This window comes from Vibrio sp. L3-7, assembly GCF_963898195.1.
GTDB lineage: Bacteria > Pseudomonadota > Gammaproteobacteria > Enterobacterales > Vibrionaceae > Vibrio > Vibrio echinoideorum.
The window spans coordinates 1-57671 of sequence record NZ_CAWQUW010000034.1 but is presented as its reverse complement, the minus strand read 5'-3'; the positions used below and the strand labels follow the sequence as shown (position 1 = coordinate 57671).

The 57671-nt window shown below is 43.6% G+C and carries 51 protein-coding genes (1 of these 51 running past the window's edge); 20 read left to right on the top strand and 31 right to left on the bottom strand.

The features are described from left to right. Together AACW75_RS18325 and AACW75_RS18320 are read right to left on the bottom strand one after the other, a co-directional pair. Positions 1-487 carry the 5' portion of a lytic murein transglycosylase gene (locus AACW75_RS18325; protein ID WP_145570857.1) on the bottom strand. 512 nt of this gene lie to the left of the window's left edge, so 487 of the gene's 999 nt are visible here — the first part of the coding sequence; it begins with the start codon at positions 485-487; its stop codon lies beyond the left edge, outside the window. A gap of 30 nt (positions 488-517) precedes the next feature. Then, positions 518-808 carry a YcgL domain-containing protein gene (locus tag AACW75_RS18320; protein ID WP_017074527.1) on the bottom strand — a complete coding sequence of 97 codons (291 nt, stop codon included), beginning with the start codon at positions 806-808 and terminating at the stop codon, positions 518-520. Between the two features lie 221 nt (positions 809-1029). On the opposite strand from AACW75_RS18320, the gene minC reads away from it, so the two are divergent. The 3 genes from minC to minE are packed head-to-tail and all read left to right on the top strand — an operon-like array spanning position 1030 to position 2796. Then, positions 1030-1692 carry a septum site-determining protein MinC gene (gene minC / locus AACW75_RS18315; RefSeq protein ID WP_145570855.1) on the top strand — a complete coding sequence of 221 codons (663 nt, stop codon included), beginning with the start codon at positions 1030-1032 and terminating at the stop codon, positions 1690-1692. 21 nt (positions 1693-1713) lie between these two features. After that, positions 1714-2526: a septum site-determining protein MinD gene (gene minD / locus AACW75_RS18310; protein WP_008221225.1), complete on the top strand. Its 813-nt coding sequence runs from the start codon at positions 1714-1716 to the stop codon at positions 2524-2526. 6 nt (positions 2527-2532) lie between these two features. Next, on the top strand, positions 2533-2796 hold the full coding sequence (gene minE, locus AACW75_RS18305; protein ID WP_017074525.1) for a cell division topological specificity factor MinE: 264 nt from the start codon (positions 2533-2535) through the stop codon (positions 2794-2796). A gap of 135 nt (positions 2797-2931) precedes the next feature. Here the strand turns inward: minE and rnd are convergent, their stop codons facing one another. From rnd to AACW75_RS18265, 8 genes are all read right to left on the bottom strand, one after another. After that, positions 2932-4050: a ribonuclease D gene (gene rnd, locus AACW75_RS18300; RefSeq protein ID WP_145570922.1), complete on the bottom strand. Its 1119-nt coding sequence runs from the start codon at positions 4048-4050 to the stop codon at positions 2932-2934. Between the two features lie 143 nt (positions 4051-4193). Continuing rightward, the gene (gene fadD, locus AACW75_RS18295) at positions 4194-5888 is read right to left on the bottom strand and encodes a long-chain-fatty-acid--CoA ligase FadD (RefSeq protein ID WP_017074523.1); all 1695 of its coding nucleotides are present in this window, start codon (positions 5886-5888) and stop codon (positions 4194-4196) included. Positions 5889-5993: 105 nt separating this feature from the next. Beyond that, on the bottom strand, positions 5994-6935 hold the full coding sequence (locus tag AACW75_RS18290; RefSeq protein WP_145570853.1) for an alpha/beta hydrolase: 942 nt from the start codon (positions 6933-6935) through the stop codon (positions 5994-5996). A 52-nt stretch (positions 6936-6987) separates the two neighbouring features. Continuing rightward, complete coding sequence (locus AACW75_RS18285) at positions 6988-7548, bottom strand: Slp family lipoprotein (RefSeq protein ID WP_017074521.1); 561 nt, start codon at positions 7546-7548, stop codon at positions 6988-6990. Between the two features lie 39 nt (positions 7549-7587). Beyond that, entirely contained in the window at positions 7588-7893 is a 306-nt protein-coding gene (locus AACW75_RS18280; RefSeq protein WP_145570851.1) for a chromosome partitioning protein ParA, read from the bottom strand. 134 nt (positions 7894-8027) lie between these two features. Beyond that, positions 8028-8729 carry a tRNA (adenosine(37)-N6)-threonylcarbamoyltransferase complex dimerization subunit type 1 TsaB gene (gene tsaB, locus AACW75_RS18275; RefSeq protein ID WP_017074519.1) on the bottom strand — a complete coding sequence of 234 codons (702 nt, stop codon included), beginning with the start codon at positions 8727-8729 and terminating at the stop codon, positions 8028-8030. A gap of 59 nt (positions 8730-8788) precedes the next feature. Further along, a complete protein-coding gene (locus tag AACW75_RS18270; RefSeq protein WP_237297488.1) occupies positions 8789-10717 on the bottom strand; it encodes an ATP-dependent DNA helicase in 1929 nt (642 codons plus the stop codon). 210 nt (positions 10718-10927) lie between these two features. Next, the gene (locus tag AACW75_RS18265; protein WP_145570847.1) at positions 10928-11125 is read right to left on the bottom strand and encodes a hypothetical protein; all 198 of its coding nucleotides are present in this window, start codon (positions 11123-11125) and stop codon (positions 10928-10930) included. 301 nt (positions 11126-11426) lie between these two features. On the opposite strand from AACW75_RS18265, the gene purU reads away from it, so the two are divergent. Next, entirely contained in the window at positions 11427-12260 is an 834-nt protein-coding gene (purU, locus tag AACW75_RS18260; protein WP_102552885.1) for a formyltetrahydrofolate deformylase, read from the top strand. Between the two features lie 240 nt (positions 12261-12500). Here the strand turns inward: purU and AACW75_RS18255 are convergent, their stop codons facing one another. After that, entirely contained in the window at positions 12501-13097 is a 597-nt protein-coding gene (locus tag AACW75_RS18255; protein ID WP_145570845.1) for a VOC family protein, read from the bottom strand. A 347-nt stretch (positions 13098-13444) separates the two neighbouring features. On the opposite strand from AACW75_RS18255, the gene argS reads away from it, so the two are divergent. Together argS and AACW75_RS18245 are read left to right on the top strand one after the other, a co-directional pair. Continuing rightward, entirely contained in the window at positions 13445-15178 is a 1734-nt protein-coding gene (argS, locus tag AACW75_RS18250; RefSeq protein ID WP_135458064.1) for an arginine--tRNA ligase, read from the top strand. Positions 15179-15447: 269 nt separating this feature from the next. After that, positions 15448-15876, top strand: coding sequence for an HIT family protein (locus AACW75_RS18245; RefSeq protein WP_145565583.1), 429 nt, complete (start codon positions 15448-15450; stop codon positions 15874-15876). A 137-nt stretch (positions 15877-16013) separates the two neighbouring features. Here the strand turns inward: AACW75_RS18245 and AACW75_RS18240 are convergent, their stop codons facing one another. The 5 genes from AACW75_RS18240 to znuA form a co-directional block, all read right to left on the bottom strand. Beyond that, positions 16014-16244, bottom strand: coding sequence for a FeoC-like transcriptional regulator (locus tag AACW75_RS18240; RefSeq protein WP_004734201.1), 231 nt, complete (start codon positions 16242-16244; stop codon positions 16014-16016). Further along, complete coding sequence (feoB, locus tag AACW75_RS18235) at positions 16241-18514, bottom strand: Fe(2+) transporter permease subunit FeoB (protein WP_145570843.1); 2274 nt, start codon at positions 18512-18514, stop codon at positions 16241-16243. Before feoB ends, AACW75_RS18240 begins: the two co-directional genes overlap by 4 nt. Next, positions 18515-18736, bottom strand: coding sequence for a FeoA family protein (locus AACW75_RS18230; protein WP_004734203.1), 222 nt, complete (start codon positions 18734-18736; stop codon positions 18515-18517). It abuts the gene before it with no gap. 659 nt (positions 18737-19395) lie between these two features. Then, positions 19396-22746 carry a helix-turn-helix domain-containing protein gene (locus AACW75_RS18225; protein ID WP_145570841.1) on the bottom strand — a complete coding sequence of 1117 codons (3351 nt, stop codon included), beginning with the start codon at positions 22744-22746 and terminating at the stop codon, positions 19396-19398. A gap of 280 nt (positions 22747-23026) precedes the next feature. After that, positions 23027-23911 (bottom strand): zinc ABC transporter substrate-binding protein ZnuA, encoded by an 885-nt coding sequence (gene znuA / locus AACW75_RS18220; RefSeq protein WP_135458056.1) that lies wholly within the window; start codon positions 23909-23911, stop codon positions 23027-23029. An 83-nt stretch (positions 23912-23994) separates the two neighbouring features. Here znuA and znuC point away from each other — a divergent pair, with 83 nt between their 5' ends. Next, positions 23995-24774, top strand: a complete 780-nt coding sequence (znuC, locus tag AACW75_RS18215; RefSeq protein ID WP_145570839.1) for a zinc ABC transporter ATP-binding protein ZnuC — start codon at positions 23995-23997, stop codon at positions 24772-24774. Next, a complete protein-coding gene (gene znuB / locus AACW75_RS18210; protein ID WP_145570837.1) occupies positions 24774-25559 on the top strand; it encodes a zinc ABC transporter permease subunit ZnuB in 786 nt (261 codons plus the stop codon). Before znuC ends, znuB begins: the two co-directional genes overlap by 1 nt. 168 nt (positions 25560-25727) lie before the next feature. On the opposite strand, the gene sucD is transcribed toward znuB, so the two are convergent. From sucD to sdhC, 8 genes are all read right to left on the bottom strand, one after another. Further along, the gene (gene sucD / locus AACW75_RS18205; protein ID WP_017073137.1) at positions 25728-26600 is read right to left on the bottom strand and encodes a succinate--CoA ligase subunit alpha; all 873 of its coding nucleotides are present in this window, start codon (positions 26598-26600) and stop codon (positions 25728-25730) included. Further along, positions 26600-27766 carry an ADP-forming succinate--CoA ligase subunit beta gene (sucC, locus tag AACW75_RS18200; protein ID WP_017073138.1) on the bottom strand — a complete coding sequence of 389 codons (1167 nt, stop codon included), beginning with the start codon at positions 27764-27766 and terminating at the stop codon, positions 26600-26602. The genes sucD and sucC overlap by 1 nt, the downstream gene beginning before the upstream one ends. Before the next feature lie 206 nt (positions 27767-27972). Next, positions 27973-29181 carry a 2-oxoglutarate dehydrogenase complex dihydrolipoyllysine-residue succinyltransferase gene (odhB, locus tag AACW75_RS18195; RefSeq protein ID WP_145570835.1) on the bottom strand — a complete coding sequence of 403 codons (1209 nt, stop codon included), beginning with the start codon at positions 29179-29181 and terminating at the stop codon, positions 27973-27975. A 21-nt stretch (positions 29182-29202) separates the two neighbouring features. Further along, positions 29203-32022 (bottom strand): 2-oxoglutarate dehydrogenase E1 component, encoded by a 2820-nt coding sequence (gene sucA / locus AACW75_RS18190; RefSeq protein ID WP_017073140.1) that lies wholly within the window; start codon positions 32020-32022, stop codon positions 29203-29205. A gap of 97 nt (positions 32023-32119) precedes the next feature. After that, positions 32120-32833 (bottom strand): succinate dehydrogenase iron-sulfur subunit, encoded by a 714-nt coding sequence (locus tag AACW75_RS18185; protein ID WP_029224791.1) that lies wholly within the window; start codon positions 32831-32833, stop codon positions 32120-32122. 12 nt (positions 32834-32845) lie between these two features. Further along, complete coding sequence (gene sdhA, locus AACW75_RS18180) at positions 32846-34612, bottom strand: succinate dehydrogenase flavoprotein subunit (RefSeq protein WP_017073142.1); 1767 nt, start codon at positions 34610-34612, stop codon at positions 32846-32848. Further along, positions 34613-34960: a succinate dehydrogenase, hydrophobic membrane anchor protein gene (sdhD, locus tag AACW75_RS18175; RefSeq protein WP_004734215.1), complete on the bottom strand. Its 348-nt coding sequence runs from the start codon at positions 34958-34960 to the stop codon at positions 34613-34615. Further along, positions 34954-35346 (bottom strand): succinate dehydrogenase cytochrome b556 subunit, encoded by a 393-nt coding sequence (gene sdhC / locus AACW75_RS18170; protein ID WP_012604532.1) that lies wholly within the window; start codon positions 35344-35346, stop codon positions 34954-34956. Before sdhC ends, sdhD begins: the two co-directional genes overlap by 7 nt. Before the next feature lie 416 nt (positions 35347-35762). On the opposite strand from sdhC, the gene AACW75_RS18165 reads away from it, so the two are divergent. After that, positions 35763-37052, top strand: coding sequence for a citrate synthase (locus tag AACW75_RS18165; protein WP_237297487.1), 1290 nt, complete (start codon positions 35763-35765; stop codon positions 37050-37052). A gap of 136 nt (positions 37053-37188) precedes the next feature. On the opposite strand, the gene AACW75_RS18160 is transcribed toward AACW75_RS18165, so the two are convergent. Beyond that, positions 37189-37947 (bottom strand): Nif3-like dinuclear metal center hexameric protein, encoded by a 759-nt coding sequence (locus AACW75_RS18160; protein WP_017073144.1) that lies wholly within the window; start codon positions 37945-37947, stop codon positions 37189-37191. 150 nt (positions 37948-38097) lie between these two features. Between AACW75_RS18160 and AACW75_RS18155 the strand changes: the two genes are divergently transcribed. Further along, a complete protein-coding gene (locus tag AACW75_RS18155) occupies positions 38098-38856 on the top strand; it encodes a DUF1853 family protein (protein ID WP_145570833.1) in 759 nt (252 codons plus the stop codon). Between the two features lie 136 nt (positions 38857-38992). Here the strand turns inward: AACW75_RS18155 and pgm are convergent, their stop codons facing one another. Both pgm and seqA read right to left on the bottom strand, forming a co-directional pair. Continuing rightward, positions 38993-40639, bottom strand: a complete 1647-nt coding sequence (gene pgm / locus AACW75_RS18150) for a phosphoglucomutase (alpha-D-glucose-1,6-bisphosphate-dependent) (RefSeq protein ID WP_102551083.1) — start codon at positions 40637-40639, stop codon at positions 38993-38995. A 92-nt stretch (positions 40640-40731) separates the two neighbouring features. After that, the gene (gene seqA, locus AACW75_RS18145; protein ID WP_017073147.1) at positions 40732-41271 is read right to left on the bottom strand and encodes a replication initiation negative regulator SeqA; all 540 of its coding nucleotides are present in this window, start codon (positions 41269-41271) and stop codon (positions 40732-40734) included. A 93-nt stretch (positions 41272-41364) separates the two neighbouring features. Here seqA and AACW75_RS18140 point away from each other — a divergent pair, with 93 nt between their 5' ends. The 3 genes from AACW75_RS18140 (at position 41365) to fldA (ending at position 43044) form a co-directional block, all read left to right on the top strand. Beyond that, complete coding sequence (locus AACW75_RS18140; RefSeq protein WP_017073148.1) at positions 41365-42126, top strand: alpha/beta fold hydrolase; 762 nt, start codon at positions 41365-41367, stop codon at positions 42124-42126. Positions 42127-42234: 108 nt separating this feature from the next. Next, complete coding sequence (locus tag AACW75_RS18135) at positions 42235-42453, top strand: DUF2788 domain-containing protein (RefSeq protein WP_009847328.1); 219 nt, start codon at positions 42235-42237, stop codon at positions 42451-42453. 57 nt (positions 42454-42510) lie between these two features. Further along, a complete protein-coding gene (gene fldA, locus AACW75_RS18130) occupies positions 42511-43044 on the top strand; it encodes a flavodoxin FldA (RefSeq protein WP_017073149.1) in 534 nt (177 codons plus the stop codon). A gap of 96 nt (positions 43045-43140) precedes the next feature. Here fldA and AACW75_RS18125 read toward each other — a convergent pair whose 3' ends face one another. After that, a complete protein-coding gene (locus tag AACW75_RS18125) occupies positions 43141-43647 on the bottom strand; it encodes a DUF4442 domain-containing protein (RefSeq protein ID WP_017073150.1) in 507 nt (168 codons plus the stop codon). Between the two features lie 207 nt (positions 43648-43854). Here AACW75_RS18125 and fcrX point away from each other — a divergent pair, with 207 nt between their 5' ends. Both fcrX and AACW75_RS18115 read left to right on the top strand, forming a co-directional pair. Further along, positions 43855-44304 (top strand): ferric iron uptake transcriptional regulator FcrX, encoded by a 450-nt coding sequence (fcrX, locus tag AACW75_RS18120; protein ID WP_017073151.1) that lies wholly within the window; start codon positions 43855-43857, stop codon positions 44302-44304. A 43-nt stretch (positions 44305-44347) separates the two neighbouring features. After that, positions 44348-44974, top strand: a complete 627-nt coding sequence (locus AACW75_RS18115) for a type II secretion system protein (protein WP_135458050.1) — start codon at positions 44348-44350, stop codon at positions 44972-44974. A 112-nt stretch (positions 44975-45086) separates the two neighbouring features. Here the strand turns inward: AACW75_RS18115 and glnS are convergent, their stop codons facing one another. Both glnS and nagE read right to left on the bottom strand, forming a co-directional pair. Further along, the gene (gene glnS / locus AACW75_RS18110) at positions 45087-46754 is read right to left on the bottom strand and encodes a glutamine--tRNA ligase (RefSeq protein ID WP_102551079.1); all 1668 of its coding nucleotides are present in this window, start codon (positions 46752-46754) and stop codon (positions 45087-45089) included. Between the two features lie 302 nt (positions 46755-47056). After that, positions 47057-48616 (bottom strand): N-acetylglucosamine-specific PTS transporter subunit IIBC, encoded by a 1560-nt coding sequence (gene nagE / locus AACW75_RS18105; protein ID WP_017073154.1) that lies wholly within the window; start codon positions 48614-48616, stop codon positions 47057-47059. A 473-nt stretch (positions 48617-49089) separates the two neighbouring features. On the opposite strand from nagE, the gene nagA reads away from it, so the two are divergent. The 4 genes from nagA (at position 49090) to asnB (ending at position 55016) form a co-directional block, all read left to right on the top strand. Next, positions 49090-50226 (top strand): N-acetylglucosamine-6-phosphate deacetylase, encoded by a 1137-nt coding sequence (gene nagA / locus AACW75_RS18100; protein WP_145570831.1) that lies wholly within the window; start codon positions 49090-49092, stop codon positions 50224-50226. A 2-nt stretch (positions 50227-50228) separates the two neighbouring features. Next, positions 50229-51443 (top strand): DNA-binding transcriptional regulator NagC, encoded by a 1215-nt coding sequence (nagC, locus tag AACW75_RS18095; RefSeq protein WP_017073156.1) that lies wholly within the window; start codon positions 50229-50231, stop codon positions 51441-51443. Positions 51444-51526: 83 nt separating this feature from the next. Then, positions 51527-53113, top strand: coding sequence for a cation:proton antiporter family protein (locus tag AACW75_RS18090; protein WP_145570829.1), 1587 nt, complete (start codon positions 51527-51529; stop codon positions 53111-53113). 232 nt (positions 53114-53345) lie between these two features. Next, positions 53346-55016 (top strand): asparagine synthase B, encoded by a 1671-nt coding sequence (asnB, locus tag AACW75_RS18085; protein ID WP_145570827.1) that lies wholly within the window; start codon positions 53346-53348, stop codon positions 55014-55016. A gap of 104 nt (positions 55017-55120) precedes the next feature. On the opposite strand, the gene rfaH is transcribed toward asnB, so the two are convergent. Further along, positions 55121-55627, bottom strand: a complete 507-nt coding sequence (rfaH, locus tag AACW75_RS18080; RefSeq protein ID WP_145570825.1) for a transcription/translation regulatory transformer protein RfaH — start codon at positions 55625-55627, stop codon at positions 55121-55123. Positions 55628-56128: 501 nt separating this feature from the next. Between rfaH and AACW75_RS18075 the strand changes: the two genes are divergently transcribed. Then, entirely contained in the window at positions 56129-57514 is a 1386-nt protein-coding gene (locus AACW75_RS18075; RefSeq protein ID WP_017073160.1) for a peptide MFS transporter, read from the top strand. Positions 57515-57671 lie beyond the last annotated feature (157 nt).

Sequence of the window (57671 nt, the reverse complement as noted above, 5' to 3'; positions counted from 1 at the left end):
CCATCGCTTCTTTGCGGAAGAAAGCTTCTCTGCGTCCTTCATAGGCCATAGTCGTCAAAGCATCGATCACGCTGTAATTGCCAGTGAACTTACCAAAATTACTCTCAACGCCCCATAGAGCGACAATGAACCTGGGTTGAACGCCATACTCATCGCCAATGCGCTTTAACGCTTGGTAATGCTTTTTATAGAGCGATCGCGCCTGCTTCACTTTCCAATCTGGAACTGCACGTGGAATGTATTCATCCAGAGTCAGTTTTTTCTCAGGCTGATTTTTGTCGGCTTTGACGGCTCTTGGCTTAAATGTCACACCATCAAAGGCTTCATCAATGATCGCTTCAGAGATACCTTCTTCACGGCCTTGTTGTTTTAGTTTTTCTACATACTGTTCAAAGCTCAGCTCTTCAGCTTGTACTGAGCCGATAGTCAGGCTATTACCTAATAGCAATGCCGACACCGCCAATATGGTTTTTGAAAATTTACTCAACGATCACTCCTCCCTGAATTGAGGTGGCTATTACTCTTCGTCTTGAACTTTTTGTTGAGCTTTAAGCTCTTTATGTCGCTCAAGTTCGTTAACCGGTGGTGGCGGAACCTGCAAAAAGAAACCATCGCTTTTTAGTGATTCTCTCACTTTTTCGATGCTGACTTGGGCAAGCGTACGGCCATCCATTTTAATTACCATTACAAAACTAGGTTTACCAAACATTTGCATCAATGCGTCAGGAACTTGTGAGAAATCATCCTTCTTAGGGATATAAAGGTATGTTCCTTCTTTCTTTGAGCTTTTATATATAGAACACAGCATGACAAACCTTTTTTAATTGTTTATGACTACAAAACTCTCACTTGCGAGATCAATAGTTTATGTTAGGGAAATATTGGGAACAAAACGTTCATTTGACAACAAGATTACTTGCTGTGCTTGGTTTGGGAATATAACATGATAAACCTAGTTTCAGGCAATGCCCTTTATTTTATTGATAAAGAAATTGTACCCATTCGCTATTGAGGTCCTGTAGTTTTTCGATGTCTAGTAACCCAGATCTAAAAGGTAGCAGTTTCACGCTATCTGTTTTGCACTTATCCGATGATCAAGTCGAAAATGCGGTGTCTTTTCTTCAAGAGAAGGTAGACCAAGCACCCACTTTTTTCGCTGCTGCGCCTGTTGTTATTAACATTAGCAAAGTCGCTGGCGATATCGACTTCGTGCAACTGAAAAACGGTATCTCTCAAGCGGGCATGATCCCAGTTGGTGTGGCAGGCTGCTCTGATAAGCGTATGCAAAACCTAGCAAAAGAAGCCGGTTTTGCAATAATGACAGCGAGCAAGTCGCCCTCTCAAGCCCCGGCAAAGATGGCACCAATTAAAGTGATTAGAACGCCTATTCGTTCTGGCCAACAGGTTTATGCCAAAGATGGCGACCTATTAATCCTGAGTCACGTGAGTGCTGGCGCAGAAGTGATTGCCGATGGCAGCATCCATATTCATGGCACATTGCGCGGCCGTGCGATTGCAGGTGCAAGTGGTCAAACTGAAGCAAAAATAATTTGTAATGATTTACAAGCAGAGCTGGTTTCCATTGCTGGAAATTACTGGCTCAGCGATCAAATTGATAGCGAGTACTGGCAGAAGAAAACCATGTTCAGTATGGCAAACGATGTATTACACGTTGATGTCCTCGCAATATAAGAGAAATAAAAGGAAAACAGAATGGCACGCATTATCGTTGTAACGTCTGGTAAAGGCGGGGTAGGCAAAACGACCTCCAGTGCAGCTATTGCCTCGGGTCTGGCTTTAAAAGGGAAGAAAACCGCAGTTATCGACTTTGATATCGGCCTGCGTAACCTAGATTTAATCATGGGTTGTGAACGTCGCGTTGTGTACGACTTCGTTAATGTTATCAATGGTGAAGCCACGCTGAACCAAGCGATGATCAAAGACAAACGCACAGAGAATCTATTCATTCTTCCTGCGTCTCAAACTCGTGATAAAGATGCACTGACCAAAGACGGTGTTCGTCGTGTGTTTGATGAGCTGGATGAAATGGGCTTTGATTTCATCATCTGTGATTCTCCAGCAGGTATCGAGCAAGGTGCTCTGATGGCGTTGTACTTTGCTGATGAAGCGATTGTGACGACTAACCCTGAAGTCTCTTCTGTACGCGATTCAGACCGTATTCTAGGTATTCTTGATTCTAAGTCTCGCCGCTCTGAAGACGGCTTGGAGCCAGTGAAAACGCACCTTCTACTGACTCGTTACAACCCAGCACGCGTAAATCAAGGTGAGATGCTGAGCGTGGAAGATGTAGAAGAAATCTTACACATCTCGCTACTGGGTGTTATTCCAGAGAGCCAAGCGGTACTAAACGCATCGAACAAAGGTGTTCCCGTTATCTTTGACGAAGCAACCGACGCAGGTATGGCTTACAATGATACTGTAGAGCGACTACTGGGTAGCCAAGTTGACTTCCGCTTCTTAACGGAACAGAAGAAAGGCATCTTCAAAAGACTGTTCGGAGGCTAATGCACAATGTCATTATTAGAGTTTTTTAGACCACAGAAAAAGACCACCGCAAACCTAGCCAAAGAGCGTTTGCAGATCATCGTTGCGGAGCGACGCAGCCATGATGATCCAGCACCATCATACTTACCACAGCTTAAAGAAGACATTCTAAGGGTTATCGCTAAGTATGTAGAAGTCGATCCATCAATGGTTGATCTAACTTTCGAACACAAAGATGATGACATCTCAGTATTAGAGCTGAATGTTAAGCTTCCAGAAGAAGAACGATAGTATTCCAAAAGAAGATCGATAAGCAGAGAACGAGCTGTGCTTATAGCGATTAAATAAAAAAGAGAGCCTAGGCTCTCTTTTTTGTGTCTGCAACTTTTATCTCTAAAGCATTCGTTGCTTACTACAAAACTAAAGTTACTTGATTGCTTTATTTAGCTTATCGCCAACGACATCTAGACGCCAACCTTGCATTACATCAGGCAGCTTCTCTGGATTACGATCGTACTTCCAAATCCAGCTTAACACTTGATTAAGTTGCTTCTTCGATGCCAAAAATTCAGTCGCTAAACCACTGTGTTGTGATGCGGTTTTCACTTCATCTTTCAGCACTTTGAAGAGTTGCTTGTAACCTGGGTAATCCATTAAACGTTCTACTGGTGCTGGGTATTCTTCTTCTGGCGTATGCTCAGCCAATTTCACTATTGAGCAGATCTTCGCACCATGGCGACGTACAGAACGGTAATCAAAACCTTCCTGCTCCATATGCTTAGGATCTTTCATCGCAAAACGGGCAACAGCCCACAAGTCTTGTTCTTTAAAGACAAAGTTCAACGCTAAATCACGCTTAATCGCTTCTTTTAAACGCCAAGTTGCTAGAGGCCTTAAAATAGCTAGCTGTTGAGGTTTTAGCTGCCACGCGCCTTTAATATCAAGGTAAGCGTTGTCTGGGTTTACTTTACGGATGCGCTTAGCCACTTGTAAATCAGACTCTTGTTGCGCCGCTTCCCACCAGCCCGCTTCCATCACTTTTTCTAGAAGCTTGTTGTACATTGGCATCAGGTAATGAACATCTGCTGCTGCGTAGTCCAGTTGCTTCTGAGAAAGCGGACGAGCTAACCAGTCAGTGCGAGATTCACTCTTGTCTAGGTCTACACCCTCAAACTCTGAAACCAGAGCAGCAAAGCCCGTTGATAAACCATGGCCAAGAAAAGCAGCCATAATCTGTGTATCGACCATTGGTGTTGGCGTGCAACCAAATGCGTTCTGGAATACTTCTAAATCTTCACCGCAAGCGTGCAGGACTTTGAGAACAGAAGCATCTTTCAACAACCCAACAAACGGTGTCATATCATCAAGAGCAATAGGGTCAATCAGTGACAGCGTTTCACCATCAAATAACTGAATCAAGCCTAATTGAGGGTAATAGGTTCTTGTACGAACAAACTCCGTATCAAGCATAACGACATCGGCTTCACGTGCTTGTTGGCAAACTCGCTCAAGGTCTTTCAATTGGGTAATGATCTGATAATCCACAAAAACTCTCACTGGTTTCACTTTGATGGCCGGATACAAAAATGCCGACATTAACTGTCGGCATTCTAACACCATTTTTCAGCGCTCGCTTAGATTAAGCGCCTCAATGGCTGCTGGTGCAGCGGTTACTCGAAAATAGGCTCTTACTCACTTGCGCGTTTAGCAAGCTCTGCATCGTTCTCTTCACGTAACACACGGCGCAAGATCTTACCGACATTGGTTTTCGGTAGCTCTTCACGGAACTCAATCAATTTAGGGATCTTGTAGCCTGTTAGATGTTCACGACAGTGCGCAATGATATCTTCTTTGGTCAGGCTAGGGTCACGCTTAACAACGTAAATCTTAACTAGCTCGCCAGACACTTCATGAGGTTGGCCGATAGCTGCGACTTCTAACACTTTGCCATGCAGAGCCACTACATCTTCAATCTCGTTCGGGTAAACGTTGAACCCAGACACAAGAATCATGTCTTTCTTACGGTCAACGATGTACAACAAGCCTTCGTCATCAAACTTAACGATATCACCTGTCGATAACCAACCATCTTGATCGATCACTTCTTTGGTCGCTTCTGGACGCTGCCAGTAACCTTGCATCACTTGAGGGCCACGAACCTGCAATTCACCCACTTGATCATTGCCGACCACTTTACCTTCATCATCAACAATACGAACTTCTGTTGATGGTACTGGTAGACCGATTGCACCCGTGTAGTCTTTCAGATCGTATGGGTTACCGGTTACCAAAGGAGCACATTCAGTTAAACCATAGCCTTCCAATAGGTGGACGCCTGTCGCTTTCTTCCATTGCTCAGCAACCGTGCGTTGAACCGCCATACCGCCACCAACAGATAAACGCATGTTACTGAAATCCAATTCGTGGAAATCTTCGTTATTCACTAGAGCATTGAACAAGGTGTTTACGCCAGTAATCGCAGTAAACGGAACCTTTTGTAGCTCTTTAATAAAGCCAGGAATGTCACGAGGATTAGTAATCAATAGGTTACGACCACCCATCTCAACAAACAGTAAGCAGTTCACGGTAAGTGCAAATACGTGGTAAAGCGGCAGAGCCGTAACTACCAATTCACGACCTTCTTGCAGTACAGGGCTATATGCCCCTTTCGCTTGAAGTACGTTCGCGATCATATTGCGGTGCGTTAGGATTGCACCCTTCGCTACGCCCGTTGTACCACCGGTGTACTGCAGGAATGCGATGTCATCGCCAGCCATAAATGGCTTAACATATTGAAGACGACGACCTTTATGCAGTGCTTTTCTGAATGAGATAGCACCTGGCAGATCATACTTAGGCACCATGCCTTTTACGTATTTCACTACGAAGTCGACAATCGTACCTTTCGCACGTGGCAACATTTGCCCTAAGCTCGTTAGTACAACATGTTTAACTGATGTGTTATCAACCACTTTCTCGAGCGTACTCGCAAAGTTAGAAACGATAACAATCGCCTTTGCACCAGAATCATTCAGTTGGTGTTCAAGTTCACGAGGCGTGTACAGTGGGTTGACGTTCACTGCAATCATACCTGCACGCAGCACACCAAAGAGTGCAATTGGGTATTGCAGCAGGTTTGGCATCATTAGCGCGACACGATCGCCTTTCTTCAGTTTTAGATCATTCTGCAAATAAGCGGCAAAAGCACGGCTGCGCTCTTCAAGCTTACGGAATGTCATGATAGACCCCATATTCTCAAATGCAGGTTGGTCTGCGTACTTCTGTACCGACTGTTCAAACATTTCTATAAGAGATGGGTACTGATCTGGGTTGATCGTTTCTGGTACGTCACTTGGATAACGTGAAAGCCAAGGTTTATCCACGATGTTACTCCTCGTTTATCAGCTGACGACTGCTCGCCGCTATTTATCATTGCGGTATTACAGCACAGCTTTAGTGCATGAGCACTAAAAGGCTCAAACACTTGTTTAAATTTTGTTAACTACACCAAGAATTAGCTCTGAAACTAGCTCTGGGCTCTCTAAATGACAATGATGTCCGCCAGGAATAGTCTCTATATGCAGAGAACTATGGGCTGATTTGTAGCGATTATGCTGCAAATGTCGGAATCCATCATTCCCTAAAATTATTAATTGAGGGCATTCAATAGCCGTCATAATCGCTTCAGCATGCGCCTGTGACATGCGATATAGCGAGTCACATTTTAGGTTTGGGTCGCATCGCCATTGCCAAGAGCTCTCGAACTCGGCAATACCTTGCTCATCAGTCGTTTGATCAATAGCAACGTGATCAACTGTCGCTTGATCAAAAGCAGCTTGAGCAACAGTACCTAGCTCAACAATTCCTCGTTTAACAATAGGAGCGATTAGTTCAGCATTGATTTGGTTAGTGTGAGCTCTCAGTTTAATAGCATCCTCAAGGCTAGCTAGAGGACGTGAAGGCTTTCTTTGCTGTCGAAGACGACTGAGTACCCCATCTCTCAAGCGAGAGACTGTTTCGTAGGGAGCTTCTGAAAGAGGTCCATGACCTTCAATTTGAATTAATCCTGACACCTTTTCAGGAAAGGCGGCACTATAGCAACTTGCGATCAATGCACCAAGTGAATGTCCTACTAGTACCAGTCTGTTTGGCGATAATTTGGTCACCAACTGATGCAAGTCATCGATATAGTCGTGAAATGGGTAGTAACTGCCCGATTTATGCGATGAAAAGCCATGTCCAAAAAGGTCAATCGCAACGAGGTGCAAATTAGATGCCCGCTTTTCTAACGTATCTATTACTGAGTTAAAGCTTGCAGAATTATCCAGCCACCCATGAACAAAAACGACCGTCGTGGCGGTCGTTTCTGGGCTTCCAATCTGTTGTGTGGCGAGCGTCCCGCTCGCAAGCGAGTATGACTTTTCAATCATTGCCGTTTGTTATCCCTGTCTTGTATATCCACTAATCCTAAACAACTCTGTTCTATTCGACGTCTTTAATTACGCGCCCTTGTCTTGGCATCGTTTGGAAACTACGACAATGTAAGCTGCGACATGAATAATAGGTAGGAGCAAAGTCGTTCACAACCACTCGCTCTGTAATTTGCCACAAGCGTTGGTTATATACATTCATTACCGGGAAGGTATAAGGATAATCACCAATAGTGCCATCTTCCGTGCCATTTGATGTGCCCACCAAGGTGACTAAACGGCCTTCAGCAAAGCTCAATGGCTCAACATAACCATCAATATAAGCAACAAAGCGCCCTTTTGGCTCGGCATCAATATCAGGTTTCCCGCTACTTGAGATCGGCATATTAACCACTTCAACACGAGTCTTATCTTGTAAATTGGTCACCTTCGCAATAACGCCCCCTAAGCGAACATCGCCTGCGTCTGGTACGGTATTTACCCACTCTTGGTAATCAGTTACAACCTGTTCAGAGTTTGCATTAAGTTCTTCTGGTAGAGAGGAGCACCCCATCACCATCGAAGAGAAAGCGACAAGGAAAAATAAGCGAGATTTAGAAATGAGAGAAAACATAATGCTGGTCCTTAGAACAGGATAAATAAAAACACAAAGCTAGATATAAATATCGACCCCAATAAGCTTCGCAAGTTCCTCTTTTTTAGCTTGATTCATCACATCCATATACTCCTCCATCGCACGTCGTCCATGCCCTTCTGGAAGATCATATTGAACCTGAGCTTTGTGGATCTCAGATTCTTTAACTTGGCGAATCGAATGCGAGACAGCATTTGCAACCTTAGTTGGCTGACCAACTGAGGTTTTTGCATCGCCTTTTTTTACCTCGTTCTTTTTATTGGTTCGATTGGTTTTGGATGTATTGCCTATCGAAGAAGGAGGTAAGCCATTTATTGAAACCATGCTTAAAGAGTTTATTACCTGATATTAATGATTGTGTATCTGACTTTAATCTCGGCTCTACAGGATGAACTGCAGAGCCAAATTAAGGCGTAAAATAACACGCCTTAATTATAATTCACTTGCGGCCAAGAGGTTTACTCTCGACCTGGCAGTTTTTTCCACGTCACTTTATCACGAAGATAAACTGGCTCAGACTCTTCTGCTGCAACCGCTTTACCTTCTGCGTAAGCAAATTGAGCAAGGAACGCCATATCTTGAGCTTCTGGGAACAGAACCTCACACGCTTTAGTGTTGATCGCTAGTGTGTCCATGTGCTCGGCGTATGCTTCCCAACCGGTGCCTACTTTTGCCCATGTCTCAGAATCCACTTCAAGCTGCGCAGCCAATTCGCTTGGAGGCGTCACACATTCCGCATCAACCGCAGTCCAACGACCGTCTTGTTCACGGCTGTAACGAGCCCAGTATACTTCACTCATGCGCGCATCAATCGCTGTTGCTACGTGAGTTTCACCAAATTTACGGTAGCTGCCCTGCGCCATCGCTGCCAGTGTAGAAACACCGATCATCGGTAAATCAGCACCAAAAGCCAAGCCTTGAGCAATACCAATACCAATACGTACGCCTGTGAAACTGCCTGGGCCTTGGCCAAACGCAATTGCGTCGATATCGGTTAAAGCGATGTTCGCTTCTTTCAGTACTTCATCAACCATAGGTAGAATTTTTTTCGTATGGTCTCGAGGAGCCTCTTCGCTACGTGCGAACACCTGGTCACCCATTACTAGTGCAACTGAACAGTTTTCAGTTGCGGTATCTACTGCAAGAATTTTCGCGCTCATTCGTGTCTCAAATATTCGTTATCTAATCTAAAAATAATGGCTAAGCTCAACAATGCCAATTAATCAGCAGCGGTTGTATGGTCTTTAGCTAAGAATTCTTTAATGATCCCTAAGTCACGGGTACGTGGAATAGGCGGTAAACTCGCCAAAAATACACCACCGTAATCACGGGTCACCAAGCGGTTATCGCAAATAATCAAAGCGCCATTATCACGCTTATCACGTATTAATCGGCCAACACCTTGTTTCAATGTAATCACTGCGTCTGGTAACTGTACTTGTGCAAAAGGATCACCCCCTTTTAACTTACAGTCCTCGATTCGGGCCTTAAGTAACGGGTCGTCTGGAGCTGTAAAGGGCAATTTATCGATGATAACACAGCTTAATGCGTCGCCCCTAACATCGATCCCCTCCCAAAATGCCCCCGTGGCCACCAGCAATGCGTTACCTAATTCCATGAATTCCGCTAAGGTTTTTTGCTTACTTGTCTCACCTTGCAGCAGAACGGGCACCGAGAGTGTTTCACGGAATCGCTCCCCCAACTCTTTCATCATGCTGTGTGAGGTACACAAGAAGAAACAGCGACCTTGGTTTTGCTCAATCACAGGGGTTAGCATTCTTACTAGCTTATCCGCTAAGCCCGGGCTATTAGGTTCTGGTAGATAACGAGGCACGCACAATCGCGCCTGATTTGGATAATCAAATGGGCTAGGCAAAGAAAACTGTGCGGATGGCTTTAATCCGAGTCGCGAAGTGAAATGGTCGAAATCATCCGAAACCGCTAAGGTTGCCGAAGTAAACACCCAAGCGCCCGGTTTAAGCTCGATTTGTTCGTGGAATTTATCCGCGACCGACAGTGGCGTGATGTGCAAAGCAAAATGCCTTGGCGTAGTGTCATACCAATAGGAATATCCAGTAATCGACACATCACACACACGTTCTATTCGTGACTTTATCATGGTGGCACGCTCAAAGGCGGTATCTAATAACTGGCTTCGACCTAGTGCTAACTTCAATACGTCAACAGCAAGCTGAAGGGCATCTTGGAGACGAACCAACTCTCTTGAGATAGATTCAGATTTCAAGGCTTCACGCCAATTTCCACGGAAACTGGTATCGCCGAGTACAATGCGCAAGTCAGCCGCAGATTGAGTTAGCCTATCGCCAACCTTTTGCAGTTGACGCATGTCTTTGGCTTCAGTGCGGTAAGCGATTTCAATGTCTTTGGCTAACTCTTGGATCTGCCTACTAGAAACTGATTGTCCAAAATATTGGCTAGCAATATCAGGGAGCTGATGCGCTTCATCAAAAATGAATACATCGGCTTCAGGGATCAGTTCACCAAACCCTGTTTCTTTGATCGCTAAATCCGCGAGAAACAAGTGATGGTTTACCACAACCACATCGGAATCCATCGCTTTTTTACGCGCCTTAAGCACAAAACAATCAGTGTAGCTCGGGCATTCTTTACCTAAGCAGTTGTCATTGGTTGAGGTAATCGTAGGAATAACCGGGCTATCTTCAGCAATATCATCGCAATCACCCAGATCACCGGTTTGTGTTGCAGACGACCAACCGCGAACTTTCACCAACTGAGCCAGCAACATTGGATCGGTATGAGTGCCATGACTTTCAATCATTTGGCGGCTCAGTCTATCCAAACATAAATAGTTTGAGCGACCTTTCAGCAAAGCAACCTGACCATAAAAGCCAAGCGCATCGACCATCAATGGTAAGTCACGGTGAAATAGCTGTTCTTGCAGGTTTTTAGACCCCGTACTAATGATGACTTTCTTACCGCTAAGCAATGCAGGTACTAGGTAAGCAAATGTCTTACCGGTACCCGTCCCAGCTTCAACAACTAACAGACTCTGTTGTTGGATGGCTTGTGACACCGCTTCAGCCATGTCTAACTGAGCTTGTCGTGGTTGAAACCCTGGGATCGCTTTGCCCAGAGCACCATCAGCAGAAAACGTTTTAGATATCATAAAGTACGAGGTTTAGAAAAATAAGAAGGCGAATTATGGCAGGTTTAGTGAGCCGGCGCGAATCAAGAATGACTTCGCCCCGGAGGTGTTTGGTTTGTTTTTAAATGCTCAAATGGCATAAATGAAAGAACTAAAAATTAGAAAATCGTTATCGCTTACGCTTTAATTGTGATTCCGTTTTTTACTTAAAGCTCAGGTTTCTACCTACGACTAGCGTTTTAAATAACGAGATAACCAAGGCGCACCTTCAAAATGGTTGTCATTTGGCTGAATGGCTTTTACAGCATCGGTTGGTGAGGTTTTATTTTCCCACATTTCATCTAAAACATGACCGTCTAGCTCCGTACCTCTAGCCAATGAACTCACTCGCTTGCAGTACAATTTTTTTGCTAGTAACTCTTTATCCATAAGTATCACCTCTATTTTTGCCACGGCATAAAGTGCCTTGGTTGAAGTTCAAATGCGTACTAAGGTCAAAACTATAAAAAGTGAAGCTTCTGCCTGTTTTCCTGTCTAAAAACTGATATTTCTATATGAAACAATTTATCAAAGCGATAAATGAGCAGCAGAACTTGTTGAAACCAACTTGATAATAGATTAATTATAACGGTGATATTGCGGCTCAGTTCACCGTTCGACGGCCTGCATTTAATTTGAATAATCCCGATTCCAGATAAATAAGTGCAACATTCATGGAAGTAAGATGAAAATGGAAAGAAAAACTTTATTAACACATTGTACTGATGCCCCAGGCCTCATCTCAAAGATCACCAACATTTGTTACAAGCACCAACTCAATATTGTCCACAACAATGAGTTCGTAGATAACACAAGTGGTCACTTTTTCATGCGTACCGAGTTAGAAGGGTATTTCAATGACGAAACCTTACTCGCAGATCTAGACCAAGCCCTACCAGAAAACACAAAGCGTAAACTTGTTGATTCATCTCGCAAGCGCGTTGTTATCTTGGTGACCAAAGAAGCACACTGCCTTGGCGATATTCTGATGAAGAATTTCGATGGGAGTTTGGATGTTGAAATCGCAGCGGTTGTCGGTAACTACGATACGCTACAAAGCTTAACCGAACGTTTTAATATCCCTTATCACTATGTTTCTCATGAAGGATTAAACCGCGAAGAGCATGAACAGAAGATGCTTGAAGTGATTGACCAGTATGAGGCGGATTACCTTGTACTTGCTAAGTACATGCGAGTGCTAACCCCTGGGTTTGTTGAAAAATACAACCACAAGATCATCAATATTCACCACAGCTTCTTACCAGCCTTCATTGGTGCTAAACCATATCAACAGGCCTATGAGCGTGGAGTGAAGATCATTGGTGCGACGGCGCACTTTGTAACGAACGATCTCGATGAAGGTCCAATCATCAAGCAAGACGTAATCCCCGTTGATCACAACTTCAGCGCAAAAGACATGGCTCAAGCCGGTCGTGACGTAGAGAAGAACGTGTTGAGTAAGGCTTTAAACAAAGTGATCAATGATCATGTGTTTGTTTATGGCAACAAGACCGTGATTCTGTAAGTCGCTTATTTAAGTAATACTTCCAGTTAGAACCCAATAAAAAACGCGCAACAGGATTAACCCGTTGCGCGTTTTTTGTATCTGGTTATTAGACTAGCTTTCAGAGATTCCCGATTACGCTCCTTAGTCGTTATCGGGAATGACGGCATTCTCTAACCGTTAAAGTCATTACTCTGCAAACGTCATTCCGACGAGCCTAAGCGAGATCAGGAATCTCTTTCCAGCAACTCCCTACTCAAATTAAGCCTGCTCTGACTCAACAATTTTCTTCAAAGAGTGTGGGTGCAGCTTGATGCAAATCCCTTGATGCTTAAAAGCTACCGTTGGGTTATTTAAACGCTCACCCTCGCCTTTCGGGCTAGAGAGTTTTATCTTAATACCTTGCTCAGCCAAGGTTTCAAACTTAGCAGCAAACTGTGGATAGGTTTCTTTAAGATCGGCTAAATACTCATCGGCAGTTTGCGCATGAGAAGGAATCACAAACTCAACATGCTCCCAGTCTTGGCTTGGGTAAGTTTTACCTTCTGCCGGATATGGCAGCTCTAAGCATTCAATCTTCCAACTTAGACTTTGTAACGGTTTATCAAACGCCAACACAACGATTGGACGACCATTGATCATCGCTTCTGAAATCGTAGAGCCATATTCAGACCATGCTTGATGTGCTGATTTCGCAAGCTCAGTTTCATTGATTCTTAATGCAATATGATCCGCTTGAGCAAAGCTTAAATCTAAACCCAATGTATTTCCTAGGTTCTCAATTTTCGCCATAAATGTATCAAGGCGCGCAATCATTTGTTGGGGTTCTAGTTCGGCTTGCTTCAGGCTCATCGTCATCGTCTATGTTCTCCAAATAAGGGCTGCATGTTATCAGTTTTGCTTGCAGCAACAAGCGTTGCTTTTATAAAAAACACTCAACAAACACGCTAGTTCAGTTTCCAAAACAGACAAACTTGGCCTCGTAAAAGTCGTTTGTCAAAAACCCCTCAGGAAATGTAAATTTTCTATCAATTCGACCTATAAGAAACCCCACAAAATTGGTATGATTACCGCCATTTTTGTGAACTTAAACAGAGTCTATTGTTCGTTTCGGCATTAAATCGTTAACTAGAAGCATAATTAACCAATTTAGTGACCACGAAATAACGACCACTCTTATCATCCTTGAATTGAAGGAAACGCGTGTGAATATCCAAGCACTTATTAATGACAAAGTATCTCAGGCTCTAGAAGCCGCTGGCGCACCTGCAGGCTCTCCTGCTGCTGTTCGCCAATCTGCAAAACCACAATTTGGTGACTACCAAGCAAACGGCGTAATGGGCGTTGCTAAACGACTAGGTACTAACCCTCGAGAATTTGCTCAAAAAGTATTGGACGTTCTAAACCTAGACGGTATCGCTTCTAAAGTTGAAATCGCAGGCCCGGGTTTCCTTAACATCTTCCTAGATGAAGCATTCCTAGCACAACAAGCAGAAGCCGCTCTTGCCGATTCTCGCCTTGGTGTTACAGCCGCTGAAGCACAAACGATTGTTGCTGACTACTCTGCACCAAACGTTGCTAAAGAAATGCACGTTGGTCACCTTCGTTCAACCATCATCGGTGATGCAGTTGTTCGCACTCTAGAGTTCTTAGGTCACAAAGTTATCCGTGCTAACCACATCGGTGACTGGGGTACTCAATTTGGTATGCTTATCGCAAACCTTGAGCGCGTTCAGGCTGAAACAGGCGAAGTTTCAATGGAACTTGCTGACCTTGAGCAGTTCTACCGTGAATCTAAAAAGCTTTACGACGAAGACGAAGAATTCGCAGTTAAAGCTCGTGGCTACGTAGTCAAACTGCAAAGCGGCGACGAATACTGTGCTGAAATGTGGAAAAAGCTGGTTGACGTAACCATGGTTCAAAACCAACGTAACTACGATCGCCTGAACGTATCACTAACACGCGATGATGTGATGGGTGAAAGTATGTACAACCACATGCTTTCAAACATCGTTTCTGACCTACAAGCGCAAGGCCTAGCAAAAGAGTCTGACGGCGCACAAGTTGTATTCCTAGATGAATACAAAAACAAAGACGGTGACCCTATGGGCGTTATCGTGCAAAAGCGTGACGGTGGCTTCCTATACACCACTACCGATATTGCTTGTGCTAAATACCGTTTTGAAGAGCTGGGCGCAGACCGCGTACTTTACTTCATTGACTCTCGTCAGCACCAACATCTAATGCAAGCTTGGACTATCGTTCGTAAAGCAGGTTATGTTCCTGAGTCTGTATCTCTTGAGCACCACGCATTCGGCATGATGCTAGGTAAAGATGGTAAGCCATTCAAAACTCGTGCAGGCGGTACAGTACGTCTTGCTGATCTTCTGGATGAAGCAGAAGTGCGTGCAACTCAGCTGATTGAATCTAAAAACCCTGAGCTAGCAGAAGACGAGAAGAAAACCATCGCGAACACAGTTGCAATGGCTGCTGTTAAATACGCAGACCTTTCTAAGCACCGTACGACTGATTACGTGTTTGATTGGGAAAACATGCTTGCGTTTGAAGGCAATACAGCGCCTTACATGCAGTACGCATACACTCGTGTTGCATCTGTATTCGCTAAAGCTGGTATCTCTATGGACTCTCTTGACGGTGAAATCAAAATCACTGAAGAGAAAGAGAAAACACTTATCGCGAAACTTCTTCAATTTGAAGAAGCGGTACAATCTGTTGCTCGTGAAGGTCAACCGCACATCATGTGTAGCTACCTGTTCGAGCTTGCTGGTCAATTCTCTAGCTTCTACGAAGCATGCCCTATCTTAGTGGCAGAAGATGAAACAGTTAAGCAAAGCCGTCTGAAGCTTGCTGCACTGACAGCGAAGACTATCAAGCAAGGTCTATCGCTTCTAGGTATTGAAACGCTAGAGCGCATGTAATTCCCTTCGGATTACAATGAATAAATACAAAGGTTGATGTGAGAGCATCAACCTTTTGTTTTATCTAACGTATACTGATACCAATCTTAGTAAATAACTAATCATCCTAGCTGGTTAAAACGCTCGATAACTGCGTTAGAATTTTTGATTGTAGAATAACTACTTATCAAAAAAATCTGCCTTGTTCTCAAACCTTTTTCCTGCGCTATTTCTGATCATTTACTTACTGTGATCGGTATGACCTCAAGAAATCGAAATGGATAATAATAATGAGCTTTGAACTTCACCCACAGTTAGCAAAAGACACCACGCTTATCGGCGAATTTCCACTAAGCCTTGCACTGCTGAGCAAAGACAATGCTGTGCCTTGGGTTATCTTAGTGCCGAAGCGCGCCAACCTAAAAGAACTGCACCACTTGCCAATGAAAGAACAGCAGCAATTCCTGCTTGAATCTCAAGCGGTAAGCCAAGCATTAGAAGCAACGTTCCAGCCTGATAAGCTAAACCTAGGCGCGCTGGGTAACATGGTGCCACAGCTGCACATTCACCATATTGCACGTTTCAAAGACGACATCGCGTGGCCAGGCCCGGTATGGGGCAACACCAAAGGTGAACAACGTAGTGAAGAAGAACAAGCCGCAATCCATACTCGCATTCAAAACGTTCTGTCATTGAGCTCTATCTTCAAGAAAGCGTAATTCGAGTTCATCTCATTATGCTTTAAAGCAAGACTGTTCAGAAAAGACACATGACAAAAAGCCGCTCATCTAAAATAGGTGAGCGGCTTTTTTATTGTCTAATCTCGCCGTTTTCAACGAGAGTATGAAGCTCTGAACTACATCATCACATTCAGTGACAAACCATCTTGTTTGCTGATGGTGTAACGAATACGTGTTGTATGTCCATGCTTGTTGGTGTCAACCAAACGAGATACTTTCCCTTTTTTGACCCACACACTGAGCATCGCATCCACGCCATCTTCACTCATTCCAAACTTAGACGCAAGTTCACTACGAGCTGCGACGCCCTCGTTATCAATGTATTGATGAAGCTCAGTTAAGATCATACTACTTGCACCTCTAACGCTTTCTGCTTACTGCCGATTTTCTTGAAGACGCGATACGTCACCACAAAGCCACCAGCAATTGCCACCATCCACACAGCACTACTCACTGGGTGAACAGCAAAGTTTGCCGCTTGGTAATAGAAGGTCGCACCAAAGTAGCCAAGAGCCATTGTCCATACCGCAATGAAGCGGGCAAACATCTGACCAAACTCACGTACATAAGCGCCCATCGCAGCAACACAAGGTGTGTAAAGCAGGATAAGAATCAAATAAGCAAACGCAGCGTGGCCTGATACAAACTTGTCTTTCAAGTTACCAAAGATCGAAGTATCAACCTCCTGATCCGCAGCCACAGAGCTTGAGTCAGACAAGTCGCCCACTTCAATGCCTAATGGATCTGAATAGCTCAAACCAGCTAGGTTTTCAGGAATTGTCATCACAGCTTCTTGCAAGCTTGCTGCTAAATCGAATTCAGCCGCTTCTTCGTCTGATGGCGTGGTGTACAAGCTGTTTAATGTACCAACCACGGCTTCTTTAGCGAAGATCCCCGTAATAATACCAACCGTTGCAGGCCAGTTCTCTTCAGTAATACCAATCGGTTGGAATACAGGCGTCACGACTTGTGCCGCTTTAGATAGCACTGAATTTTCGCTGTCTTCGTTACCAAAGCTTCCGTCCATACCTAATGAATTCAAGAAGCTAAGAATAGCCACAACCATTACGATGGTTTTACCTGCGCCAAGCACGAAACGTTTCAGCTTCTGCCAAGTTTTCAGCATCACGTTTTGCACGGTTGGCAATTCGTAATCTGGCATTTCCATGACCAAGCTATCGCTGCTGCCAGGATAGATTGTATTTTTAAGGAATAGACCTGTAAACACAGAAGCAACAATACCCATGATGTACAAAGCGAACACAACATTTTGGCCGGCGCCAGGGAAAAACGCTGCTGCGAACAGCGCGTATACCGGTAGACGCGCGCCACATGACATAAACGGTGCCATTGATGCTGCTAGCTTACGTTCACGCTCTTGGTCAAGAGTACGAGTTGCCATGATAGAAGGTACGTTACAACCAAAGCCAAGTACCAGTGGTACAAAAGCTTTACCCGGCAGACCGATTTTTTGCATTACTTTATCAAGTACGAATGCCGCGCGAGCCATGTAACCCGAGCTTTCTAGTACCGCTAAGAATAAGTAAAGCGCAGCGATAACCGGAATAAACGTCGCAACCGTTTGAATACCACCACCGATACCATCAGCAAGTATGGTTACTAACCAAACCGGTAAGTGGTCATCTAATAAGTGATGGCCGCCATCAACCAGTATTGCCCCAACGCCCATATCAAAGAAGTCGATGAACGCACTACCAATGTTGATAGAGAACATAAACATCAGGTACATAATGACGAAGAAGAAAGGAATACCGACCCATTTATTCAAAATGAATTGGTCTGCTTTCTCGGTAAAGTTTCGGCTTAGTTTGCCTTCGCTACGACGAACACGTTTACAAAGGTCATGTAAGAAAGTGTATTTCGCATCAGCAACAGCAAGGTCAATATCAAACTCAGCACCAAGACGCACACTGTCGATTTGAGTTCGAGTATGAGGAGCCAGTCCGTTTAATACCAAGTAATCATTTTCTAACGCACGAATAGCCAACGCTCGATGCGAAACATCAGCATCATCAAATTGTGATTCAACAGAAGGGATTAGAGCTTCTAACGCTGCATCGTAGTCGATAGAGATAGGATCAAGGCTTACACCTTGAACAAGCAATTTATGTAGACGTTCTTTAAAACGAGCCACTTGACCTTTGTCGTTTGCCGACAAGCTCAGTACTGGACAGCCCAATTCTTTTTCAAGCGCTTTAAGGTTAATCACCTGACGCTCGCGCTTCAATACATCCATTTTGTTCAATACAACGATCATTGGGCGTCCCAATTCTCGCAGTTGTAATGTCATGTATAAGCTTCGTTCTAGACAGCTTGCGTCTACAACGTTAATGATGACGTCAGCTGGGTGAGTCAGAACGGCACGAGAAGCGATAGATTCATCGATACTGTTCGCATCATTACCACTATCGAGTGCGTAGATACCCGGAAGGTCAGTCAGTTGAAATTGGTCGCCCGCATGCGAGTACAAGCCCGTTTTCTTTTCTACGGTTACACCAACCCAGTTACCAACGTGCTGTTTAGCGCCGGTCAATGCATTGAATAATGTTGTTTTACCACTATTAGGGTTACCAACGGTAAGAACTTGATAATCCATTTAGATAACCTCGATTTGTTCTGCGATGCTTTCACGAATGGCAATTGAAACACCTCTCACTTCAACTTGAAGCGGATCACCCATAGGTGCACGACGGATTAACGTCACCTCAGTTTTTGGCAGCATGCCCATAACCATTAGTTTTTTTCTAACGTCTGGTGTTAGGCCGGTTAGTGCAACAATAGAAGCTGCTTTTCCTTGCTCGAGTTGTGAGAGTTTCATAAATGCCCAATTCGTGACTGATAATGAGAAAGATTGTTATTAACAGCCATGATACACATACATGACCATAATTCTATTGTGTGAAATCAAAGTTTTCGGAAATACATACTCGTAAATTTCGTTAAAAACGTTTACGTCAAAAACGTTACTTTCAATAATTGATGAGAACTACCTCACGAGTACAACGTACCAAAAATCAATAAAAATTATTATATTTCAGTTACTTATAATATTGTCGGTTTTCTCACAGGTATCTGTCGTTAATTTTATAAGTAAAATAAGTAGCTCACCGTATAGTTACTCCATCGAAGAGAAATTACTTCTCTTTAATTTTATTCCAGAGGTGATGTGGTTTGCCATATCACTCCGGCAGCAAGCGAAGGTGTCCTTGGCACCCGTGGTATAGTCCCCCCGGCTATACCACGATATTTTTTTCTTCCTTTCGTTTTATCCCTCTCTATCCACAAAAAACTTAAACAAACCTAGTTCTCTATCTCTATCTCTATCTCTATCTCTATCTCTATCTCTATCTCTATCTCTATCTCTATCTCTATCTCTATCTCTATCTCTATCTCGTAGGAGCATAAAAAAGCCCCAACACGACTGTCGAGGCCTAGAGTAATTTTATCAATGTGAAAGGAAAATGAATCCTCAGCTAACTACTCTTCACTATTTTCCGCAAACTTAGAGGGAGACATACCAAAGTGATGCTTAAACCGTTGGCTGAAATAGGAAGGATCATTGAATCCAGAATCGAACGCGACGTCTGACACTTTCTCTCCGGCCAATAACCTTTCGCATGCATGTTCCAAACGAACTTCATTGAGGTGTTCTTTAAATGTTTTGTCATAGGCCGATTTAAAGCGCCGTTGTAAGCTTCTCTCGGACATGAACAAATATTTAGCGGCAGCTGCAGTGCCAAACTCCGCATCAGCGTAGTGTTCACTCACAAGCTGCGATACTTTATTTTTCCACTCTTGCTCTGCAGTCAGCTTTTGTCGCTCAGGCGTCGAGGCTGCAAGCTTAATCGTTTCTATCTGTTCGATTGTGCTAGCTTCAAGGTCATCCAACACCTGATATTCAATTGGCCATGATAGTTGAACCTTATTTTGAGAGTCAGAAACAAAAGCATTAAGTTCGCCACCGCTTTGATTGACCAATAAAGGTAACTTTTCGATATTGAGATCAGTCGACTTTCCGCTACCGTCACTTATTGATGAAGCCAATTTAGGGAAAGGCATACCATAGTCGCGAATCGTAACAACTAAATGCTCTTTAACCTCTTCAACCAACACCACCATACTTTGTGATTTAAAGTTTCTCTTGATGATACTCGCGACCAAACTATTAAAAATAATATCCAGATTAAAATACAGTAGCGACACATGTCTGTATTTAGTTTCAACTTTAATATCGAGTTCAATACCCGCTTTTGCCAAGTCACCCTTCCACGCCTTAAGCACAGATTCCAAAATTAGAATTCCATCACAACAGACTGTCCCCGAACCCTCTTGGCTATTGCTCAATTGGGCGAGCCCATTTTTCAACGTCAGTATTGGCGATCGACCTTGGTCATCGTTCCAACTAGGTAGCATTGCAGCAATCTGAGTGACTTCATCGGATAGTTCTTTCGCTGTGTGTGAGACCAAAACATTTTTAACCGACAACTGCTTTTTTAGTTGTTGATTCGTTGTTAACAAGATACGACTTTGGTGTCTTAACTGGTCCGTTTTTAATGCAACTTGCGCTTTCAAGTGTCTGTTGGCAAAAGTGACATAGCGCGAACGCCAGAAAACGAGAACGGTAACTAAACCGATTAACATAATAAGAGAGCTCGCCACTGCCCAATTACTCAAGTACCAAGGCTCTGCAATTGAAAAACTTTGAGTAGTAGGTACAAATCGATAATGAGAGTCCTTGATCGGTTTAACTTCAAGTGTGTAATCACCCGGAAGCAAATGATCCAGTGTTAAGACTCCCCCTTCAAACTCACTCCAAGGTTCGTCAGCGCTGAGTCTATACTCCATCGCAGGTGCGAATGTTGCAGGTAAGATACCAAGCTTAAAACTAATGGATGAACCGTAAGGGATTTCTTCCAGAACAACCGCTTTCCCACCAAGTGATACGGTTTGTTGATCGACACTTATCTTGCTGAGTAGAGCTCGGTTCTGAGGTGTTGTAGACACCAATAACTCATTGGACAACGCCGTTACTACGCCATATTTCGAGCCTAAAACTAGCCTTGATGATTGATTTTTCTCACTGAAAAACAGTGCACATGCACCCGCTGCCAGTTCATTAGTGATCAGACCAAATGGTGAACCTATATGTTTATGCAGCTGTCCATCTAGTCCGTAATAACTGATACCTTTTGAAGACCCTAACCAGACGCCGTTATCATCGCTGATCAAACAATTAGGGCTAATATTATCTTCGATGAGAGCAACTTCTTCGATAACGTTTGTATCATAAGGGATTCGATACACACCATAACTACTAGCGAACCACTGCGCGCCATCTTTTGCTTTTTCGATATCAACGACTTTGCCGAATCGCTCACTCCAACGACTGAAGCTAATTCTCTTATCAACAAAGGCATAAAACCCATGGTCAGTGCCTATATAGACACTGTCATGTAACCCGATACTGAGATCAGTGATTTTCGCTGGCAAAAACTTATCAACTAACCAATCAGTTCCGTAACTCGTCACCGTCATGGTCTCGAGAGACAATGAATAGAGGTCTTGCCCAGAGCTCATCCAAAGTACGCTTCCAGCTTGAAGCGCAAAGTTCTCAATATGTACACCCTTAATCGCTCTAGGTAAACTAAGCGTTTCAGGCTCTAACGTATTAGTATTAATACTAATAATGCCATTTTCAGTCGCTAGCCAAATAGAAGAACCCAAAATTTCAAAGTCCTTTACTGGGTTCTGATAAACACGAACTGGATCATTTTCACTTAGGGAGTCGACCAGAAACAGGCCCATAGAAGAAGCGACCCAAGACAGATTATCACTAATAGGCTGTATCCTATTTATCACGACATTACTGGAGTGCATTCCCATTCCCGTTAATGGCGTTCTAGAGAATGTCTTACTGAATAGTGAGAAATATCGAATACCATTATTCGTCGCGACCCACATCCCACCAGCATGATCGTTGATCAGCGAGTATATTTTCTCGCCTGGTAACGAGAAGTCTTGATTGGTGGCTTGCTCAAAACGTGTAACTTGGCCTGTAATGAAATTATAGCTAATGAGACCGTGTTCTGTTCCTATCCAATATTGGTCAGAAGTTTCAGCAAGAGATAACACATGGGAACCTCGTACATACGTCTCTTTATCTGGATTTGCTAGATCGACAATGACCGCACCATTTAAAGTACCGATGACGAGTTCACGTCTCGTGTTTGAGAAATAAACCGTCTCAATATGATTTTTCTCTGATGCGGTGACATGGGTAAATTCTTGATTTTCTGAAAGGTAGACACCAGAGCTTGTCGCTAACACCCATTTGGATAACACACGCTCCGCATCATTGATCACTATGCCGCTGCTGTTGTTGTATCGATACAGTTTAAGTAATGAGTAGGTGTTAAATTCTAAAGACAGCGTGTTGTAGGTATAAAAATTACTGCCATCTGTCACCCAGATATAATCACCAGATACGCCGATATTAGCGATCTCTGCACCGGGGCTTAAACTAAATGCAAGTTCATTGCCAATCCCCGGATTATGTCGATATACCTCGTTATCGAAAAAGCTCCAAAACTCATCGTTAAGAAACGCCACTCTTTCTGAGGAGAATTGTAGAAGGCTGCCCTTTCTCGGCAACAGAGTACGACCATCATAAAAAAGCACTTTTCCATGCACGTCGTGGATCCAGAGCCCACCTCCCGCCCCAAGATATAGGTTTTTAGCCGCAAGGAAATTCCCTTGCGCCTGAACAGGTAAAGGATAAAAAACGGAAGGTGAAGTATTTACCGCTAGAACGCTAAATGAAATGCTCATCAACACGAGCATTCTGAAGATAATTTGATACAACTTTTAATCCTGAGCAGCACAGCACATGAAATTTCGGTAGACGCAATGCCTTACCCTACTAGAACAGACACCGAGTTTTTTTGTGATTATTATTATCTTTCTATTTTAGCGGAAATTAGCGAAGGAGAAAGGAGGTTTGTTATTTGTTGAAAGGTTTTATCTTAGCGGTCACGAAAATGCCGCAAAAAGCGGCATGATTCATAAATTAACGAGAGCAAAGTAGAGTAAGGAATACTCTGCCTTGCGATTACTCTGCGCTCAAGCAACTCGTATAGCTATCCGTAAGTTGCTGAAGAAAATCGAAATAACTTCCACTCTTCACTTCAACCTCTGAACCGACAGGATCAAGTTGCCCTTGTTTAGTGTTGCTACCACGAATAACAGATTCAATCACAGCAGGAGTAAATTGAGGCTCAGAAAACACACATTGCACGTTATCGCGCACTAACGTTTTCTTAATTGCAATCAAGCTCTTTGCTCCGGGCTTACGATCAGGACTAACCGTAAAGTGACCCAGATTATTCAACTTAAATTCTTGCTCATAGTAGCCATACGCATCATGGAAAACGTAGTAGCCTTTGTCTTTCACTGGCGCAAGTTGGTCACGAATAGATTGCTCTTTCTCTTCTAATGCAATCAAAAATGAATCCAAGTTTTCTTGGTAAGCCATTGCATTATCTGGATCAGTTTCAATCAACTTTGCTGAGATATATTTTGCGGCCACTTCAACTTGATTAATACCCAGCCAAAAATGTGGGTCATGACTGCCATGATGATGCCCCTCATGAGCGTCATGGTCTTCATGTCCAAATTCTCTTAACTCAATCCCAGGGATTGAGCTTATCTGAATGACATTTTCTTTAGAGCCTATCACCTTAGTCAAAAAGGCTTCCAAATCAGGACCAAACCAAATAACCATATCGGCATTATGAACTTTTTTCACATCCGATGGCTTAAGCGCATAGTCATGCGGCGAAGCATTGCTGTTCATTAACACATCCGGTTCACTAACACCTTGCGTTAATTCCGTAACAATCATTTGAATTGGCTTAAAGCTTGTTAGAATAGTACTGGCACTTGCAACACTTGGCGCTAAAAGCAAAGTAGCAAGTATAAAAGATGAACGTGACATAATCCCTCGATAATAGAAAAGTAGCTTAGGCTTGAGGTAAATGTTACATTATAACATTAGCGAATTGCAAATGAGTTCTATTCATGGATAACTTAATCCAACTAGATTCTGTGAGCGTCGAGTTTGACGGTCGAAAAGTTCTAGACAACATCTCTCTCAATCTAGAGCGCGGCAGAATCACCACCCTGATTGGGCCAAACGGTGCAGGTAAGTCGACACTAGTAAAAGTGGTACTGGGCTTACAAACCAAGTTTTCAGGTAAAATTAAAAAAGCCAATAAACTGAAAATAGGTTATGTACCGCAAAAGCTGAAGCTCAATGATTCCCTTCCATTAAACGTAGAGCGTTTTCTAAAGCTCACTGGCAAATTTAGTCAACAAGAGATCCTTGAAGCTTTAAAACTCGTTGGCGCTGAACACCTACAAAAGAACAACATGCACCAGTTGTCCGGTGGTGAAAACCAACGAGTGTTGATTGCCAGATCATTGCTTAAAAGACCCGATTTACTCGTTCTTGATGAACCCGCTCAAGGCGTCGATGTCCAAGGACAGATCGACTTATATGACCTGATTGATAACATTCGTCACCGCTTCGGCTGTGCCGTATTCATGGTTTCACACGATCTGCACTTGGTTATGGCAAAAACAGATGATGTGATTTGTTTGCATCACCATATCTGTTGCTCAGGCGCACCTGCTGATATCAAACACCACCCATCGTATATTGCGCTCTTTGGTACCGCGACCCAAGAGACGTTGGCGTTTTACCATCACCAACACGAACATCACCATCATGATCTCGCTGGCGAACCTGTAACCGGCGGCGCACATGAATGTTCAAACCATAAACACGGACATCACTAATGATTGAGTTTCTTCTTCCTTCTATTTTGGCGGGCTTAGGTATTGCACTGATCGCAGGACCATTAGGATCGTTCGTAGTATGGCGTAAAATGGCTTACTTTGGTGACACGCTTGCACACGCCTCTTTGATGGGTTTGGCGCTTGGTTTTTTGTTCAGCATCAACTTGTACTTCGCCCTGCTAATTTGTTGTTTAATGTTGGCTGTACTTCTAGTTACTCTACAGAAGCAAAAGCTCGTAGCGACCGATACCCTACTCGGCATATTGGCACACAGTGCACTCTCTTTAGGCTTGGTTGCGGTAAGCTTTTTAGACAACGTTCGTGTTGACCTGATGAGCTACCTATTTGGTGACTTACTTGCAGTGTCTCCAACTGATTTAGTCTTCATCTATGCAGGCGCAGCTGTGATTGGCGTAGTGCTTGCGATATTTTGGCGACCACTGCTATCAACGACAGTAAACGAAGATCTCGCAGCAGTTGATGGCATCAACATTGATTTAATGCGTCTTATTTTGATGCTACTGGTTGGTATTGTCATCGCGGTGGGTATGAAATTTGTTGGTGCATTAATCATGACGTCGCTGCTTATCATTCCTGCAGCAACAGCGAGAAAGTTCTCCAATACACCAGAACAGATGGCGTTCCTAGCCTCTGTAATTGGTTCTATCGCTGTGTTCGGAGGGTTGAGCTTGTCTTGGTTCTATGACACACCTGCCGGCCCTTCTGTTGTTATCAGTGCTGCGGCAATGTTTATGCTGTCTCAAATGTACAGAACCCGCGCCTAAAGTGAAAAGTCGGGATTCATTCTGGCTTTTAACAACACAACAGTTGATGCGGTTGATGCGATAGTCGATCAAAAAAGAATTGGTCACAAAAGAAAAAGGCTTGGTCAATGACCAAGCCTTTCTTATATCGTTCAGTTAGCTTCTATCTAGTTCGATAAAGCCAGCTGATTACCAACCCGTGATTTCACGTAGGCCTTTACCGATGTCAGCAAGAGACTTAACAGTCTTAACGCCTGCTGCTTCTAGTGCTGCGAATTTATCTTCAGCAGTACCTTTACCGCCAGAGATGATTGCGCCAGCGTGGCCCATACGTTTACCCGGAGGAGCCGTAACACCTGCGATGTAAGAAACAACGGGTTTAGTTACGTTCGCTTTAATGAACTCAGCCGCTTCTTCTTCCGCAGTACCACCGATTTCACCAATCATTACGATCGCTTCAGTCTCTGGGTCTTCTTGGAAAAGTTTTAGGATATCAATGAAGTTTGAACCTGGGATAGGGTCACCACCGATACCAACACATGTAGACTGACCAAAGCCTTCATCTGTTGTTTGCTTAACTGCTTCGTACGTCAGAGTACCTGAACGAGATACGATACCTACTTTACCCTTCTTGTGGATATGACCAGGCATGATACCAATCTTACACTCGTCTGGAGTGATAAGACCTGGACAGTTAGGACCGATCATGCGAACGCCAGTTTCTTCTAGCTTCACTTTAACGTCGATCATATCTATTGTAGGGATACCTTCAGTGATCGTTACGATCAGTTCGATACCTGCATCAATCGCTTCTAGAATTGCATCTTTACAGAAAGGAGCAGGTACGTAGATAACGGTTGCTGTTGCGCCAGTCACTTCTACTGCTTCACGTACTGTGTTGAATACTGGAAGGCCTAGGTGAGTTTGACCACCTTTACCAGGTGAAACACCACCAACCATTTGCGTACCGTATGCGATAGCTTGGTCTGAGTGGAATGTACCTTGACCGCCAGTGAAACCCTGACAGATTACTTTAGTGTCTTTGTTAATTAATACAGACATTATTTAGCCTCCGCAGCAGCAACAACTTTCTGAGCAGCATCTGTTAGAGATTCAGCTGCAATGATATCAACATCAGAATTAGCAAGTACTTCACGACCTAGGTCTGCGTTTGTACCTTCTAGACGAACAACGACAGGAACTGTTACGCCAACTTCTTTAACTGCACCAACAATACCTTCAGCAATCATGTCACAACGAACAATGCCACCAAAGATGTTTACTAGTACTGCTTTAACGTTGTCATCAGAAAGGATGATCTTGAATGCTTCAGCTACACGCTCTTTTGTTGCGCCGCCGCCTACATCAAGGAAGTTTGCTGGCTTGCCGCCGTGTAGGTTTACGATATCCATCGTACCCATAGCAAGGCCTGCACCGTTAACCATACAACCCACGTTGCCATCTAATGCTACGTAGTTCAGTTCCCACTGAGCTGCGTGTGCTTCGCGTTCATCTTCTTGAGAAGGATCGTGCATTTCACGAAGCTTTGGTTGACGGTACATTGCGTTTGAGTCAATGTTGATTTTACCGTCAAGACATAGAAGGCTACCTTCACTTGTAATAACAAGTGGGTTGATTTCTAGTAGAGCTAGGTCGTACTGAGAGAACATTTCACCAAGACCCATGAAGATCTTCACGAACTGTTTAATTTGATCGCCAACTAAACCAAGTTTGAATGCCAATTCACGGCCTTGGTAAGCTTGAGGGCCGACTAGAGGATCGATCGCTGATTGGTGAATCAACTCTGGAGTTTCTTCAGCGATTTTCTCAATGTCCACACCGCCTTCAGTTGACGCCATGAATACAATTTTACGAGTTGCACGGTCAACAACAGCACCTAGGTAAAGCTCATTAGCAATGTTCGATGCTTCTTCAACTAGGATCTTTGTTACAGGCTGGCCGTTAGCGTCTGTTTGATAAGTTACTAGGTTTTTACCTAACCACTTTTGTGCAAACTCTTTTACGCCTTCTTTCGTGTCATGTAGCTCTACGCCGCCCGCTTTACCGCGGCCACCAGCGTGTACCTGACACTTAACAACTTTCTTGGCTGTACTGATACGGCCCGCAGCTTCAAAAGCTTCTTGAGCTGTATCACATGCGAAACCTTCTGGTACAGGCAAACCGAATTCTGCAAACAGCTGTTTGGCTTGGTATTCATGCAAATTCATTTTGATATTCCGTTTATTTTCCCTTAAGGGATTATTATTTCCATAACGACACAGTTTCCTGTGGTACGTCTGTAGGGTCTTCTCAATTCAACTGCTGTCCATTTTCTAATGGCTTTACAGTTCAAATGAAGGCCAGACGTTGAGCAGCCTAGCCTTTGAAACTTTTTACGTCTAGCTAACGGAGTTAACTAGACGTTTTAGCGATACTAAACGTCTAATAACAGACGTGCAGGATCTTCTAGTAGCTCTTTGATAGTCACTAGGAAGCCAACTGATTCACGGCCATCAATTAGACGGTGATCGTAAGATAGCGCTAGGTACATCATTGGTAAAATCTCAACCTTGCCATCAACAGCCATTGGGCGATCTTGGATTTTATGCATGCCCAGAATTGCCGCTTGAGGCGGGTTGATAATTGGCGTAGACATTAGAGAACCAAATACACCACCGTTTGTGATAGTGAAGTTACCACCCATCAGCTCATCAACTGTTAGCTTGCCATCACGGCCTTTAATTGCTAACTCTTTGATGCCTTTTTCGATGTCAGCGAAGCCTAGTGTGTCACAGTCTTTCAGTACTGGAGTCACTAGACCACGTGGCGTTGATACTGCCATGCTGATGTCGAAGTAGTTGTGGTAAATGATATCTGTGCCATCAATTGAAGCGTTAACTTCAGGGAAACGTTTCAGAGCTTCTGTTACCGCTTTCACGTAGAAAGACATGAAGCCAAGACGCGTATCGTGGCGCTTCTCGAATTGGTCTTTGTACTGCTTACGAAGGTCCATGATTGGTTTCATGTTCACTTCGTTGAAAGTAGTCAGCATTGCTGTGCTGTTCTTCGCTTCTAGAAGACGGTTTGCAACTGTCTTACGTAGGCGAGTCATAGGCACGCGTTTTTGGCTACGAGCCGCTGCTGGCGCTTCAACTGCTAGTGCAGGTGCTGCTGCCGGAGCCGATTTAGCTGCTGCTAGATGCGCGTCGATGTCTTCACGAGTAATACGACCACCAACACCAGTGCCTTTAACGTCAGCTGGTTGTAGGTTGTGCTCTGCAAGCAAGCGACGAACAGCAGGGCTTAGTGCATCGTTGCTTTCTTCTGTCAGTGCCGCTTTATGGCGCTTATCCGGTGAAGATTCTGTGTCTTCAGTTGTATCTTTCGTTGGTTCGCCAGCGACAGCACCAGGCTTGATCTTCGCCAGAAGCTGCTTAGAAAGTACCGTAGCACCCTCTTCTTCAAGGATAGCTTCCAGAACACCAGCTTCAGGCGCTGGTACTTCTAGAACTACTTTATCAGTTTCGATATCTACAATGACTTCATCACGTGCAACCGCTTCGCCAGGTTTTTTGTGCCAAGTAGCAACTGTTGCATCAGCCACAGATTCAGGTAAATCTGGAACCAGAATTTCAATTGTCATGTCTGTATTTTCCTTTTACTTCTAGTTCTTAAGTAGGGTCAGAGCGTCGTCAACTAACGCTTTTTGTTGTTTCAAGTGTACCGACATATAGCCAACAGCTGGTGATGCTGATGCAGGACGACCTGCGTATTGAATATCAGCTCCCACAGGAATAGCAGCTCGGAAATTATGCTGGCTGCTGTACCAAGCACCTTGGTTCTGAGGCTCTTCTTGACACCAAACGTAATCAACAACATTTGTGTACTGTGCGATAGCAGCTCTCACGTCCTCATAAGGGAACGGGTAAAGTTGCTCAATACGTACAATAGCGACGTCGTCTTGCTCGTTTTTACGTCTTTGGTCAAGCAGGTCAAAGTAAACCTTACCTGAACAGAACACGACGCGTTTAACGTTCTCAGGAGCCAGATCATCAATTTCTGCGATAGCTGGTTGGAACGTACCTTCTGCCAAATCTTCCATTGAAGAAGTACACAGAGGGTGACGAAGCAATGATTTTGGTGACATTACGATCAGTGGACGACGCATTGGTCGAACAACCTGACGGCGAATCATGTGATAAACCTGAGCGGGTGTTGAAGGAACAACAACCTGCATGTTTTGTTCAGCACATAACTGAAGGTAACGCTCAAGACGAGCAGAAGAGTGCTCAGGGCCTTGGCCTTCATAACCGTGAGGAAGTAGCATTGTTAGACCACATAAACGTGCCCACTTCTGCTCTCCTGACGAGATAAATTGGTCGATAACAACTTGTGCACCGTTTGCGAAGTCACCAAATTGTGCTTCCCAAAGGGTTAGACCGCTTGGCTCTGCTGTCGCGTAACCATACTCAAACGCTAGTACTGCTTCTTCAGATAACACAGAGTCAAACACTTGGAATGGCCCTTGTTTATCATGAATGTTCGCAAGAGGAACGTAAGTGCTCGCATCTGATTGGTTGTGCAGTACTGAGTGACGGTGGAAGAAAGTACCGCGACCAGAATCTTGGCCGGAGATACGAATGCGTTTTCCGTCATCAACCAGTGTTGCATAAGCCAGAGTTTCAGCCATACCCCAATCGACTTGTTTCTCACCATTCACCATGGCAGTACGATCGTTGTACAGTTTATTTACTCGGCTTTGTAACTTATGGCTGTCTGGGTATTGGCAAAGTTTGCTACCAAGCTCTTTAAGACGCTCGATATCGATTTTGTTATCCCATTCAATGTTCCATTCGTGACCTAGGTATGGAGACCAGTCGACGGAATGAAGTGCCATTGGGCGCCACTCTTTAACCACAACTTCACCGTGATCAAGTGCATCACGATATTCGTTAACTAATTGAGTCGCTGTATCAATACCAAACTCACCGCGTTCCATTAGCACGTCAGCATAAAGCTTACGTGGCGTTGGATGCTTCTTGATTTTTTGGTACATCAAAGGCTGTGTTGCATTGGGCTCATCGGCTTCGTTGTGACCATGGCGACGGTAACAAACCAAATCAATAACCACATCACGCTTGAACGTATTACGGTAATCTAATGCTAGGCGAGCGACGAAAGCCACCGCTTCTGGGTCATCAGAGTTAACGTGGAAAATCGGAGCCTGAACCATCTTCGCGATATCAGTACAGTACATCGTAGAGCGTGTATCGCGAGGGTTAGATGTTGTAAAACCAACTTGGTTATTTACAACGATACGAACCGTACCACCAACACAGAAACCGCGAGCTTGAGACATATTAAACGTCTCTTGTACAACACCCTGACCAGCGATCGCTGAATCACCGTGGATAGTAATTGGAAGTACGCGGCTGCCGTCTTTATCGTCTAGACGATCTTGGCGAGCACGTACTGAACCGATAACTACCGGGTTTACGATTTCTAAGTGAGATGGGTTAAATGCTAGTGCTAAGTGAACGTTGCCACCTGGTGTCGCGAAATCTGCAGAGAAACCTTGATGATATTTAACATCACCAGTACCCCACGAGTCATCGCTGTGCTTGCCCGCAAATTCGTCAAACAGGTCTTGTGGCTTTTTACCAAGCACATTGACCAACATGTTTAGACGACCACGGTGAGCCATACCAACAACAACTTCACGCATGCCTTGTCCGCCAGCATGACGAATAATTTCTTTCGTCATTGGGATAAGAGCATCACCACCTTCTAATGAGAAGCGTTTTGCGCCTGGGAATTTAGCACCAAGATAGCGCTCAAGACCTTCAGCAGCAGTTAGCTCTTCTAGGAAAGCTTGCTTTTCTTCTTTATCAAAAGAGGGTTGACCAGAAACAGACTCTAAACGTTGTTGGATCCAACGTTTTTGCTCTGTGTTAGTCATGTGCATGTATTCAGCACCAATAGACCCACAATAAGTTTGCTTTAGAGATTTATACAAATCTCGCAGCACCATCGTCTCTTGTCCAATAGAATAAGAACCGACATTAAATGTCTCATTGAGGTCATCTTCGGTAAGAGTGTGGAAAGAAGGATCCAGTTCAGCGACTGTATCTCTTTCCCATAAACCTAGAGGGTCTAGGTTTGCTGCTTGATGCCCTCGGAATCGATAGGCATTAATCAGTTGCAGAACCTTTACTTGTTTCGCATCGACATCAGGATCACTAACTTGGACACTGTAATGCTTTGTTTCTTGAGCGAGTCGACGGAAGTATTCACGAACGCGAGAGTGTGGTTGTTCCACCGTTTCTGAAGCTTGCACAGGCAATTCTTCAAATACGCTTCTCCATTCGTCACTTACCGAGTCGGGGTCACTTAGATACAGTTCGTAGAGTTCTTCTACGTACGTTGCATTGGCGCCAGCCAAGTGTGAAGACTCGAGCCATGCCTTCATCACGCCGTTGTGCATATTTTCCCTTAACCAGTAGTTTTCACGTGTGCTGCGGTCTATGCCGAGCTATTAAAAGGCCGCCCCAAAACTTCTAGGGCGGCAATTTTTATATAACTTAAACCGAACGATTGATTAGCATGGTCTTAATATGACCAATCGCTTTCGTCGGATTTAATCCCTTAGGACAAACACTTACACAGTTCATGATGCCATGGCAACGAAAAACGCTAAATGCATCATCAAGATCGGACAGACGTTCGTCTGTCGCTGTATCTCGGCTATCTATTAGCCAACGGTATGCTGCAAGTAGGCCTGCTGGTCCGATGAACTTATCTGGATTCCACCAGAATGATGGGCACGAAGTAGTACAACATGCACACATAATACATTCATACAAACCATCTAAATGAGCACGCTCATCTGGGCTTTGTAGGTTTTCGCGAGCCGGTGGTAAATTGCCATCAGACACTAAGAACGGCTTAACTTTTTCGTAGTTATCGTAGAACTGAGTCATATCTACGATTAAATCACGCACGACAGGCAAACCTGGAAGTGGGCGAATTACGATTTTATCTTGACCAGAAAGTGCAGACAGAGGCGTGATACACGCCAATCCGTTTTTACCATTCATGTTCAAACCATCAGAACCACATACACCTTCACGGCATGAACGACGGAATGAAATCGTTGGATCTTGCTCTTTCAAAAGAATAAGCGCATCCAAAAGCATCATGTCAGAACCTTCTTCCACCTCTAGGATGTACTCTTTCATGTAAGGTTTCTGGTCTACATCGGGGTTGTAACGATATAAAGAGAAATTCAGTTTCATAGTCATATCTCCTTAGTACGTACGTGCTTTCGGCGGGAACGCTTCACGATGGATTGGTTCCATGTTTACGCCACGCTTAGTCATACTTTCTGATTCTGGGTTGTAAAGTGAGTGACATAGCCATTGCTCATCATCACGATCTGGGAAGTCAAAGCGAGCGTGAGCTCCACGACTCTCGGTACGGAAATTTGCAGCAACTGCCGTTGCAAACGCCGTTTCCATCAAGTTTTCAAGCTCTAGACACTCAATACGTTGGGTGTTGAACTCGGTAGACTTGTCTGAAAGGTGTGCATTTTTAAGACGTTCACGAATCACTTTCAGCTCTTCTAAGCCGTCAGCCATCGCTTGGCCTTCACGGAAAACTGAGAAGTTGTTCTGCATACATTGCTGAAGGTCTTTACGGATAACCGCTGGATCTTCACCGTCAGTACTGTTTTCCCAACGATTGTATCGCTCTAGTGAACGCTCAATATCTGCTTCAGTTGCTGGTTTAGCTTCTTCTTGCTTGTTCAGAGTCTCACCAAGATGAAGACCCGTCGCACGACCGAATACAACCAAATCTAGCAACGAGTTGCCACCAAGACGGTTTGCACCGTGTACTGATACTGAAGCGATTTCGCCACAAGCGAATAGACCTTGAATTTCAACGTCTGAACCGTCTTCAGTTTGCTTAATTGCTTGACCAGAAACTTGTGTTGGAACGCCACCCATCATGTAGTGACAAGTAGGAATTACAGGAATCGGTTCTTTAACAGGATCAACGTGAGCGAATGTACGAGAAAGCTCACATACACCAGGTAGACGAGATTCAAGCGTCTCTTTACCTAAGTGATCCAGTTTCAGCTTAATGTGAGGACCCCAAGGGCCATCGCAGCCGCGACCTTCACGAATCTCAACCATCATCGAACGAGCAACAACATCACGACCAGCTAAGTCTTTAGCATTCGGAGCATAACGCTCCATGAAGCGTTCGCCATCTTTATTGAGAAGGTAACCACCTTCACCACGACAGCCTTCTGTTACTAAAACACCAGCGCCAGCAATACCCGTTGGGTGGAACTGCCACATTTCGATGTCTTGCATTGGAACGCCAGCACGAATCGCCATACCAACACCGTCACCAGTATTGATGTGCGCATTAGTTGTAGAAGCGTAAATACGACCAGCACCACCAGTAGCTAAGATCGTTGCCTTAGCTTTGAAGTAGCATACTTCACCCGTTTCCATACAAAGTGCGGTTGTACCTAAAATGGCACCGTCTTCATTCTTAACAAGGTCTAGTGCATACCACTCAGAGAATACGGTCGTTTTATGCTTGATGTTTTGTTGGTAAAGCGTGTGTAGCAGTGCATGACCAGTACGGTCAGCCGCTGCTGCGGTACGAGCCGCTTGCTCACCACCAAAATTCTTAGATTGGCCACCAAACGGACGTTGGTAAATACTACCGTTATCGAAACGAGAAAATGGAAGACCCATTTTTTCCAATTCGATAACCGACTCAGGGCCATTTTTGCACATGTACTCGATAGCATCTTGGTCGCCGATGTAATCGGAACCTTTAACGGTATCGTACATGTGTTGTTCCCAGTGATCTTCATGCGCATTACCAAGAGCAACGGTGATACCACCTTGCGCAGATACAGTATGAGAACGAGTTGGAAAAACTTTAGAAAGCAACGCACAAGATAGGCCTTGCTCAGAAATTTGTAGCGCGGCACGCATACCAGCACCACCAGCGCCGATTACTACAGCATCGAACTCACGAACAGGAATAGTCACTTACGCACCCCACAAAATAAACAGACCAGAGAAGAAATATCCTAGAAGAACCGCAACAACACCGACTTGAAGACCAACGCGCAATTTTGCACATTTGATGTAGTCAGTTAGTACTTGCCACAAGCCGATCCACGCGTGAACCAAAATTGAAGTAAGCGCTAACATGGTGAAAACTTTAGTGAAGGTACCACCAAAGAATTGCGTCCAAGATGCGTAAGAAATATCACCTGAGAAAGCACAGAAGCTCACTAAGTAGATAGTGTAAAGCGTCATAATGATTGCAGTTGCACGAATCAATAGATAATCATGCACACCATTACGACCAAAAGTAGAAACGTTGTTTACCATACTAAGATCCCCGCCAGTAGAGACAATACCGCTGTTGCTGCGAATGCAACCTTCGCGCTCTTAGCGCCAGATTCCAGCTCTTCAAAGTGACCAAGGTCCATAAGAAGGTGACGAATACCACCAGCAATGTGGTAAGCCAAAGCGGTTAAAATGCCCCACAAAATAAACTTCACGAAGAAACCGTCGACAATGTCGCTAGCTTCCATAAAGCCTACAGGGGAAGAGAGGGAAATGGATAGTAACCAAAGCAAAATTCCAATCGCAACAAAAGTAATCACCCCAGACACACGGTGTAGGATGGAAGCTATTGCTGTGATAGGAAAGTGGATGGTCTGTAAATCTAAATTAACAGGTCTTGTCTTTCTTTCTTTCACGGGCTCGCTCACTCAGCTCCATTGAGCATGATGGTCATTAAATAACCTTATGTATTGTTATGGACAAAATTTGATTGCAAACCTTCAAAATTTAACATTAACTTAACAAATAACAGGGGTTGAGCCGTAGATAATTGTAAAATAATTGTTAACAGCAAGATTATTGAAGACACCTCACATTTCTTCTTAGCCTTGCATTTATAAGGTCTTAACCAAACTTTTCAGCGCCACTATACGACTGGCAACATTCTAATACAATTGATGCAACAAATAATGCTACATAGAACAGATTTTTAACGAATTTAATGTAAAAAACACTAACAAGTGCACACAAAGCTTCAGAAAAATTGACTTTCTCACGTAAGACCAGTAAAAAAATGGCACATAAACATCCTGGACGGATAAAATAATAAACAAAGGAGATTGTTATGGCGGATAAGAAAGCTACCCTTCACATTGAAGGTCATGCGCCAATCGAACTGCCGATTACAGAAGGCGTACTTGGTACACCAGTGATCGACGTTCGTACACTAGGTTCTAATGGTTTTTTCACTTTCGATCCTGGTTTTCTTGCCACTGCATCTTGTGAATCGCAAATTACTTATATTGACGGTGGAAAAGGCATTCTTCTACACCGTGGTTATCCAATTGATCAACTGGCCAATAACGCTGATTATTTAGAAGTTTGTTACATTCTTCTATACGGCGAAGCTCCATCTCGAGCTCAATACGAAGAATTTAAGACAACTGTCACACGTCACACCATGGTTCATGAGCAAATTGCTAGTTTCTTCCACGGCTTCCGTCGTGACGCTCACCCAATGGCTGTTATGTGTGGTGTGGTAGGTGCGCTTGCTGCGTTCTACCATGATTCATTAGATGTTAATAACGACACACACCGTGAAATTGCGGCATATCGCCTAATTTCAAAAATGCCAACACTGGCTGCAATGTGTTACAAATATTCTATCGGTCAACCGTTTATCTACCCGCGCAATGACCTAGGCTATGCAGAGAACTTCCTGCACATGATGTATGCAAACCCATGTGAAGAATATGAAGTAAACCCTGTTGTTGCTCGCGCAATGGACAAAATCTTTACACTACATGCTGATCACGAACAAAATGCTTCAACCTCAACAGTTCGTTTAGCTGGTTCTTCGGGTGCAAACCCATTTGCTTGTATTGCTGCTGGTATCGCTTCGTTATGGGGTCCTGCTCACGGTGGTGCTAACGAAGCCTGCCTAATGATGCTTGAAGAGATCGGTAGCGTAGACAATATTGAAGAATATGTAGCAAAAGCTAAAAACAAAGATGACCCATTTCGTTTAATGGGCTTCGGTCACCGTGTTTACAAGAACTACGATCCGCGTGCAACGGTAATGCGTGAAGCGTGTCACGAAGTATTAAAAGAGCTAAACATTCAAGATCCACTACTTGATGTAGCAATGGAACTTGAGCGCATCGCTCTTTCTGATGAGTACTTTGTATCGAAGAAACTATACCCGAACGTAGATTTCTACTCAGGTATCATTCTAAAAGCGATTGGTATTCCTGTATCAATGTTCACGGTAATCTTCGCGATGTCTCGTACCATCGGTTGGATTGCGCACTGGAACGAAATGCACAGCGATCCGACGAACCGTATCGGTCGTCCTCGTCAGTTGTACACTGGTGAAGAACAACGTGATTTCCAAGCTCTACACGAACGCGAATAGTAAAGTTTAGACTTTTCTAATCGATTAAAATCAAAAAGGGTTGATGTATAACATCAACCCTTTTTTGCCTTCCAGTATTTCGTATCACTTCAATAGAGGTACAAATATCCAGAGATATCATCATCTCTTGGTGTGGCTATACTGGATTATCGATATCAATAAATTCTACGTCTAAGCCGTGCTCTTTCGCTAACCACTCACCTAATGCCTTCACACCATAACGTTCTGTTGCATGGTGGCCTGCTGCAAAGTAATGGATATCTTGCTCACGGGCTGAGTACGTAGTGCGCTCTGAGATCTCACCAGAGATAAACGCATCAATACCTTTAGAAGCCGCTAACTCAATGTAATCTTGGCCGCCACCGGTACACCAACCAACGGTATTGATCAGTTTGTCTTGGTTTTCAGGAGCGATGTGCAATGGCTTACGGTTCAGTACTTGATCAATTCTCGCTGCAAACTCGGCGCCTGTCATTGGTGTTTTTAGCGTGCCGAACATAGCCACAGACTGCGGGTGCCCTTCCAAGCCACCTTCTACTTCAATATCGAGTAGTTCTGCTAGTTTTGCGTTATTGCCAAGTTCTGGATGAATATCAAGAGGTAAGTGGTAGCCCAAAAGGTTGATATCATTTTTGATCAGTGTGCGAATGCGTTTGCCTTTCATGCCGCGAATGGCTTCTGATTCACCTTTCCAAAAGAATCCATGATGCACTAGCAAAGCATCAGCGTTTAGCTCAACCGCTTTATCAATCAAAGCTTGAGAAGCCGTTACACCAGTAACCACGCGTTTCACTTCCAAAGCCCCTTCAACTTGAAGTCCGTTCGGACAATAATCCTTAATCTGCTGTGGTTGCAGTTTGTCGTTAAGTAGCTTTTCTAATTGTAAGTTATTCATTTTTATTTCCAGCTTACCTTTATAATAACGTCGTTATATCAATTTACAGATAGAATGTCGAAAGACCCAGAGCTATGTTTATAAAGAGCGATGTTCATGAAGAATTGAGCTATTTCAGAAGAACAGATAATTGATGTTAATGAGGAAGAGATGACAACACTGCAACGTTTTTACCAATGGGTCATAGAGTCGCCACCGTTACTGGGAATCAAACCACCCGTTTCTGATCTCAGAGCCTTCTCAAGCCCTAATGCCATCGATTCCTCACATACATACAATGGCAATCCTAGGTTAGGTTTCCTCTACCAGCACCTCTGCGAGCAAGTTATCATTGCTTCGGATAATTATTCAATCAAACACGATGAGATTCAGATTAATGTGGATGGCAGAACGCTAGGTGCAATTGACTTTATTCTGGAAGAAAAGAGCAGCCAAAAACTGCAACATTGGGAAGTGGCGATTAAGTTTTACCTGCTCCATGAGCAAACATGGTTTGGTCCTAACTCCCATGACCAACTAGATAAGAAACTAGACCGCATGCTCAGTCACCAATTAGGTATGTCCTCTTCACCAGCTTTTATCGAACAATACCCAGAGATCAATGTCGACTCAAAACACTTACTCATGCAGGGTCGCTTATATACCAACCCTTTCTTACAACAGAACATACCTACTGAATGTCTGGGGTACGATATCAACCCAAGCCAAGCAAACGGCTTTTGGTGCTATCAAAACCAAGCCCATTTAATTACTGAAGTGCTCTACCCTCTCACCAAAGAGCAATGGGCCGCTGGCACTGATGATTTCACCTGTGAACCTATCACCGAGTTTGGTGATCGCTTCGTTCATGGACAAACCAAATCAGGGCAGTTTTGGTTTGTGATGCCACAAAGTTGGCCACACGGTTAGGATAATCGACTCAGTTGTACAGTAATTCAACCACCTAGCCTTAGCCGCTTTACCCACAAGCTGATAAAAAAAGGGCTGATGTTTTCACATCAACCCTTCTACTATTTACTTTGTGGCGCTATCAATCAGTATTCGATTATAAGCCAGCAGCTGCAAATACTTGATTAACAATCTCTTGAGCTTCTGCTTCGATTGCTTTTAGGTGCTCTTCACCTTTAAAGCTTTCACAGTAGATCTTGTAGATGTCTTCTGTACCTGATGGACGAGCAGCAAACCAACCGTTTTCAGTCGTCACTTTTAGTCCACCAATCGCAGCACCATTACCTGGAGCGTGCGTTAGGCGTGCAGTAATTGGGTCACCAGCCAGCGTCTCAGCAGAAACCATCTCTGGAGACAGCTTCTTAAGTACGTCTTTTTGTGCACCATTTGCTACCGCTTGAATACGGTTGTACTTAGATTCACCGTGTTTAGCAGCAAGCTCTTCGTAGTATTCTTGTGGGTTCTTACCCGTAACTGCTGTGATCTCAGCCGCAAGTAGGCAAAGAATTAGGCCATCTTTATCTGTTGACCAAGGCGTACCGTCTTTACGTAAGAAAGATGCGCCAGCACTCTCTTCACCACCGAAACCAAATTGACCGTTGTATAAGCCGTCAACGAACCATTTGAATCCAACGGGTACTTCGCAAAGTTCACGACCTAAGTCAGCAACAACACGGTCGATTAGTGCACTTGATACTAGTGTTTTACCCACTGCAACGTCTTTGCCCCAACCTTCACGGTTACGGTATAGGTAGTCAATACAAACCGCTAGGAAGTGGTTTGGATTCATCAGGCCTTTTGGCGTAACAATGCCGTGGCGATCGTAATCTGGGTCGTTACCAAACGCGAGTTCGTAATCGTCTTTAAGAGCCAATAAACCGGCCATCGCATATGGCGAAGAACAGTCCATGCGAACCACGCCATCTTTATCTAAAGACATAAATTGGAACGAAGGGTCGATAGCTTCACTTACAAGAGTAAGATCTAAATTGTACGCTTTACCAATTTGACGCCAGTAATCAATACCGCTACCACCCAGTGGGTCAACACCAATCTTGATGTTTGCTTTCTGGATCGCTTCCATATCAACAACATTAACTAAATCAGCAATGTAAGGTGCAACCAGATCAACCTCTTTAACTAAATCAGACTGTTTAGCTTGCGCGATAGGAGTGCGTTTAACACCTTGCATTTGCTCAGCGATAATAACGTTCGCGCGATCTTCAATCGCTTGAGTTAGTTCAGCTTCAGCAGGACCGCCGTGTGTCGGGTTGTATTTGATACCACCGTCTTGTGGCGGGTTATGTGAAGGAGTAATAACAATGCCATCGGCTTTTTTGTCATTAACCAAGTTGTGCGTAAGAATCGCGTGCGAGATACCAGGTGTTGGAGTAAAGCCATTTTTTTCTTGAATAATAACTTCAACACCGTTTGCTACAAGCACTTCGATAACAGTAGAAAACGCAGGCTCAGAGAGAGCGTGAGTATCTTTACCTAAGAAAAGTGGGCCTGTTGTACCCTGATCAGCACGAACCTCAGCAACCGCTTGAGCAATCGCTAGAATATGATTTTCATTGAAGGTTGATTTGTCTGCTGTACCTCGATGACCCGAAGTACCGAATAGTACTTTATGGTCTGGGTTACTAGCGTCCGGTTGCTGTAAGAAATAGTTAGCCACTAAAGCCGGAATATTATGAAGATCTTCCTGCTGAGCTTTTTGCCCGGCACGAGGGTGCATAGCCATTTTTCGACATCCTTATATATAAAATTTAAAAACAAAAAAACCCCATAATATCTTCTTATCCATGGATATTATGAGGTTTAAATCAGATTTCTTTAAATTGAACCTGTTACTTTTTCTATCAATTCTGCTTGGAAATTCATACGGCTCATAAGCTGCTCAACCATCTGTCTTTTACGGCTAGTGTTATTATTAGTAATAACCCAAAAAGGACTTTGTGGAATAGCTTTAGGCTTCGTTGTGTTACCGTTTGCTAACAACGTTTCTTCGTTGTCTGCAAAGTAAACACGCTTGCGACCTTTGACTTGAGTTGCTTCTGAAAAGCTTAAAGGGTCGATTTTATGCAGTGTTGATAACACAAGCATAAAACGATCAATGGCTTTCTTTAGTGATGCAAACTCATCTGATATTAGTAGTGAGCGCATTTCTTTAACGCCATCGAATTTCTCTGGAGTAAAGCCTACCTCTTTGCTAACAACGATACCTTTTGGCTCAACGATCTGTTCGATCGGAACCATGCCTTGGCTATCAACCTGTAACAAGCGGCGCAGAATATCTGAAGCGCTTTCGCCAATACGTTCTGTCTGACCCGCAATAAAACGGTATAGGTCCTCATCAACCTCAATTGTTTTCATTCGCTTTTCACAATCTCAATGTTTAAACTCTGGGGGATTATAGCGAGATCCGCGCGGATACTCTACGTCAAACCCACCATGAATAAGATAAAAATGTCAGTACAGCTCAACTATAAATTAGAAGGTGAGGGTCACACCATTGTTTTGATCCATGGATTATTTGGTAATCTGGACAACCTTGGCTTACTGGCTAGGGATCTAAAAGCCGATCATCAGGTGCTTAGCATCGATCTGCGCAACCACGGTCAATCGTTCCATAGTGATATTCATAACTATCAAGCAATGGCAAAAGATGTCGCTCAATTACTGAATGACCTTGCGTTAAAAAATGTCACCGTGATTGGTCACTCTATGGGTGGTAAGGTGGCGATGGCACTAACGCAGCATCTTGCACTACATAAATTAATTGTATTGGATATGGCGCCTGTTTCGTACACTCAAAATCGCCACGACAACGTATTCGCCGGTCTGCAAGCCGTGATTGAAGAAAAACCGACATCACGTTCAGACGCACTGAAAATTCTCGCCAAACATATCGAAATCGACGGGGTTCGCCAGTTTTTAACCAAGTCTTTGTTCAAAACAGAGCAAGGTATCATGGAGTGGCGTTTCAACGTTGCATCACTAATAAACAACTACCCGCAGATTATTGGTTGGGAACCGATTGATAAAACGTCGGTCAAAACATTGCTAATAAAGGGAGGTGATTCTGATTACCTCACCGCTGAACACCAAACCGCTGTTCAGCAGCAATTTTCCAACGCAAAGGCACATGTTATCGCCAATACTGGACACTGGTTACATGCGGAAAAACCAGCCGAAGTGCTCCGTGCAATAAGAAAATTCATCGCTTAAATATATTGATTAGTCGATATAAATGAGAGCTGTGTAATCACAGCAGATTAACTTTATCTCACAACAGTGATATAGTGCGCCCAAGCAAATTTGGTATATAAGGTTCCCATGCTTTACGACTACATGAACATCATTGAATCTGTTGGTTTAGATCTTCTGTTTGCCGCGATTTTCTTTCTAATCGGAATGGCAATTAAAGACGTTCTAAAGCAGGGAAATGTTCCTGCATTTGGTCGTCGTATCGTATGGTTAGTACTTTTCCTTGGCTGCGCAGGTTTTATCGCAAAAGGGATAATCCAACTAAGCTGGGAAGGAACTGGAATCTAACGATTTCCTCCGAACTTTATTACACCGACAACAGACAAAATGAAAGGTAATGATTCTATGGCAAGTGTAGGTCTCTTCTTTGGTAGCGATACAGGTAACACTGAAGCTGTTGCTAAGATGATTCAAAAGCAATTGGGCAAGCAGCTCGTTCAAGTTCAAGACATTGCAAAAAGCAGCAAAGAAGATATCGATAACTTCGATCTACTGCTGCTTGGTATCCCTACGTGGTACTACGGCGAAGCACAATGTGATTGGGACGACTTTTTCCCTGAGCTAGAAGCTATTGATTTTTCAACTAAGCTTGTTGCTATCTTTGGTTGTGGCGACCAAGAAGATTACGCAGAATACTTCTGTGATGCTATGGGTACTGTCCGTGACATCGTTGAAGCGAAAGGCGGCACTATCTTAGGTTACACATCTACTGAAAGCTACGAATTCGAAGCATCGAAAGGTTTAGTTGAAGGCGATGACAGCCAATTCGTTGGTTTATGTATCGATGAAGACCGTCAACCTGAGCTAACTGATGAGCGTGTATCTAACTGGGTTAAACAAATCCACGAAGAAATGTGCCTAGCAGAGCTAGAAGACTAATTCTCTAGCGATTGTTAATTGTTACAATTAATGACCGTTATGTAGATATGAAAAAACCTCCTTATGGGAGGTTTTTTGCCATTTAATGTTTATCAATCAACACTCAGCTTCTAAGACTTCGTCATCATCTCTAAATTGTGGCTTCTTTCTAACATACAGAGTTCGCTGAATTTCTGACACCACATTCCCCTGATTATCTTTTACGTGGATAATAAATTCTGGGAAACACTTTTCACCAAGCTGTGTCTGACGATAGATTTCATCAAGCTGCCCCTGACTTATTTCAAAATCCGCATACAAATCAGACTGACCCGGTTTAATAAAATTAATACTCGCTTCTTTATCCCAAACATAATACCTCTCACCTAAGATCCCCATGAGCATCAGAGAATAAACAGGGTCAGTTAGGGAAAATATGCTGCCACCATATTGAGTACGATTGGCATTTTTGTTCCACCAACGTAGTTTCAGTATCGTTTTAACGACCCTAAAATCAGCGCTAATATGGGCAATTCTAATACCGGCTCCCCAGAAAGGAGGCCAAATATTGAGAGCGAATTTTACAATGTTCGGTTTATAGATTTTTGCGAGTTGCTTATTCATAACAACATTCCATGTTCATATCAGAAACACCACCACCTTGACTGGTCGTACCTCTACTATAAGTGAGATACCTCCATTTTACAAAACAGATTGTGATGTCGGTGAGTAACCCTTTGAAGTTCGTGGTTTATTGTTATGCCTGACTAAACTATAATGGTATTAATATTGAATTCTGTTAATTGCGGCAGATCATCAACAGGAAAGTATATGTCAGACAATAATCAAGCGCTAAAAGATGCTGGTCTTAAAGTGACCCTTCCACGGCTCAAAATTTTAGAAGTATTACAACAGCCAGACTGCCAACATATTAGTGCTGAAGATTTATATAAGAAGCTGATCGACTTAGGTGAAGAAATTGGTCTTGCGACCGTTTATCGAGTGCTTAACCAATTCGATGACGCTGGCATTGTTACTCGTCACCACTTTGAAGGCGGTAAATCTGTATTTGAACTTTCAACTCAGCACCACCATGACCATCTTGTCTGCCTAGACTGTGGTGAAGTTATTGAATTCTCTGATGACCTTATCGAAGAAAGACAGAACGAAATCGCGGAACGTTACAACGTGAAACTGACAAACCACAGTTTATACTTGTACGGAAAAAGCATCACTGGGGATTGCAAAGGCAACCCAGACGCACATAAAGCGAAGAAGTAACACAGAACGCTGGCTTAGGCCGGCGTTTTTTATGTGAGGCTCTATGAGTTACCCAAACAGAAAGATACAGACAATAAACGCTTTTACCCTAATAGAGCTGCTAGTCGTGATTGTGATTATTGCTGTACTTGCTGTTGTTGCCCTCCCCCGATTTTTGAACATCCAGAATGACAGCCGAATAGCTCTATTTGAAGGCGCCCAATCTCAATTCCAAAGTGCAATAACATTTGCTCATAGTAAATGGTTAGTCAGTGGTGGTGGGAATTCAGAAATGAACGATCTGCCTGGCTTTGGTGAAGATATTAATGGTGATCCACAACTCGACATCAATGATGTTGGCTATCCTTTAGGTGTAGATAAAGGTAATCCAATGGGTCAACCCTATAATATAGGCCAAGGCGACCAAGGATGCGTTTCAATTTGGAACGCTATTATGAGTACTGATTTAACTGCCACGACAGATCCTAATCAATCAGATTCCTTTGATTTTATTACGCGCCGTCAGAATCATCAATTTGTAGCCAAAGATGGCAGCCCTCAAACAAAATTGGCCGTGTGTTACTACATATTTACTGGTATCGATTACAACAGTGATCCTGATGATGCTGGGTATGTATTCTGGTACAACTCACGAACAGGTGAAGTCACACAGCAAGATCCTAACTTATAAAATCGTTTCAGAAGCAAATGTGTATAAATATAGATAAAGTTCAGATACAAAAAAACCGGCTCAAAGCCGGTTTTTTATTGGGTTGCTTTTAACAAGCCAAGCACTTCAGCTATTAAGCCTCAGTTTTACCCCAAGTATCACGTAGACCAACCGTGCGGTTGAATACTAGTGCATCTGATTTAGAGTCTTTTGAATCTACACAGAAGTAACCAGTACGTTCAAACTGATACGCTTGCTCAGCCACACCGTCCACTAGGCTTGGTTCAACGAAACCGTTTAGCGTAACAAGCGATTCAGGGTTAAGTGTCGCAGTGAAGTCATCAGCAGCAGCTGGGTTTGCCACTGTGAATAGGCGATCGTATAAACGAATCTCAGCAGGCAGTGCTTTATCAGCCGATACCCAATGGATAACGCCTTTCACTTTACGGCCATCTGCAGGGTTCTTACCTAGTGTTTCGTTATCATAAGAACAGAAGATAGTCGTAATATTGCCTTCTGCATCTTTCTCAATGCGTTCAGCTTTGATTACGTAAGCACCACGTAGGCGAACTTCTTTACCTAGAACCAAACGCTTATATTTCTTGTTTGCTTCTTCACGGAAGTCATCACGCTCAATCCAAACTTCGCGTGTAAACGGTACTTCACGAGTCCCCATTTCTGGCTTGTTTGGATGGTTTGCTACGGTTAGCGTTTCTACTGCGTCTGCATCGTAGTTTTCAATCACAACTTTAACTGGATCCAGAACAGCCATAGCACGCGGTGCATTTTCGTTCAGATCGTCACGAATGCAAGATTCAAGTGAACCGAACTCAATCATGTTCTCTTGCTTCGTTACACCAATACGCTTACAGAATTCGCGAATTGAGCTAGAAGTAAAGCCGCGACGACGTAAACCAGAAATAGTAGGCATACGCGGGTCGTCCCAACCTTGAACTAGGTTTTCAACCACAAGTTGGTTCAGCTTACGCTTAGACATTACTGTGTATTCAAGATTTAGACGGCTAAATTCATATTGACGAGGTTGGCAATCAATAGTGATGTTGTCTAGAACCCAATCGTACAAACGACGGTTATCTTGGAATTCAAGCGTACAGATCGAGTGAGTAATACCTTCCAATGCATCAGAGATACAATGAGTGAAGTCGTACATTGGGTAAATGCACCACTTATCAGCAGTCTGATGGTGATGAGCAAAACGAACACGGTAGATCACAGGATCGCGCATCACCATGAATGAAGAGCTCATGTCGATCTTAGCACGTAGACACACTTTGCCTTCTTCAAAGCCACCATCGCGCATTTTTTCAAACAGCGCTAGGTTTTCTTCTGGGCTACGGTCGCGGTACGGGCTCGCTTTACCTGGCTCTTTTAACGTGCCACGGTATTCACGGATCTGCTCAGGACTTAGCTCGTCAACATACGCTAAGCCTTTATTAATTAATTCCACAGCATAAGCGTAAAGCGTATCGAAGTAGTTTGATGAATAACAAATATCACCAGACCATTCGAAGCCTAACCAGCTTACATCATTCTTAATTGACTCAACGTATTCAACGTCTTCTTTTTCAGGGTTTGTATCATCGAAACGAAGATTACATTGTCCCTGGTAGTCCTGAGCAATACCAAAGTTCAAGCAAATAGATTTAGCGTGACCAATATGCAGGTAGCCATTCGGCTCCGGCGGGAAACGAGTATGCACGCTACTGTGTGTACCATCCGCTAAATCTTTATCGATAATTTGGCGAATGAAATTCGATGGACGAGCCTCAGCTTCACTCATCTATAGCACCTCTATGTATTTAGTATTGTCAGAGAAAGTTATCTTTCATCTTTAAGGAAAAGGCCGCTTTCACTGCCAGTCAAAGATAGAAAGATCATTGTTGCTAATCATCCACAATTCTTTCCCTTTGCACAATAAGAACCATCAGTTAATTGTGATTATTTATGTTATTCGATGAAGAATAGAACGAACCTTGTTCACTGACCTTAAACGGTAAGCACAAAAAAGCCTCCCGTGTGGGAGGCTTTCAATCTAAAACTTAGTTAAGAGCTGTTGTTACGTCTTAATAAGTACTTCCCTTACTATGGAAGTTTTACATCAGATAGGTCTTCACCTGCACCGATAGCTTTCATTTCGCCAGCTACGATTTCAGCAAGAGGGCCTAGAATAACTTGAAGGTTGTTCTCACCTAGTTTAACCACACCTTTAGCGCCAAGTTTCTTAAGAACAACTTCATCAGCGATAGAGCGGTCTTTAAGAGTTAGACGTAGACGAGTGATACAAGCATCAATTGAAGTCAGGTTTTCGTGACCACCTAGTGCTTTTAGGTATTGGCGTGCAACATCACCTTTAGGTGCGTCGCCAGCAGGAGCCGTTACTGCTTCGTCATCATCTTCACGACCTGGCGACTTCAAGTTGAAAGCGCGGATTGCGAAAGAGAAAGTGAAGAAGTATAGAGCACCGAATGCTAAGCCAATCAATAGTAGAGTGAATGGTTTAGTTGCTAGACCCCAGTTCAATACGAAGTCGATAAGACCAGCAGAGAAACCGAAACCGTGCAGAGTACCAAACATGTTAGCAACAACTAGAGACAGACCAGTAAATACAGCGTGCATTGCGTATAGCGCAGGAGCTAGGAATACGAACATGAATTCTAGCGGCTCTGTGATACCTGTTAGGAATGAACAGAATGCAACAGAGAACAGTGCGCCACCAACTTGGCTACGTTTTTCAGCAGGAGCAGCTAGGTACATTGCAAGTGCAGCACCTGGTAGACCGAACATCATTACTGGGAAGAAACCGTTCATGAATACGCCAGCGCCTTTATCGCCACCGAAGAAACGGTGTAGGTCGCCAGATTTAACTGTTTCAGTCACTTCTTTAACAACAGTAGTAATTTCTGGAGTTACTGAGTTAGCGAATGTGAATGTATGCTCTTGACCAACAACTAGAGTTTTAGCCAATGCAGGGTCAACACAAAGTTGAGTGATGTTAGCGAATGCGCCTTGACCAGCAACGATGATTTCTTGACACGTACCCATACCGAACCAGAAGTATGAGTTCAACACGTGGTGTAGACCTACAGGGATAAGTGCACGGTTAAGAGTACCGTAAACGAATTGGCCAACAGCACCAGATGTTGATACCGCGTGAGCTAATGCATCTAGACCAGATTGAATACCAGGCCAAACCACACCAGACACAGCACCTGCAACAAGTGCAAATAGACCAGCCATTATAGGTACTAAACGTTTACCCGCGAAGAAAGCCAGCCACTCAGGAAGGCGTGTTGCATGGAAAGCGTTGTAAGAGTGACCCGCGATGATACCTGCAAAGATACCGCCGAAGAATGACATGTTAACGTCAGCGTTGATTGTCGTTGCTGTCGCTGTTAGTACGAAGTAAGCAACTGCACCAGCAAGACCCGCTGCGCCGTTACCGTCTTTAGAAAGACCTATCGCGATCCCTAGACCAAATAGCAGTGGTAGGTTACCGAAGATAGCACCACCAGCTTCTGCCATGAATGGAATATCAAGTAGATCGCCTTGACCTAAACGTAAAAGAAGCGCCGCAATCGGAAGCGTTGCGATTGGTAGCATTAACGCCTTACCAAGCTTCTGTGCATATCCTAGAATATTCACCAGTTGTTTCCCCCTATAGGATTTTTTAGAATTCATTTGAGAAACTTATTTTAGTCGCTCAATTTAGTCCTATTCAGTGTATTCAATTAATTTTGCTCCGCAAATTAAAACCTTATCATTTGTGATCATAATCACCAGTTTTTACCAAATCCAGAGGTTTTTGCTAGCGAGATCATAAAACTTATTTTATCATTCAAAAAAATGAACATTTATAGATAATATTCAAACCTAACTATTGGACTAATACACGATTATTTTAGTCGAAAAGACCAACAAATAATCGGTAATACTTAGCCTATACTTATATAAAAAACGAACTGTTCACATATTTTTCAAACACTTAAACTCGCTTCTCTTTTTGAAGCCGTTTGCCCATAAAAGATAAATCGTTACGTAAATGATGCTCGCAAACTAAGTCCACATTTAGGTAACGAAAAATTTAAAAGATCTCACGAAATAAGGATTAGCTGACTATGTACGCGCTAAGTAACTGTAAAATTTACACTGGTAGTGATGTTCTAACCGATCATGCTGTTGTAATCGAAAACGAATTGATCAAAAAAGTCTGTCCTATCTCTGAATTACCAGAAGGAATCGAGGTCCGTGACCTAGATGGAGCAAACCTAAGCCCGGGTTTCATTGACCTACAACTGAACGGTTGTGGCGGTGTAATGCTAAACGATGAGATCACTGCAGACACAATGCAGATCATGCACAAAGCAAACCTTAAATCTGGCTGCACGAGCTTCTTACCAACGCTAATCACATCTTCAGACGAAGATATGCGTGCGGTTATTACAGCAGCTCGTGAATACCACAACCAATTCCAAAACCAATCTTTAGGTTTACACCTAGAGGGTCCGTACCTAAACGTTGCAAAAAAAGGTATCCATAGCGTCGATCACATTCGTAAATCAGACAGCGAAATGATTGAGCTTATTTGTGAGAACAGTGACCTTGTTGCAAAAGTGACATTGGCTCCTGAGCTTAACGACCCAGAACATATCGAACGTCTACATAAGGCTGGCGTAGTGGTTTCTATCGGCCATACCAACGCCACTTACGCAGAAGCGCGTCAAGCTTTTGAGTCAGGTATTACCTTCGCGACTCACTTATTCAATGCAATGACACCTATGGTTGGTCGTGAGCCTGGCGTTGTTGGCGCGATTTACGACACCCCAGAAGTTTATGCAGGCATCATTGCCGACGGCTTTCACGTTGATTACGCAAACATACGAATTGCGCACAAAATCAAGGGAGAAAAGTTGGTATTAGTGACGGATGCCACAGCTCCTGCAGGTGCTGACATGGAATACTTTATTTTTGTCGGTAAGAAAGTATATTACCGAGATGGTAAGTGTGTTGATGAAAACGGCACACTGGGCGGCTCAGCTCTGACTATGATTGAAGCAGTTCAGAATACAGTTGAGCACGCTGGTATCGCTTTAGACGAAGCTCTTCGCATGGCTACACTATACCCAGCTACGGCTATCGGTGTAGAAAGCAAGCTAGGTCGAATCAAAAAAGGCATGGTTGCAAACCTCGCTGTATTTGACCGAGATTTTAACGTTAAAGCGACTGTTGTTAACGGACAATACGAGCACAATTAAGTATGAATGGCGGACAAATAGGTAACGTAGACTTAGTTAAACAACTAAACAGTGCGGCAGTATATCGACTAATAGACCAGCAAGGGCCTATCAGTCGTATACAAGTGGCTGATGTAAGTCAACTCGCACCGGCAAGTGTTACAAAAATTACCCGCCAACTTTTAGAGCGCGGCCTAATTAAAGAGGTTGCGCAGCAAGCGTCTACTGGCGGTAGACGCGCTATCTCCCTAACCACAGAAGTAGAACCTTTTCATTCTATTGCTGTACGCTTAGGACGAGACTACATTCAAATAAGTCTTCATGACCTAGGCGGTCATGAGTTGGCTTTCCAACAGCAAGATCTTAATTATTCGGACCAATCAGACCTTACTCAAGGCTTGGTCAATAACATGAAGGCTTTCATTGCTGAGCACCAACCAAAGATCGACCAATTAATTGCCATTGGTGTCACCCTTCCAGGCTTGGTGAACCCTACGACAGGCGTCGTTGAGTACATGCCAAATACGGATATCGATAACCTGGCATTAAGCGACATTATTCGCGACACATTCCATGTTGCTTGTTTTGTGGGTAATGATGTTAGAGGAATGGCGCTTGCTGAGCATTACTTCGGTGCAAGTAAAGATAGCCAAGACTCTATTTTGGTCAGTGTTCACCGCGGTACCGGTGCTGGTATTATCGTTAATGGACAAGTTTTCCTTGGCCATAACCGCAACGTGGGTGAAATTGGTCATATCCAAATAGATCCACTGGGCGAACAATGCCAATGTGGTAACTTCGGTTGTCTTGAAACCGTAGCGGCAAACCCTGCTATCGTTGAACGAGTGCAAAAGCTGATTAAACAAGGCTACGAGTCTTCTTTAACAGAGCTTGAGCATATTACGATTCAAGACGTTTGTGACCATGCAATCAATGGTGACGAATTAGCGAAACAGAGCTTGGTTCGAGTAGGAAACCAGTTAGGTAAAGCTATCGCAATGACGATTAACTTATTTAACCCTCAAAAAGTCATCATTGCTGGTGAGATTACTAAGGCACAAGAGATTGTTTTCCCTGCAATTAAGCGCAATGTAGAGAATCAGTCGTTAACGGCTTTCCATAGTGGCCTGCCTATTGTAGCATCCCAGATCGATAAACATCCTACGATGGGAGCTTTTGCCATGATTAAGCGTGCCATGCTCAACGGTGTGTTACTTCAAAAGCTACTCGAAGACTAAAGAAAACAATTCTGATTTTCCGCGGGCCGTGTTTGTATAAACACGGCCCGTTTTTTTAAGCTAGGGAACTACAACAACAAGTTATGGAACTTATATTAATATCAACTGCGTTTATCGCAGGATTTATTGCTTTAAAGTGTCACCTTCCCCCACTCGTTGGCTTTTTGGTCGCAGGGTTTGGGCTATATGCTCTAGGCTTTGAAACCAATGACACTATCATTACCCTGGCTGACCTTGGTGTCACCCTGCTTCTATTTACGATTGGCTTAAAGCTCGATATCAAAACCCTGCTCTCTAAAGAGATCTGGGCTGGCGCAACAATCCACAACCTTTTATCCACTCTGTTTTTTGCGGTCGCCCTGTTTGGTTTTAAATTCCTAGGTATTTCCTCGTTGGCAGCCATGTCAATAGAACAGATTGTTCTACTCGGCTTTGCCCTTTCATTCTCTAGTACCGTATTCGCAGTTAAGTCTCTGCAAGAGAAAGGGGAAATGAATGCGACCTATGGAACATTAGCGATCGGTATTCTGGTTATGCAGGATATCTTTGCCGTGGTCTTCTTAACGGCATCGACAGGCAAAATTCCAGAGTGGTATGCCATCGCACTGTTCGCTTTGCCATTCTGTCGTCCGTTGTTCTACAAAGTCCTCGACTGGGTTGGTCACGGCGAAATGTTGGTGCTGTTCGGCATTTTCTTCGCATTGGTCGTCGGTGCAGGTTTGTTCCAGTTTGTAGGAGTTAAACCAGATCTAGGTGCTCTTATCTTAGGTATGTTGCTAGCCGGTCACCCAAAAGCTTCAGAGCTGTCGAAATCGCTGTTTAACCTCAAAGAGCTTTTCCTTGTTTGCTTCTTCTTGAATATTGGATTATCCGAGCAACCTACCATTCAAGGCTTTATGCTTGCGATCTTATTCTTGCTGTTGCTGCCAGTGAAAGGCGTACTTTACTTCTTGGTACTCAACCGCTTCAAATTCCGTGTTCGAACCTCTCTACTCGCCTCTCTATCATTGTTTAACTACAGTGAATTTGGTCTTATCGTCGGCGGTCTTGCCTTTAAGATGGGGTGGATGTCTGGCGATATATTAGTGGCGGTGGCGATTGCGGTTTCGTTATCGTTCTTAATCGCTGCTCCTTTAAACAAAGCGGGTCATAAGCTTTATCAACAGTCAGGTAAGTGGCTCAAAGAGCACGCTGCTGAAAAGCTTCATCAACGTGATAAACGAATTGATCCTGGTCGCGCACAAGTGCTTATTCTTGGTATGGGACGTATTGGTACCGGCGCCTACGATGAATTGCGTTCACGCTATGGCAAGGTTAGCTTAGGTGTCGAAGTTCGTGAAGAAGCCGCACACAACCATAGAAGCCTTGGAAGAAACGTTATTTCTGGCGATGCAACTGACCCAGATTTCTGGGAAAGAATCTTAGATACAGCAAACGTAAAATTGGTTATTTTGGCGATGCCTCACCATCAAGGTAACCAAACTGCTTTAGAACAATTAAAATCACGTAATTTCAAGGGTCAAATAGCAGCCATTGCTGAATATACAGATCAGTTAGAAACACTAAAAGAAAACGGCGTCGATGCGGCGTTTAACATTTACAGCGAAGCGGGTAGTGGTTTTGCTCGACACGTATGTGAGCAGTTAAACCCAAACATCAATAAAATTTAGTCTAAACACCCTCTCATAAGCCTCTTAAAATTGCTTGTTTTGGCACTTTTGAGAGGCTTTTGTATAAAAACCCAACTGCAATTAGATATCAATCACCAAAATAGATTAATAATTAGATAATTTCTAACAGAACACCCTTTATATTATTTTTTTGCTCACATCTGGTTGCTTTTTTTAGCCAGAATGGCAAATTGAATGCAGTTGATTTAGAAATTATTTAAAAGGAAGTTCTATGTGTTCAGTATTTGGCATTCTCGACATTAAAAGTGATGCCGCAACACTTCGCCCTATTGCTTTAGAAATGTCTAAAAAGCTTCGTCACCGCGGCCCAGACTGGTCTGGTATCTATGCTGGTGAAAAAGCAATCCTTGCTCACGAACGTTTAGCTATCGTTGGCCTTAACAGTGGTGCACAACCATTATACAGCCAAGACAAAAAGCACATTCTTGCAGTAAACGGTGAAATTTATAACCACAAAGAACTTCGTGCACGCTATGAAGATGAAGACAAATACCAATTTCAGACAGATTCTGACTGTGAAGTCATCCTAGCGTTATACCAAGAGATGGGCGCGGACCTTTTAGAAGAACTTAACGGTATTTTCGCATTCGTTTTATACGACGAAGAGAAAGACGAATACCTAGTAGGCCGTGACCACATTGGTATCATCCCGCTTTACCAAGGTTACGATGCCCACGGAAACTACTACGTAGCTTCAGAGATGAAAGCGCTAGTTCCTGTATGTAAAACAATCAGTGAATTTCCTCCAGGCAGCTTCTACTCTTCAAAAGATGCAGAACCTCAACGCTACTACATACGTGATTGGAACGAATATGCAGCAGTTCAAGGCAACAGTACGAGTAAAGAAGAGCTGACTGAAGCGCTTGAAGCGGCGGTTAAACGCCAACTAATGACTGACGTACCTTATGGTGTGCTTTTATCTGGTGGTCTTGATTCATCAATTACTTCAGCGGTCGCTAAACGCTTTGCTGCAATGCGTATCGAAGATGATGAGCAATCAGAAGCTTGGTGGCCACAACTGCACTCATTCGCCGTTGGCCTAGAAAATGCGCCAGACCTCATCGCGGCTCGTGAAGTTGCTGATAAGATCGGTACTGTGCACCACGAGATGACTTACACCATTCAGGAAGGCTTAGACGCAATCCGTGATGTTATCTACCACATCGAAACTTATGATGTGACGACTATCCGCGCTTCAACACCGATGTACTTGCTAGCTCGTAAAATCAAAGCAATGGGCATCAAAATGGTATTGTCTGGCGAAGGTGCTGATGAAATCTTTGGTGGGTACCTGTACTTCCATAAAGCGCCAAACGCAAAAGAGTTCCACGAAGAGACAGTACGTAAACTTCTTGCTCTAAGCATGTTCGATTGTGCTCGTGCAAACAAATCATTGGCAGCATGGGGCGTCGAAGGCCGTGTACCATTCTTAGATAAAGAGTTCATCGATGTAGCTATGCGTCTGAACCCTGAAGATAAGATGTGTGGTAACGGTAAGATGGAAAAACACATCCTACGTGAGTGTTTTGAAGACTACCTGCCAGATTCAATTGCTTGGCGTCAAAAAGAACAGTTCTCAGATGGTGTTGGTTACGATTGGATTGATACGTTGAAATCGACAGCTGAAGAAAAAGTAACGGATCAACAAATGGAAGCTGCTAAGTTCCGTTTCCCTTACAACACGCCAACAACGAAAGAAGGTTACGCTTACCGCGAAATCTTTGAAGAGCTATTCCCTCTAGAATCAGCGGCGGAATGTGTACCTGGCGGTCCATCGGTTGCGTGCTCATCAGCAAAAGCGATTGAATGGGATGAATCATTCAAAAACTGTGTAGACCCTTCAGGTCGTGCTGTACAAGCAGTTCATAACGACTCTTACTAAGAAATATCGAATCATAGCGTTTGAATAAATGCTAAAGACTAAAAAAGGCGCATTATGCGCCTTTTTATTTTTAAGCCTGTTTTTATTGCTTTTTATTACTGCACTTATGCGTGAGCTTGAAGCGCTTCGTTCTCAATACTAATCGGAACGACTTGGCTGATCATCTTAACCAGCATAATAGAGCGAGCTTCACCATCTTTTTGATGGTAAATAGCTTCAACACCAGCAAACTGACCACTATTGATTTTTACTACCTGCCCTGATTCAAACTCAATACAGCAATCTTCGGTTTCGTTACTACAACATTTCTCAAACTCTTTAAGCTCATACACCAAGTCACCTTGGACTTCATGTGGCCTAGCGCCGAACTTAATAAAGTCCACAACACCACGAGTTGAGCGAACAGTCGTAAAGCTAGGGCCCAGTTCGTAATCAAAACGAACAAAGATGTAAGAAGGGAATAGCGGCTCTTTGACCTGCTTCTCTTTCCCTCGAACCACTTTTTCGACTTCTATTTGGGGGTAAAAGCACTCCACCCCTTGATTTTCTAAGTGCAACTGCGCGCGTTTTTGATCACCACGCTTACAGTAAAGTAAATACCAACGTTTCATTTTACTAGCCATTTTATATTTTTAGATATTTTACCACATGCCTAAACTGGTTGAATCGCCATTAATAAAATGAATCGTTGCAGCAAGAAATAATGCGTAGCAGACCAATTTATCAACAAAAAGTTATAGGTACCAACAGTGGTTAAGCATTGTACAGGGATCATTTTCAGATCAAAAGGCGCATTATTGTAAACGAGTGTATGCAACGATCATCATTCATGACATACCCTTTAAAATCAAAACAATACACCCTGACAATACATAATAACAAAATCATTAAAATTCACTCTTGAATTGCTCATTCCATGATCAGCTCAAATCTGAAAAATTAGTTTGCAGCACGTATTATCAGGGTAACATTACAAATAAAAGTCATCAGTTTCATAAACTTATACAAAATAAGTTATCATGACCATAAAATACACCTATTGCAGATGGTTATTCCACTCTGTATACATAAGTAACTATAAAATCTTTTAATACCTAAAATTAGTAAAACTTATGCCAAGCAATCACAACATCTTTGGCCACCCTAGAGGCCTATTTCTACTTTTTAGCACAGAGCTATGGGAACGTTTCTCCTATTATGCAATGCGTGCAATCCTTGTTTTATTCTTAACTGACACCACACTCAGCGGTGGACTTGGTTGGTCAACGAAAGACGCACTTGATCTGTACGGTATTTATACGGGTTTAGTCTACATCACACCATTAATCGGTGGTTGGATTGCCGATAATTACCTAGGACAGCGTAAGTCGATCCTGATTGGTGGCCTACTAATGGCGCTAGGACAATTTACACTTGCTCTACCTAACGGTTTCATTGGCTTAGACCAAGTGAATGCACTGTATCTTGGTTTAGCTCTGCTTATCAGTGGTAACGGTATGTTTAAACCAAACATCTCGACCATGGTTGGCGATCTTTACCAAGAAGGCGATAACCGACGTGACGGCGCTTTCACCATTTTCTACATGGGTATCAACTTAGGTGCACTATTGGGTGGCTTAATTTCAGGTGCTGCCGTCGATTCTTTCGGCTGGAAAGCAGGCTTCCTAGCCGCTGGTATTGGTATGGTGATTAGCCTGATTATGCAAATAACGATGGCTCAATCTTGGTTAGGTAACATCGGTTCAGTACCAGCTGCAGCGCGAGCAAGGGCACTGAACAAATCTAAAGAGAAAGCACCACTGACAAAAGAAGAGTTTGACAGACTAAAAGTTATTCTGGTTATGGGTCTTTTCGTGATTGTTTTCTGGGCTGGCTTTGAACAAGCTGGCGGCTTAATGAACATCTACACTCAGCAATACACTGACCGCATGATTGGTGGTTTTGAAGTTCCTGCTGCGTGGTTCCAATCTCTGAACCCATTCTTCATCATTACTCTTGCACCAATCATTGCTGCATTTTGGGTCAAGCTTGGTAAGCGCGAACCAAATTCTCCAGTAAAATTTGCCATGGCATTATTCTTCTTAGCTCTTGGCTTTGTGTGCATGATGGGCGCGGTAATGGAGCAAGGTGGTGACCTAACAGTGAAAACATCAATGCTGTGGCTAGTCGGTGCTTTCTTCTTCCATACCCTTGGCGAGCTTTGTCTATCTCCTATTGGCCTGTCGTTGGTCACTAAGTTAGCTCCGCTTCGTCTAGCATCGTTAATGATGGGTGCATGGTTTGGCTTCAATGCCGTTGCAAACTACGTAGCTGGCCTTGTGGGCTCTCACGTTGGTGAGCTTGGCGCGATGTCTATCTTCGGTGGTATCGCAATTACAGCGACAATCAGTGGCGTCTTACTGCTTCTTTGTGCTGGCAAACTTGTATCATGGATGCATGGTGTAGAAACCAACATGACGCTTGAAGCAGAACCAAAAGCAGAAACTTCGGTTGCTTAATAACTAGATCTACCTCAAGAAGAAACATCATGTCTCGTCCTAAAATACGTTGACAGTATTTCTAATAAGTCAACAGCGTCAGCTGTTGGCTTTTTTCATGCACCTCATTTGGAGTTTTCATTCTGAGACTAAGGTGCGGCCTCATGTTGTTATAGGT

Excerpts from the sequence above, each read along its gene's own strand:
- AACW75_RS18280 (WP_145570851.1), bottom strand. The coding sequence starts at position 7,893 with ATGGTTTCAATAAATGGCTTACCTCCTTCTTCGATAGGCAATACATCC.
- nagC (WP_017073156.1), top strand. The coding sequence starts at position 50,229 with ATGAATGGCGGACAAATAGGTAACGTAGACTTAGTTAAACAACTAAAC.
- AACW75_RS18125 (WP_017073150.1), bottom strand. The coding sequence starts at position 43,647 with ATGAATAAGCAACTCGCAAAAATCTATAAACCGAACATTGTAAAATTC.
- asnB (WP_145570827.1), top strand. The coding sequence starts at position 53,346 with ATGTGTTCAGTATTTGGCATTCTCGACATTAAAAGTGATGCCGCAACA.
- fldA (WP_017073149.1), top strand. The coding sequence starts at position 42,511 with ATGGCAAGTGTAGGTCTCTTCTTTGGTAGCGATACAGGTAACACTGAA.
- nagA (WP_145570831.1), top strand. The coding sequence starts at position 49,090 with ATGTACGCGCTAAGTAACTGTAAAATTTACACTGGTAGTGATGTTCTA.
- AACW75_RS18245 (WP_145565583.1), top strand. The coding sequence starts at position 15,448 with ATGAGCTTTGAACTTCACCCACAGTTAGCAAAAGACACCACGCTTATC.
- sucA (WP_017073140.1), bottom strand. The coding sequence starts at position 32,022 with ATGCACAACGGCGTGATGAAGGCATGGCTCGAGTCTTCACACTTGGCT.
- minD (WP_008221225.1), top strand. The coding sequence starts at position 1,714 with ATGGCACGCATTATCGTTGTAACGTCTGGTAAAGGCGGGGTAGGCAAA.
- odhB (WP_145570835.1), bottom strand. The coding sequence starts at position 29,181 with ATGACAATTGAAATTCTGGTTCCAGATTTACCTGAATCTGTGGCTGAT.
- minE (WP_017074525.1), top strand. The coding sequence starts at position 2,533 with ATGTCATTATTAGAGTTTTTTAGACCACAGAAAAAGACCACCGCAAAC.
- pgm (WP_102551083.1), bottom strand. The coding sequence starts at position 40,639 with ATGGCTATGCACCCTCGTGCCGGGCAAAAAGCTCAGCAGGAAGATCTT.
- tsaB (WP_017074519.1), bottom strand. The coding sequence starts at position 8,729 with ATGAGCGCGAAAATTCTTGCAGTAGATACCGCAACTGAAAACTGTTCA.
- AACW75_RS18285 (WP_017074521.1), bottom strand. The coding sequence starts at position 7,548 with ATGTTTTCTCTCATTTCTAAATCTCGCTTATTTTTCCTTGTCGCTTTC.
- znuC (WP_145570839.1), top strand. The coding sequence starts at position 23,995 with ATGGATAACTTAATCCAACTAGATTCTGTGAGCGTCGAGTTTGACGGT.
- AACW75_RS18135 (WP_009847328.1), top strand. The coding sequence starts at position 42,235 with ATGCTTTACGACTACATGAACATCATTGAATCTGTTGGTTTAGATCTT.
- znuA (WP_135458056.1), bottom strand. The coding sequence starts at position 23,911 with ATGTCACGTTCATCTTTTATACTTGCTACTTTGCTTTTAGCGCCAAGT.
- AACW75_RS18155 (WP_145570833.1), top strand. The coding sequence starts at position 38,098 with ATGACAACACTGCAACGTTTTTACCAATGGGTCATAGAGTCGCCACCG.
- AACW75_RS18160 (WP_017073144.1), bottom strand. The coding sequence starts at position 37,947 with ATGAATAACTTACAATTAGAAAAGCTACTTAACGACAAACTGCAACCA.
- fcrX (WP_017073151.1), top strand. The coding sequence starts at position 43,855 with ATGTCAGACAATAATCAAGCGCTAAAAGATGCTGGTCTTAAAGTGACC.
- rfaH (WP_145570825.1), bottom strand. The coding sequence starts at position 55,627 with ATGAAACGTTGGTATTTACTTTACTGTAAGCGTGGTGATCAAAAACGC.
- AACW75_RS18075 (WP_017073160.1), top strand. The coding sequence starts at position 56,129 with ATGCCAAGCAATCACAACATCTTTGGCCACCCTAGAGGCCTATTTCTA.
- AACW75_RS18290 (WP_145570853.1), bottom strand. The coding sequence starts at position 6,935 with ATGATTGAAAAGTCATACTCGCTTGCGAGCGGGACGCTCGCCACACAA.
- AACW75_RS18140 (WP_017073148.1), top strand. The coding sequence starts at position 41,365 with ATGTCAGTACAGCTCAACTATAAATTAGAAGGTGAGGGTCACACCATT.
- znuB (WP_145570837.1), top strand. The coding sequence starts at position 24,774 with ATGATTGAGTTTCTTCTTCCTTCTATTTTGGCGGGCTTAGGTATTGCA.
- AACW75_RS18165 (WP_237297487.1), top strand. The coding sequence starts at position 35,763 with ATGGCGGATAAGAAAGCTACCCTTCACATTGAAGGTCATGCGCCAATC.
- purU (WP_102552885.1), top strand. The coding sequence starts at position 11,427 with ATGGAAAGAAAAACTTTATTAACACATTGTACTGATGCCCCAGGCCTC.
- AACW75_RS18265 (WP_145570847.1), bottom strand. The coding sequence starts at position 11,125 with ATGGATAAAGAGTTACTAGCAAAAAAATTGTACTGCAAGCGAGTGAGT.
- AACW75_RS18185 (WP_029224791.1), bottom strand. The coding sequence starts at position 32,833 with ATGAAACTGAATTTCTCTTTATATCGTTACAACCCCGATGTAGACCAG.
- AACW75_RS18230 (WP_004734203.1), bottom strand. The coding sequence starts at position 18,736 with ATGAAACTCTCACAACTCGAGCAAGGAAAAGCAGCTTCTATTGTTGCA.
- AACW75_RS18270 (WP_237297488.1), bottom strand. The coding sequence starts at position 10,717 with ATGATATCTAAAACGTTTTCTGCTGATGGTGCTCTGGGCAAAGCGATC.
- sucD (WP_017073137.1), bottom strand. The coding sequence starts at position 26,600 with ATGTCTGTATTAATTAACAAAGACACTAAAGTAATCTGTCAGGGTTTC.
- AACW75_RS18090 (WP_145570829.1), top strand. The coding sequence starts at position 51,527 with ATGGAACTTATATTAATATCAACTGCGTTTATCGCAGGATTTATTGCT.
- AACW75_RS18115 (WP_135458050.1), top strand. The coding sequence starts at position 44,348 with ATGAGTTACCCAAACAGAAAGATACAGACAATAAACGCTTTTACCCTA.
- AACW75_RS18255 (WP_145570845.1), bottom strand. The coding sequence starts at position 13,097 with ATGACGATGAGCCTGAAGCAAGCCGAACTAGAACCCCAACAAATGATT.
- seqA (WP_017073147.1), bottom strand. The coding sequence starts at position 41,271 with ATGAAAACAATTGAGGTTGATGAGGACCTATACCGTTTTATTGCGGGT.
- feoB (WP_145570843.1), bottom strand. The coding sequence starts at position 18,514 with ATGGATTATCAAGTTCTTACCGTTGGTAACCCTAATAGTGGTAAAACA.
- sdhD (WP_004734215.1), bottom strand. The coding sequence starts at position 34,960 with ATGGTAAACAACGTTTCTACTTTTGGTCGTAATGGTGTGCATGATTAT.
- AACW75_RS18320 (WP_017074527.1), bottom strand. The coding sequence starts at position 808 with ATGCTGTGTTCTATATATAAAAGCTCAAAGAAAGAAGGAACATACCTT.
- AACW75_RS18240 (WP_004734201.1), bottom strand. The coding sequence starts at position 16,244 with ATGATCTTAACTGAGCTTCATCAATACATTGATAACGAGGGCGTCGCA.
- glnS (WP_102551079.1), bottom strand. The coding sequence starts at position 46,754 with ATGAGTGAAGCTGAGGCTCGTCCATCGAATTTCATTCGCCAAATTATC.
- AACW75_RS18225 (WP_145570841.1), bottom strand. The coding sequence starts at position 22,746 with ATGAGCATTTCATTTAGCGTTCTAGCGGTAAATACTTCACCTTCCGTT.
- minC (WP_145570855.1), top strand. The coding sequence starts at position 1,030 with ATGTCTAGTAACCCAGATCTAAAAGGTAGCAGTTTCACGCTATCTGTT.
- sucC (WP_017073138.1), bottom strand. The coding sequence starts at position 27,766 with ATGAATTTGCATGAATACCAAGCCAAACAGCTGTTTGCAGAATTCGGT.